A 55,157-nucleotide genomic window follows, 5' to 3' on the forward strand; every position below is an offset into this window, starting at 1 on the left:
GTAATGAGGAGCATACGTGGGTATGTGACGAGATTGCGCGAAGGCGGCCAACGCAGCAGCAGTGTAAAAGCATCGTTTCTAGCACCAAGATTTGCCTGGCGGCAGTAGCGCGGTGGTCCCACCTGACCCCATGCCGAACTCAGAAGTGAAACGCCGTAGCGCCGATGGTAGTGTGGGGTCTCCCCATGCGAGAGTAGGGAACTGCCAGGCATCAAATTAGAAAGTGTACTGTGTAGTAGTAGAGCAGTTGCCTGCTCGAGAAGAGAGTAGGACTAAAAGCAACGCTTTTAGCACGTTGCTTGCAACGGCCCGAAGGGTGTATGACGGAGTCATGCATAAACTGCCAGGCATCAAATTAGTCTTCAATTCCCCTGACAAGGAATATTAACGAAGACAAACTGATAACAGACCGATTGTCTGTTGTGAGTGAAAGAACCGGTGGAGCGGTAGTTCAGTTGGTTAGAATACCTGCCTGTCACGCAGGGGGTCGCGGGTTCGAGCCCCGTCCGTTCCGCCACTAATTGCATAACCCTGAGTCGAAAGGCTCAGGGTTTTTTGCATTCTAAATCTGAAAAATACGCGCGTTCATCCCCATTTCTTCCTCTTTCGATAAGATTTTTGACGTTTTAATAAAATTTAAACTTAAAAACTTTATCCCTTAAGCCAATTTTATAAACATAATTAAAACATAATTCTTTAATTTTAATTACTTGAGAAATTAATCAAAAATTATACTTATTTTTAAGTTTATAGTTTATTAAATAATAGAGTATTGATATTTTCTTACCAAGATCCTGTTAAGATCATATTTAATAAATCTCGGGTTAGGATTATTCGCAATTACGAGTGCAAGCAGATAAGAAATCTAATACAGTCTGAAGTTAGACACTTAAGATTCCAAAGCCTGAGGTCACATGAATTACTCATTATCGGTACTTGACTGGCAGGCAATTGCACCGGGAGTCAGCACTTCAGAAGCCTGGCTGCGGTGGGCATTTTTACCAGAAAAGAGTAGATTCTGTGGCGAAATAGAAAAGAGCCAGCGTATCCCAATGATGTCTTCGCGCAGAATGAGCCTGGTTAGCCGCCTGGCGGTAGACACCTCATTAGCATTGCTGGAAAGGCATCAAATAGACAGGGCCGTGTTTACCAGTCGTCACGGCGAGCTTGAAAGAACCTATAAAATTCTTCAGACGCTAGCCCAGGAACAACAGGTTTCACCCACAGATTTTTCTATGTCAGTCCACAATACCGCTGCCGGTTGGGTGACTATTACTGCTAAAAATACCTTGCCGGTCACCTCATTAGCTGCCGGAAAAGACAGTTTCCAGCAGGGTATGATTGAAGCGCGGGCCATGCTATCTGTAAAAGAGGTAAATAAAGTCCTATTAGTGGATTTCGATGGCATCGTTCCCAAACCTTATGATTATATGAGCAGTACTAGCTATTCGCCTTACTGTATTGCGCTGGTATTGTCTCTGGGCGAGCAATTTAGTTGCCAGCGTATCGCTGAAACTCAGGTTGATGATTTGCCGCAGAGCTTAAGTTTTATAAGACATTACCTGCAAAACGACAGCGCATTTTGCATTAGTGCGGGATCCGGTCAGTGGCTGTGGAACCGCAAGGATTAAATACCGGAAAAAATGACATGAAACGAGCCAGCCTGATAAACCGCCTGTGGCGCTGGTTAGCAACCGGGATATTTTTTGTATTTTTCGGAATTGGCGGATTAGTCCTTTCTATCATCTGGTTTACCCTGTTGCGGTTGTTTATAAAAGATCCACAAAAGCTTAATTTGATGACTTTAAACAGTATAAAAAAGAGTTTTCAGCTGCTTCTTAACTCACTACGTCTAGCCGGTGTAATGAATTATCGTATTGTCGGCGCAGATCTTTTTAAGCAAGATAAAGGTTGTCTGATAGTCGCTAACCATCCTAGCCTGCTGGATTATGTTTTACTGGCATCCTGCATGCCGCGTTGTGACTGTATCGTCAAACAGGCGTTGCTGAGAAATCCTTTTGTCAGTGGCGTCATTAAGTCAGCCGGGTATCTGATTAACTCAGGATCTGAAGACTTGCTGAATGCCTGTAAGGAGAGACTGCAAGCAGGTGGTACGATTCTTATTTTTCCAGAAGGGACACGAACAATTCCTGGAGAAGCGCCTGTTTTACAACGAGGTGCAGCCAATATTGCGCTTAGGGCTGGATGTGAGATTCGTATAGTTTCTATTTCCTGTGAACCACCCATGCTAACCAAACGGGGCCGATGGTACAATGTTCCGCCGGTTAAACCCCAGTTTGTAATTACAGTTAAAAGCAAAGTAATACCCCAGGATTTTATACAAGCCCGTGACGCTTCGTTGGCTTTGGCAGCAAGACGATTGACTCAACATCTGCGTTCTGAGTTAGTGTTGAAAAATAACGAGAAATAAGCAATGGATCCACTAAGTAACGAAATCAAAATTCTGATCATCGATACCCTCAATCTTGAAGGGATGACGCCGGAAGAAATAGACACTGAAGCGGCGCTATTTGGCGATGGTTTAGGTCTGGATTCCATTGATGCTCTGGAATTAGGCCTTGCACTGAAAAATAAATATGGCGTTGTACTTTCGGCCGAAAGCGAAGAGATGCGCCAGCATTTTTATTCGGTTGCGACGCTCGCACGCTTTATCAATCAAAAATTAAAATAGTATTTAAACGAAACAAAATTTCCTGAGAAGGTTGTATGCAGAAGCCAGAAATTTATCAACAAATTAGCGAACTTTTAGTCAAGTTATTCGAGCTTGATGCTGATGACATCACGCCAGAATCGCGACTGTATGAAGACCTCGATTTAGACAGTATCGATGCTGTCGATTTGGTGGTGCACCTGCAAAAAATCACCGGCAAGAAAATCAAGCCTGAAATCTTTAAATCTGTGAAAACAGTTCAAGATGTCGTTGACGCCATTGACGTACTGATCAAAACCGAACAACAGTAATCAGACAATGACTGAAGGTCGTTTAACTCCAAGTTCTCGCCTGTCAGCCTGTTTGCAAGTGATAACGGTAACCGTGGTCATTGCTTATCCGCTCGTGGTTTGGCTGGGTTTGAAAACTTGGGGGGAGAGCGTTCTTGCGCCAGTTCTAGTAATGATATTTATTCTCCGCTTGCTGACTTTTCGCGGGAAACTAACCCAGTTGACCACTTTGGGAAGGACAGTAGCGATTACGGGCATTGCGCTTGGATCTGCCAGTTGGCTGCTGCATGAAACGCAAATGCTGCTCTATTATCCGGTAGTGGTGAATGCCCTGTTGCTATTGTTATTTGGTTATTCGCTTTTTGTTTCGCCCCCAATCGTGGAGCGACTGGCCAGACTCTCTCAGCCTGATTTGCCGCCCCGAGGTGTTAAATATACGAGGCGAGTGACGCAAGTCTGGTGTGCTTTTTTCATCATTAATGGTTCCATAGCACTCTTTACCTGCCTTTTCGGGGATATAGCGGTTTGGACCTTATATAATGGCGGTATCAGCTATCTGCTGATCGGTTTATTAATGGGTATTGAATGGACAGTCAGAAGATGGATCCAGCGTGTTTAATACTGCCGATGGAACAATGGCTGACTTCAATAGCCGATACCGACTCGCTAGTTGCCTGGAGTCGTACACAGCGCTGGCAGCAAAGTGACTTTCGTTTTGACGTGAGTCAGTTGGTTCAGCGCCTAAAGAACCTGCCACATAAACGCTGGGCACTGTGTTTTGATAACAGTTACCACTTTGCCGTGGCGATGCTGGCGACCCTTTATTGTGGCAAAATACCTGTGCTGCCGGGGCATCAGCGCCAATCGCTTTTGGAAGAGCAGCTGTCCGAGTTCGACGCACTGCTGACAGACTGTTCGCTAAGCCTGCCGTGCCCAACGTTGTTGCTCCCGATTACTTTTTCGGATGAAAATTCGTTTACTGAAAACGACAGTCTCATTCCATTGCCTGAATTTCCTGCTACGGCTTCGGTGGTGCTGTTTACCTCTGGCTCGACCGGCAAACCGCAAAAAATCACGAAAACGATAACCAGTTTGCAAACTGAAAGCCGCTGGCTTGCCCAGCGCTGGGGCCTGAGTCTGCGTAAGGGACGTTTGGCTGCAACCGTCTCGTCTCAGCATATGTATGGTCTCACTTTTCGTTTTATGCTGCCGTTAAGTCTGAGAGTGCCTTTTTTCGCAGAAAATCTGGAGGTCCACGAGCAGTTGATTGCCATGGCACAGCAGTTCCCTTTAACTGTCATCAGTAGTCCGGCCTTTTTACAACGACTTGACCCTCATCTCGAAAGGGTAAAATGCCAGCAGGTATTCTCAGCGGGAGGCCCTCTTTCTGTCGAAACCGCAGCGCACGTACAGAAGCTTTGCGGTACCTGTCCAGTTGATATTTACGGCACTAGTGAAACAGGGATTCTTGCCAGTCGGCAGCAACGGTTATCTGAAACTCCGTGGAAATTATTCGATGGCGTCGAGCTGTTATTCGAAAATAATAGTCCTACTCGTGCAGTCTCGGAATTAATCCCACAGCCAGAAGGCATTCCGTTAAGTGATAATTTACGAATAGCTGATAATAACCGACAGTTTCATTTGCTGGGTCGGCAGGATCGCATCGTCAAGATTGCCGAACAGCGACTCTCCCTTGATGAGATAGAGCAGCGATTATGTCAGCTTCCTACAGTAGCAAAGGCTTGTGTGCTGCAAATTGAGAAGAAAGGTCGGTCTTATGTTGCTGCCGTGATAGTGCTAAGCGCTTCAGGGGCTGAACTGCTAGGCAAAGAGTCGCAGGCTGCATTAACTCAGGGATTACGCCAATCTCTGCGAGGCTGGCTTGCTCCTGTTGCAATACCGCGATTTTGGCGTGTGATTCAATTTATCCCCATGAATTTACAAGGTAAAATAATTTACTCCGAACTGCGGGAACTGTTCTTATGATGCTCCCAGTGGTATTGAGTAAACACTGTCTTGACCATAGCCTGATGCTTGAACTGCAGCTGCCTGCCGATCTTTTCTGGTTTAAAGGACATTTTCCCGGACAACCCATTTTACCCGGAGTCAGTCAGCTCAACTGGGTGATGCATTTCGCCCGCCAGGATCTTGGCGTAATCAATAATTTTGCCGGATTTGACGTGATCAAGTTTCAGCGGCCGTTGTTGCCAGAGCAGAAAGTAACGCTATCGATAGAATGGCTTCAGGATAAAAATAAACTGATTTTCAGTTTCGATAGCGGTGAGCGGCAGGCCAGCAGCGGGAAGATTAACCTATGCCCCTGAAAGCGCCATTCCGCCCGTGTATTCTCATTCCTTGCTTTAACCACGGCGGCACGATGTCTGCGGTGTTAGCAAAAATTGAGCCTTTTAATTTGCCCTGTATCGTGGTCGACGATGGTAGCGACAGTAAAACGGCAACAGAACTCGACCGCCTGACCGCACAGTATCCATGGGTAACTCTACTGAGGATGGCGCAAAATCGTGGCAAAGGGGCGGCGGTAATGAGGGGCATCAGCGAAGCCGCCAGGATGGGCTTTAGTCATGCCTTGCAGGTAGATGCTGACGGTCAGCATCAGCTGAGCGATATCCCCAAACTTCTTAAACAGGCCGAGGAATTCCCCGAGTTTCTGATTTCTGGCAAGCCGCTTTATGATGACTCGGTGCCAAAATCACGTCTGTATGGGCGCTATGTCACTCATTTTTGGGTTTGGATCGAAACTCTATCGTTTTCGTTGCAAGACAGTATGTGCGGATTTCGCGTTTATCCTCTGCAACCGGCGCTGGCCCTGATGCAGCAGCACACAATTGGCGAGCGAATGGATTTCGATACCGAAATTATGGTGCGATTGTATTGGCAAGGCACGCGCAGCCGCTTTATTCCCACTCAAGTGATTTATCCACCTGACGGCCTGTCGCATTTTGATGCGCTAAAAGACAATCTGCGCATTTCATGGATGCATACCCGGCTCTTTTTAGGCATGTTGCCACGGATCCCCAAACTACTGCGATTGCGCAACAGCGCCAGCCGCGATCCTCACTGGTCTAAAACCCAGGAGCGTAAAGGGCTGTGGGGTATTCGCCTGATGATGAACGTTTATCGCGTGCTGGGACGGCAGAGCTTTCAACTGCTGCTTTATCCAGTCATTGGCTATTTTTGGCTGTCCGGATCACGTCAGCGCCGTGCATCTAAAGATTACCTGCGGCGTTTATCTGATTTCGCTGCGACTCGCGGTGTCACGTTACCTTATCGATTAAGCAGTTTTCGGCATTTTATGCGTTTCGGCGAGGCGATGCTCAGTAAGCTGGCGACTTGGCGGGGTGACACGCTGCTCGGGCGCGATGCGATACTGGTCGATAATGGACGCTGTGAGGCGCAAATCGCGACCGGAAAAGGCACGCTGATTATTGCTTCCCATCTGGGTGATATTGAATCCTGCCGCGCGCTTGGCGAGTTGGACCAGAATGTGAAAGTGAATGCGCTCGTGTTTACTCAACACGCTGAAAGATTCAATCAGGTGATGAAAGAAATCAATCCGCAGGCTAACGTCAATCTTATCCAAGTGGCGAATATGGGGCCAGAAACCGCCATTCTGTTGCGTGAAAGATTAGACCGCGGTGAATGGGTGGCAATTGTCGGCGATCGTACGTCGGCGGGAGGTTATCAGCGTAGCGGGCAACAGCGGCTGATTTTTTCCGATTTTCTTGGCTCTCCGGCGGCGTTTCCGCAAGGGCCTTTCATTCTGGCGGCAGCCTTGCGCGTGCCGGTATTTTTGATGTTTGGCATCATGCAGCAGAAAAAATTGAATATCTATTTTGAACCCTTTGCCGATCCGCTGCTGATCCCACGCGCGGCGCGGCAACAAAGTTTACAGGGTATTATCGACAGCTATGCCCGTCGCCTCGAGCATTACATCCTGCTCGCACCTCATGACTGGTTCAATTTTTACGATTTTTGGCAGCATCCCGAAGATGTGCCCGTTGATAGAGAGTCTGATTGAAATGGCCGAGAAAAAAGATCTGCGTTTATCCGCTCCTCGTTTCACTACACGCGTTGAGATAACCATCCCTTTTCACGATGTTGACCCCATGGGCGTCGTTTGGCACGGCAATTATTTTCGCTATTTCGAGGTTGCTCGCGAGGCGCTGCTTAAGCAGTTTGCTTACGGCTATCGCGAGATGGAAGCCTCAGGCTATGTCTGGCCGATTGTCGATACGCGCGTGAAGTACAGCGGGCCGGTCACCTTTGAGCAGCAGATTATTGTGCAGGCGGAAGTGACAGAGTTCGAAAACCGTTTGCGAATTGACTATCAGATTTTCGATTTACAAACCGGCAAACGCACCACCAGCGGCTACACGCTGCAAGTTGCAGTTCACATCGAAAGCAAAGAGATGTGTTTTGTTTCGCCGCCAGTTTTATTCGATAAAATGGGGATCAGTCAGTGATGCGTTTTCTATTAATAATTATCGCTTTAGTTAGCTTAAGCGCACAGGCCGTGACTCTCGACCAGCTTCAGCAGCGCTTTAGTCAACAACCGGTGCTGCGCGCTGAATTTAGCCAGCAGCGCAGCGTCAGCGGAATGGATCAGAAGCTCAATTCAAGCGGAAATTTGCTGATTTCACGCAGCGATGGTCTCTGGTGGCAGCAACAAAAACCCTTTCCGCTGAGCCTGTTACTGACAGACAGTAAAATGGTGCAAACTATGGCTGGTCAGGCGCCGCAGGTAGTGACAGCGCAAAATAACCCGCAAATGTTCCAGTTTAACTCGCTGCTAACGGCGCTTTTTCATGCCGATCATCGGGCGTTAGAGCAAAACTTTACCCTGAATTTCAGCGATCTTGGGCAGGGCAACTGGAGGCTGGTGCTTGAACCTAAAACCTCACCTTTAAACCGTCTATTCAAAACGATCACTTTAGAGGGCCAAAATTATCTGAATAATATCGATATCAATGACATGCAGGGCGACAGCACGAAAATTCGCTTCTTTAATCAAAGTACCGAGCCTAAGACTTTAACTGATGCCGAGAAGCAGCATTTTTCTTCCTGAACGCCATCGTCAGCTGGCTATCGGCTGGCTGCTAATCTGTTTGGCGCTGATTGCCGCGCTGTTTTGGCTGATACCGCGCAGTCAGGTCAACAGCAGCGTGCTGGCACTATTGCCCAAACAGCAACTGGCCGATGTGCCAGCAGATCTTTCTGCGGCCTTTAGTCAGCGGCTCGACCGCCAGCTGATGTGGTTGGTCAACCCGCCTGAAAATGAGCAGCGAGATGAAGCGCTGAACTGGTGGTTGAGTCACCTGCGCCAGCTGCCTGCGCTGCAACAGGTCGAAGGCCCGATGGATGACGCCCACCAACAGCAGTGGGGGCAGTTCTTTTATCAGCATCGAAATGCAATGCTCGATGATGCCACGCGCGCACGATTAATCAGCGGCGCCAGCACTCAGTCTCAGTGGATAATGGGCCAGGTATACTCTGCGTTTGCTGGCGTTAGTGGCAAGGAGTTGGCTAACGATCCGCTGTTATTGGTGCGAGCGTCGCAGATGGCACAGCAGCAAAACAGCGCTGGCATGGCGTTGGATAACGGCTGGTTAGTGGCCAAAGACAGTAAAGGGCAAAGTTGGTACTTACTTCACGCCGAGCTTCGCGCATCGTCCTACGATTTAACCAGCAGCAAGCAGATTGTTGACCAGCTCGAAGAATTGAAAAAACAGTTTCAGATTAAGTGGCCGGGGGCTGAAGTGCTGGAGCGTGGGACGGTTTTCTACAGCAATTATGCCAGCCAACAGGCAGAACATGATATTTCAACGCTGGGGCTGGCCTCGGTGATTGGCGTTTTTGCTCTGATTTTATTGATGTTCCGCTCTGTAGTGCCGATGTTTTTGAGCCTGTTATCGATTGGCATTGGTGCTTTGGCTGGCACGGTAAGCACGCTGTTGGCATTTGGCGAAATCCACGTCATGACGCTGGTGCTCAGTACCAGCATTGTCGGCATTTCCGCTGATTACACGCTGTATTTTCTGACCGAGCGGCGAGTGCATGGCGCACAGTCCACGCCGTTGGAAAGCCTGAAAAAACTGTTTCCGGCGCTGTCGATGGCGATGCTGACAACGGTAGTCGCTTATCTGATGCTGCTGATTGCGCCTTTCCCCGGCATGCAGCAGTTGGCAGTGTTTGCCGCCGCAGGTTTGAGCGCGGCCTGTATTACCGTGATCTGCTGGTATCCGTATCTCTCCAGGCATCTACCGGTCGGCCCAACGCCGGGTATATCGTTGATTCTTGGCTGGTTGCACGCCTGGCGTAATCAGAAGGCGTTGCGAATCGGGCTGCCGCTCGCGGTACTGGTGTTGGCGGTAATTGGCTGGTCGCAACTTCACGCCAACGATGATATCGGGCAACTGCAAGCGTTGCCTGCCAAGTTGCTCAAGCAAGAGCAACAAATCGCCGCGCTGACCGGGCAGTCCAACGACCAGAAATGGTTGGTGGTTTACGGCTCAAGCGCAGAGCTGACTTTGCAGCGTGTAGAAGCATTGCAGCCTAAATTAATCATCGCCCAAAAGCAGGGGCTGGTGGCAGGTTATCGTCTGCTAGGGTTGCCGTCGATGCAGCGACAAAAAGCCGATCTGGCTCTGATAACCGAGCGAGCCCCGCAGGTCGCTGCCGAGCTGCAAAAGGCGGGGATCAGCGTAAAGACTGCCGATATTGCAGCGCAATGGGTCTCTCCCGGTCAATGGCAGCAAAGTGTGGTGAGTCAAGGCTGGCGACTATTGTGGCTATCTTTGCCAAACGGGCGCAGCGCAGCGCTGGTGCCGGTCAACGGTGTTACCGACAGCGCCGCCATGCAATCATTGGCGCAATCGCTGCCTGGTGTCGGCTGGATCGATCGTAAAACCGAATTTAGCGACCTGTTCGCGCAATACCGCGTGATGCTTTCCTGGCTATTAGCATTGGCCGCCGGTGTTATCGCTGCGATTTACCTGTGGCGCTTTCGTTGGCCGCACGGGCTGATTTGTTGTATTCCAACGCTATTATCGCTGGCAATGGGTGTCGCGGCGCTGGGTCTGAGCGGGCACAGTTTAAATCTGTTCTCGCTGCTGGCCCTGATTCTGGTATTGGGAATTGGCATCAATTACACCCTGTTCTTTACCAATCCACGGGGAACGCCGACAACCTCGATGTTTGCGATTTTTATGGCAGTAGTCACCACCCAGCTAACTTTCGGCATGTTGGTGTTCAGCTCAACGCAGGCGATTAGCAGTTTTGGTATTGTGCTCAGCAGCGGCATATTTACCGCTTTTCTACTTTCCCCGCTGACCTTGCCGGTGAAAAAACGAGGAATAAAAAAATGATTAAAGGCAGGTTGCTGTTTTTGATAATCACTCTGCTACTCGCAGGATGCGCCACGCCTTCTCAACCTGATATGCGCCCGGAGGCTTGGCTAAAGCCTGGCGTGCGGGTGTTGCTGCCAGCGCCACAGCTTAATGAAAAGCTCGAACAGCAACAGCTGTTGACTGCCACCGTCGACGGGAAACAGCAATCGATGCTGGTGTTGCTGGCAGCCGACGGACAAACTCTGCAGCTGGCGGGGCTTTCGCCGGTAGGGATCCGCCTGTTTAAAGTGCTCTACGATCAAAACGGCATTCACACCGAGCAGGCGATTAAGATTGCGCAACTGCCGCCTGCCAATCAGGTACTGGCAGATATCATGCTGAGCTACTGGCCGATAAACCGTTGGCAACCTTTGCTGCCGGTGGGCTGGAAGCTAGTAGATACAGTCGCCCAGCGCACGCTGTATGACGATAAAGGGCAGATTATTATGCAAATTGATTACCTCGCGCAAAAGAGTAGTCGGCAGCCGGTGGCCATTACCCAACATGTGTTCCATTACCACATTGCGATTCAAAACGTCGGGGGTGATGCATGATTTATTTCTCCGCTGTCGGCATGGTCAATGCTTTGGGATCACAGCTTGACGAGATCGCTGCAAACCTTGTCGCCCGGCAATCTCCGGGTATGCAGCAGCAAGATCAATGGCTAACCAGCAAAAAAAACATTTGGCTTGGGCTAGTATCAGGCGCGTTGCCGGAAGTGCCACAAGCTCTTGCGTGTCATCGCAGTCGCAATAATCAGCTGCTAATGGCCGCGCTGCAACAGATACGCCCACAGGTTGAGAGGGCGATCGAAAAATACGGCAAAGATCGCGTTGCGGTAGTCCTTGGCACCAGCACCTCTGGCATTTCCGAGGGTGAAGATGCGGTGAAATTTAGCCAGCCAGAGGGCGTTTTCCCACACGAATTTTACTATCAGCAGCAGGAACTGGGCGACCCCTCGCAGTTTCTGAGCAAGCTGCTGGATCTTGGCGGCGTGGCCTATACGCTGTCTACCGCCTGCTCATCGAGTGCGCGAGCAATCATCAGCGGTCAGCGTTTAATCGAATCTGGATTGGCTGACGTTGCGCTGGTGGGTGGCGCGGATAGCCTGTGTCGCATGCCAATCAACGGCTTTAACAGCCTCGAAGCATTGTCTGAGGGCCGCTGCACGCCGTTTGCTGCCGACCGGGACGGCATCAATATTGGTGAAGCCGCGGCGCTTATTCTGCTGACCCGGGAACCTGGTGCGGTGGCGTTACTGGGCGTAGGCGAATCTTCTGATGCCTGGCATATGTCGGCCCCGCATCCGCAGGGAGAAGGCGCGGAACAGGCGATGCGCATGGCATTGGAACAAGCTGACCTGAGTTCACAGGATGTTGGCTATATTAATCTCCACGGTACCGCGACCGAGCAAAACGATCGGGTAGAGGCGCAGGTGATTCAGCGACTATTTGCAGGCGCTACGCCCTGTAGTTCGACTAAACATCTCACCGGACATACTCTGGGAGCCGCCGGAGCGACAGAGGCTGCTTTGGGATGGCTTATCCTGGAGCGTGATTTGCCGTTGCCGCCACAGGATTTTTCCATGGCTGAGCTGGATACCAGTTTGGGAGCGTTTGGCCTGCTTTTACAGCCACAGCGGCTGAAAAAACCGGTAATCCTCTCCAATTCTTTCGCTTTTGGTGGTAATAACGCCAGCATTCTGTTGGGTAAACCGTGATGACTTTTCTGGCCGCAGAACATTATTTACCGCATGAAGCACCGATGGTGATGCTGGAAAATGTCCTCGATGTCGGCAAAGACTCCGCCTGTTGCGAGGTAAAAGTCAGCGCCGATAGTTTGTTGGCATCATTTCTTGACCAGCATGGTCAGCTGCCTGTGTGGTTTGCGATTGAATTGATGGCGCAGACGGTAGGCGTGTGGAATGGATGGCATGCCCAGCAAGAGGGGGGTGAGCCGCAGCTTGGCATGCTTTTAGGCGGACGCGGCATGAAATGCAGTATTGCGGCATTTCCAGCGGGCAGCTTGTTGGTCATTCACGTCAGCCAGCTGTTAAAGGACGACAAGCTCGCGTGCTTTGAATGCACCATTGCATCCAGAGATAGCCAAACTCAGGTGGATACGCAGCTGGTGCAGGCCAGGCTGAACACTTATCAGCCTGAAGCTGAAGAAGCAAAAAGATTATTACAGGGGACAGCCACATGACGCGTTCAGTATTGGTTACCGGTGCCAGCAAGGGCATTGGTCAGGCGATTGCTATTCAACTGGCAAAAGACGGCTTCACCCTGGTGGTGCATTATCATCGCGATTTTGCTGGCGCAGAGCATACTGCCGAACAGATCCGCCAGGCGGGCGGCAGCGCTAGAACGATCGCTTTCGATATCAGCGATCGTTCGCAGTGTCGGGTAGCGATTGAAGCCGATATCGCCGCGCACGGTGCTTACTACGGGGTGGTAAATAATGCCGGTATCACTCGCGATGGTGCATTCCCCGCACTCACCGATGAAGATTGGGATGGCGTGATTCATACCAATCTCGATGGCTTCTATAATGTCCTGCATCCTTGTGTCATGCCGATGATTGGCCTGCGACAGGGGGGAAGAATTATTGCGCTTTCCTCCGTTTCGGGCATTACCGGTAATCGCGGGCAGGTCAATTACAGCGCCGCCAAGGCAGGCATTATTGGCGCCTGCAAAGCGCTATCGCTGGAACTGGCCAAGCGCAAGATTACCGTGAACTGTATCGCCCCTGGCCTGATTGATACTGGAATGCTCGACATGCAGCCGCAGGCCGTAGAGGCCGCCATGAATATCATCCCGTTGAAACGCATGGGATCTGCAGAGGAAGTCGCCGGTTTGGCCAGCTATTTGATGTCAGACATCGCGGGCTATGTTACCCGACAGGTGATTTCGATTAACGGCGGTATGGTATGAGTATTCAACGAGTTGTCGTCACCGGAATGAAAGGAATTACCGCCTTCGGCAATAGCTGGGAGTCAATCTCCGCACGCCTGCTCGAAGGCCGAAATGCGGTGCGCCATATGGATGAGTGGTTGATCTACAAGGGCTTAAATACTCATATCGCCGCGCCCATCGACGATTTTACTCTGCCGGAACACTACACCCGTAAACGCATCCGCTCGATGGGCCGCGTATCGCTGCTCTCCACGCGTTCTACTGAATTGGCGCTGGAACAGGCGGGTCTGATTGGTAACCCTATACTGACTGGCGGAGAAACGGGAATTGCTTTCGGCTCCTCCACCGGTAGCACTAAACCGGTCAGCGAATTTGCTACCATGCTGACTGAACAGCATACCAATAACATCACCGGCACTACTTACGTGCAGATGATGTCACACACTACGGCGGTAAATACCGGGCTATTTTTTGGCTTGAAGGGGCGGGTTATCCCGACTTCCAGCGCCTGCACCTCGGGCAGTCAGGCCATCGGTTATGCCTATGAGGCTATCCGTCACGGTTATCAGAAGGTGATGATTGCCGGTGGTGCAGAAGAACTTTGCCCTTCAGAGGCGGCAGTATTTGATACTTTGTTCGCCACTAGCCAGCAAAACGATACACCCAGTCTTTCACCGCGTCCTTTCGATATAAAACGCGACGGATTGGTGATTGGCGAAGGGGCCGGCACGCTGATTCTTGAGTCACTGGAACACGCTCAAGCGCGCGGAGCAAAAATTTACGCCGAAATTGTCGGCTTTGCCACTAACTGCGATGCAGCGCATATCACTCAGCCGCAGCAGGAAACCATGCAAATCTGTATTGCCAAAGCAATTAATCAGGCCGGGATCTCGCCTGCAGCAATCGGTTATGTCAATGCCCACGGTACTGCGACCGACCGCGGTGATATTGCCGAAAGTAACGCGACGGCGGCAGTTTTTGGCAGCACGACACCGATATCCTCATTGAAAAGTTACTTTGGTCATACTTTGGGTGCCTGTGGTGCGTTGGAGGCCTGGATGTCGATTGAGATGATGAACGAGGGGCAATTTTTCCCAACGCTTAATTTGACCGAGCCGGATCCTTTATGCGGCGATCTGGACTATATCATCGGCGAAAATCGTCAAATTGATACGGAATTTATCCAGTCAAATAACTTTGCCTTTGGCGGCATCAATACTTCGCTTATATTCCGTCGTTGGCCATAACGATGAAAACTACACTGGCAACCGGTTTGGTTAGCGAACTTTGTTTTTCACCGCGTTTACCCTCTGCCATATTGGCCGCCGCCAAGAGCTTTAGCCCACAGCGCGCAGCAACTTTTTTGGCAGGCAGGGCGCTGCTCGCCGAGCTGATGTTTACCCTTTTCAACCAGTCAACGCTGGCTGAAATTGTTATCCAGCCCGGTGGCAAACCCGTTTTTGCCGATCCAGCACAGCCTGAGTTCAGCTTGAGCCACAGTGGCAATCGGCTACTGGTGGCGATCTCAAAGCATGGGGCTGTAGGTTGCGACATCGAGGTTCATCGTGATAGGCCTAACATGCTGCGCTTGGCTCAAGCAGTTTTTAGCGTGGAAGAACAAAGTTGGATAAGCCATCAGCCCCAGCCCAAGGAGGCATTCTGGCAGCTCTGGTGCCTGCGTGAAGCCGCATTAAAACAGCAGGGATCGGGAATTTGGGCCATGGCTGAGTTGAGTATTAACCCGCAACTGCAGACTTTCTCTTCTTCAGCAACGGGTAGGCTGTTCCATGGTTTACAGGATGGGAATTCTCTGGCTCTCGCTTTGCCTGGCGATGTCAAAGAAATTGAGTGCTTGCATTATGATCCCCTGGTAACGCGTTTAGTGGCCGTTCCAGATATCGATTGGCTGTGCTATCAGCACAAAGAGTAGTTGCCAGACTGTTGCATATTAATCAAAAGTATTATGCGATTAGGGCTATTTTTATCCATTAACTCCCCGTTCATACTCTCGCCATATTGACCCTTTCACGGGGTCACAGATTATTGACAACAACATTGAGAGAGTAAAAATGAACATACCTGCCTTTGGTCTGGGGACTTTCCGTTTACAAGATAAAATTGTCAAAGATTCCGTAACTACGGCTTTGGAACTGGGTTATCGCGCTATCGACACTGCACAAATTTATGACAACGAAGCCGCAGTGGGTGAGGCGATTAGTGAAAGTGGGGTTCCTCGTGAAGAAATCTTTATTACCACCAAGATTTGGATTGAAAACCTAACCGCCGATGCGCTGATTGACAGCCTCAAAATCAGCCTGGGCAAGCTGAAAACCAATTATGTTGACCTGACGCTGATTCACTGGCCATCGCCGAACAAGGCGGTCAGCGTGGCAGAAACCATGCAGGCGCTAGTCAAGGCAAAGGCGCTGGGGCTGACTCGCCAGATTGGCATCTCCAACTTTACCGTGGCGCTAATGCAGGAAGCTATCGACACGGTAGGCGCGGCAGAAATTGCCACCAACCAAATAGAACTATCGCCGTTCCTGCAGAATAATAAAGTGGTTGAATTCGCGACTCAACACGGCATCGCCATTACTTCTTACATGACCCTGGCCTACGGAGAGGCGTTAAAAGAGGCAACTATCATTCAAATCGCAGAGCGTCGTAACGCCACGCCTGCTCAGGTGGTACTGGCCTGGGCGTTGCAACTGGGGTATGCGGTTATCCCTTCATCGACCAAGCGTGCCAATCTGCAAAGTAATCTTTTGGCACAGGAACTGACGTTGACTGCTGAAGATTTGGCGCAGATTGCCTTACTGGAGCGCGACGGGCGTTTAGTCAGTCCGCAAGGGTTAGCGCCAGATTGGGACTGATTTTTTCCTGATTTATTTCTGAGTTTATACGGTCCATCACGCTAAAGCCCTGATCCAGGTTTGGGCTTTTTCATGAAATCGGCAGTATCAAGAGAAAGCCTGTTTAACTCAGCTTTTCACTCAGGAAATCAATAAAGCAGCGAATCCGCGTGCTTACTGACTGATCGCTGTAATACACCGCATGCAGCGGCATAGCTATTCGCATCAGGTCAGGTACCAGCAGCTCGACTAAATCGCCGTTCACGACATCCTTGTGAGTCATAAAATCAGACAAACAGGAGATACCATTCCCTGCCAGGCATAGCTGGCGCAACGTTTCGCCGCTGCCAGCGCTGATAAACGGCGTAATAGTCAGTTGTTGACCGTCGGAACACAGCAGCGGCCATTTATTTAATGCCATAACTTCGTTGAATCCCAAACAACGGTGGTTAGCCAAATCATCCACACTTTTTGGCGTTCCCCATTTTTGCAGATAGACAGGAGATGCGAGTACGCTGCGGTAGCTCAGCATCAGTTTACGAGCACGCAGGCTTGAGTCTTCCAGTTCACCGACGCGAATTGCGACATCAACTTTCTGGTCAATCAGATTGATATTGCTCTCGGAAGAATAGAGCGACAGGGTCATTTTGGGATAACGTTCAAGGAATTCTGCTACCAGCGGTGAAAGCACATGCAGGATAACCGGGGTTGCGGCATCAATGCGCAACAAACCCTGCGGATCATTACGATGCTCCAGCAGATCGTTTTCCGCCGCCGACATTTCCTGCAGGATTTTTTGTACTCGCGTGAAGTAACGTTCGCCTTCATGGGTCAGGCTAATTTGCCGGGTTGTGCGGTTAAGCAACTGGATGCCAAGCTTCTGTTCCAGCCTTTTAATGGTTCGGCTAACGACTGAATTGTCTTGTTCAAGCTGCTCGGCCGCACGGCTGAAACTGCCACTTTCCACCACAGTCACAAACACCATCAGCTCTTCTGAGCTTGCTTTCATTGTTGCTTCTCCAGCATGAGTAATTATCAACTATGGCTGTTTTTATCATTTAATCACAAGTTTTCCCAATTCTTATGCTCTGAGTAAAACCTGATAATTGTCTGAATACTGTCCGCATTACTCATATCAGTGCTGATGAGTCGTCGGATAAATCGGTTTTTTACCTACAGGATGTATACCAATGTAAACAAATTGGGTCTTACCCAACGGCGGCGTATACTGAGAAATACCGCTGAAGGGAAATTTTCCGCACAGCAGATTCACGATATTGATATCGCCAGCGTTCGTTTTCAAAAAACAACGCTGGGTAGAATGGGTTAACAGTGTGCCGAAAAAAACGTATGCAATGAGGTATGTTGCAGGTCAACCGGTCGAGCAAATATTCCCTGGTGTGCTCGCACATCTGGGACCGGATCTGCCGCCGGGAGCTGCACTGCCCAATTCGAACATCTTGCGGATTATGGTCTGGAATATCTTTAAGCAGCAGCGCGCTGACTGGCTATCCGTATTGCAGAGCTTTGGTAAAGATGCGCAGCTAGTGCTGTTGCAGGAGGCGCAAACCACTCCGGCGCTAATCCATTTTGCCACGTCACATTACCTTGCTGCCGATCAGGTACCGGCTTTTGACTTGCCTCAACACCCTTCCGGGGTTATGACGCTTGCCGCCGCGCATCCGGTCTATTGCTGCCCACTGCGGGAACGTGAACCTCTGTTACGCCTGGCAAAATCAGCGCTGGTCACGGTTTATCCGCTGGTGGATGGGCGTTTGTTAATGGTGGTCAATATTCATGCGGTAAATTTCAGTATTGGTGTAGACGTTTACAGTAAGCAGCTGGACCCGATTGGCGAGCAAATTGCCAATCACAAAGGCCCGGTAGTGATGGCGGGTGACTTTAACGCCTGGAGCCGCCAACGTATTAATGCGCTATTCGGCTTCGCCAATAATGTCAATTTGCAGGAGGTTCGCTTCCCGGCCGATCTGCGTCGTACCGCTTTTGGCCGACCGCTGGATTTCATCTTTTATCGTGGTTTAAGTGTCACCAGCGCGCAGGTGCTTGAAACTCGTGCCTCAGATCACAATCCACTGCTGGTCGAGTTTCTGGCGCAGAGCCCGCCGCCGGGAATCGAGCTATAAAAATGCCCCGCTCAGCGGATGCTGGACCGGGGCATGGGGTAGCAATGCTATTTAATCTAAATTTTAGGCAGCCTCATCAACCGGCTTCATTGCCTTGGACTTTTTATTCTGCTGACGAGGATAAAAACGCCCCTCTTTCAGAGAAGTTTCAATCTCCTCCAATGAGCGCCCTTTGGTTTCTGGCACCATAAAGAAGATAAACAGGAAACCTAACAGGTTAAGCAGGGCGTAAAACCACATCGCACCGCCAATTCCCAATACGCTAACCAATGACAGCGCAGTCGCGGTCAGCAGCAAGTTTGAACCCCACAAGGTTGCAGCATGCAGGCTGGTGGCTTTCTCTCTTATACCCATCGGATACACTTCTGAACCCAGTAACCAACCGATTACCTGAATCCCGCCGGAATTAAACACCATAAAGGCAAACAGGCAAGTCACGATTAACCAGCCGTATTGCTGACCATGGCTGTCGAGCATAAACATCAGGCCCAGCAGGAACAGGCTGATGATCGCGCCTGGCATCATCCACAGCGTCAATGCACGGCGGCCAACATGGTCAACCACCAACTTGCCGATTATTGTCAGCACCAGATAGATCACAGCCACGCCCAGCGCGGAGTGCAATGCCGCTGCACGGCTAAATCCGGCATCGGTCAGGAAGGTCGGGGTATAGTAAATCATCATCTCGATGCCCGAAAGCTGGGTAAAGGCGGCAACTCCAAGACCAGCAAACAGGGCAGGGCGCATCCAGGGTTGTTTTAAATCTTTCCAGCCTGCGACACTTTTACGCTCGACTTTATCGTGCACTTTTTGAATATTTCGCAGTTCATGGCGAACCTCGCGGTCAGTCTCACGCACCATATTCAGCGCAATACGCGCCTCTTTGGTTCGTTTTTGACCCACTAACCAGCGCGGACTCTCGGGCATAGGCAGCATGCCGAAAAGCAGGATCAGCGCCGGAATGGCAGCAACCGAGAACATCGTGCGCCAAGTCCAGATATCCTGCATAAACGCGCCAACCAGGCCAGCGGTCAGGATGCCGATACCGATAGAAATATTGAAAAAGGTCACCAGTCGACCACGTTTTGCCGGCGGTGCCAGCTCAGCGATATATACTGGAACAATTTGCGAAGCTCCACCAACGGCAAAGCCAAGCACGATACGCGCCATACCGAGCCAGAAAGCGGTGGGAGAAAGACCTGAGCCGATAACGCCAACGGCAAAAATACCTGCGACAGTCATTACGGTATAGCGGCGACCAATTACGCTGGACAGTTTACCGCAGCATAAAGCGCCAATAACCGCACCAACAAGAATGGCGCTGGTGACCATTTCCTGCGCGTGACTTGTGAGGGAGAAGTCGTGGGTTATTTGCAGCAGTGCGCCTGAAATAATCCCTGTGTCGTACCCATATAAAAAACCAGCGATGGCAGCGATGCCTGTGGCGGTAAGGAGAAACGCATCTGCGCTAAGAAAATTGTTGGATTCACTATTTTCAACCTGGGCAGGAACGTTATTTTCGCCCCCCTGCGTCTCCGAGAGTGGTTCAATCTTTTCTAGATTAATCTGCGTCATAAGTACCTTATTTTCTAGTTTTATATCAGTGGTTCAAATACATCCTTGCGAAAGAGTATGAGGGGAAAAATAGGTGGCCAATCAAGGTGGTAGCAGGTGAGAAATATAGGCCGGCAATACTGTCTACCCCCTCTCCATTAAGTGTTTTATCTGGTCGGGTCTGTTTCTCACTGTTAATTAGATATAGCAGCTTAGATTCCTAATGTCATATTTTTGTGACTCTAATCACAGAATTTCGAGGGATAAAGAGCATATGGCCTATGAGTTTTACTTTTTGGAAAATAATATTCTGCAACGCGAGGTGGCGTGGGGGAGATATTTTCAAGGCTAAAATTATGGCGGCGGTAAATATTATTTTATGAAGGAGGGTATTATTTTAATAGTAGCGGCCAGTGTGGAGTTATCTTATTTAAAGGGTCGGTTTTCGCACTGATTCAACTCGTTTCTTTAGCAGATTTAAACTTGGAAGGGGATTATTTCTTAACTTGTGAGTGTTATGAAAATTCGTTGAATTTCAGGTAATAAAAAAGCACCCGAAGGTGCTTTTACTAACGATCACAGCGAGTATTTCACAGTAATATCAGCTGTCAGGACTCTGCTTGCCGCTGACATAGAGTGTCAGCTTCTCGCCCGGCTGGAGGTTGTCCAGACCCGTGTTCCAGCGCATCACATCTTTGATGTTCACGCCGTTGCGCTTGGCAATGCTCGATAACGAGTCACCTTTGCGCACCTGATAAGTAATACTGTCGCTGCTGCCACTAACGCCGCTGTCTGCCACTTGCAGGGTTTGCCCAACTTTTAGCACGCTCGCCGAGCGTAAATTGTTCCAACGCTGTAAGTCACTGGACTTCACATTCAGTTTGGCTGCAATTCCTGTCAGGCTGTCGCCGGAGCGGACCTTATAAGAAGCTGCGCCAGACGTGCTGTTGCTCGCCAGTTTTGTTTCCTGCACCGCACTGATGTCTCCATCAGCCAGAGAGTCTTTAAACTGATCTGCATGCGCTTTTGGCAACACAATGTAATGAGGGCCGTTAGGGGCCGTTACATTACGCTTGTAACCGGTATTATACGATTTCAGCTTAGTCAGTGACATGCCCGCCATCTCAGCCGCCTGAGTTAACTGCATCTGCTGGCCCACTTCAACACGCGCCAATGCGCGGTCTTCGTCAGGTTTCGGTAAGCTAACACCGTATTTTTTACTATGCTTAAGAATATCGCTAAGTGCCAACATCTTCGGTACATAAATCGACGTCTCCCGAGGAAGCGCCAATGACCAGAAATCTGTCGGTCGACCTTTCGCTTTATTCTGTTTTATCGCTTGCATCACGCGACCTTCACCGCTGTTGTAGGCTGCAACGGTCAGTAACCAGTCACCGCCGAACATTTTGTTCAGGCTTTGCATCATATCAAGCGCAGCAGTTGTCGATGCCACAACATCGCGGCGACCGTCATACCACTGGTTTTGTTTCAAACCATAGTTTCGACCCGTGCTTGGCACAATCTGCCATAACCCAGCGGCGTTGGCTGCTGAAGTTGCTTTGGGGTCAAAAGCGCTCTCCACTATGGGTAGCAGTACTAGTTCCATCGGCATATTACGTTTCTTAATCTGCTCGGTGATCCAGTACATGTACGGCTCTGCCCGTAATGTTACATCGTGGAGATAGCTCTTATTTTTTAAATATTTTAATTTTTGCTCACGGATCCGGGAATTATCCGGAACCTTCATCTTCAGCTCGTCGCCAATGAAGTTCCACAGATTCTTTTGCGCATTGGGGTCACTAGTGCCCAACCAATGCGCCGATGTCGACTGCCCATCGTCTGCGTACTCTCCTGCTTCACTTTGACTTGCCGAAGACAAACTCTGTGCATGCTGTTCGGGTACCTTGACGTCCTGCCTGGACGCCTGGCAACCCACTAGCAACACTGAGGCGAAGATAATCGCTTTAGCCTTCATGTGTGTGTCATAGTTGCTTAAAAGACGAGCAATACTACTTTGCCCTGTCAAAAAAGACAACTAAAAGGTTCAGAAGGTATCTTTGAGATGCCTCAAATGAGCAAAAACCTGCCAGTCAGATGTAATGCTTCCGTTAAGGTTTAAATTGTTTTGTAAATCAGAGTCATGGCATCGTAAGAATAGGTTGATTTTGCGTTCCAAACCTAGGGTTGTAGGCAGAGATGATTGTCCGTTTTTACGCTTATCCAGCACAGATTGTTCATGTACCAAAATATCAGAATCATCTGGGAGAATTGAGCGTGCAAACTTAAGATTTGAGACTGTATATTCGTGCGCGCAACAGACAAGCGTATCGTCAGGAAGTTCAGCTAAGCGTTGAAACGATTGGTACATTTGCTCGGGCGTCCCTTCGAACAATCTTCCGCATCCGCCCGAAAACATCGTATCGCCGCAGAAAAGGTAAGGCGCGCTATAGTATGAAATGTGACCTAATGTGTGCCCTGGCGTAGCAAAAATTGCCCAGTTTACCCCTCCAATTTCGACCCGATCGCCATTTTTAAGAATTATCTTAGCGCCCTTGCTCGAAGTTTCTTCTGGGCCGTATACTTTTACAGCAGGGAACTGTTTGATAATTGAGCTAACGCCGTCGACGTGGTCACCGTGATGGTGAGTCAACATGATAGCGGAAGGGGTCAGATTGCGTTCGGCCAACGTTTTGAGCACGGGTGCTGCTTCGCCGGGATCAACGATCACACAATGACCTTTTTGGTCATCCAGCAGCCAAATGTAATTGTCCTGTAACGCCGGAATACTGATAAGATTCATGACATACTCCTTAAGCAATTGCCTGAAAGTTGAACACAAAATATGAAGTCAGCCCAAATTCATAAAAAGCTGGTGGTGCCTTCATCGTGGAATGATATTCCTCGTGGTGATTACTACCGTGCCGCGCTTGAACAGCAACTGCAACCCTGGTGGAGCAAGTTGTACGGCTTTCATTTGCTTAAAATCGGAAATTTAAGTGTTGAAATCAACAGCGAAGACTGCCCGATCTCGCATCAGGTCAACGTTGCCCCAGAGGGCGAAAGCCTGCATGTGCAGGGCGATCCGTACTATTTGCCTTTTGAGCAAAAATCGGTAGACGCCTGCCTGCTGTGCCACACGCTAAATTATGCCACCGACCCACACCGCATTCTGCGCGAAGTCGACAGAGTGCTGATTGACGATGGTTGGCTGGTGTTGAGTGGCTTTGCCCCATTCAGTTTACTGGGAATGGGCAAATGCGTGCCTTTTTTCCGCAAGCGACAGCCATTTAATAGCCGCATGTTCACTCAGACACGCTTAATCGACTGGCTAAGCCTGCTCAACTATGAGGTGATGTTTAAATCTCGTTTTCAAGTGTTGCCATGGCATCGGCAGGGGGGACGTTTGCTTAGCGCGCATCTTCCTGCGCTCGGCTGTATGACGGTGATCGTCGCGAGAAAACGCACGTTGCCGCTGCTACCGACGGCCAAGAAAATGCCTGCTCGTCGTCAGTCGATTGCCCAGCCGGTGGGAGCCAACAAAAGCTATCGTAAAAAGCATGAGGATTAGGTTAAATTTTTATAAATTAAGGTGTTATAGAATAATGAAGGTTTAGGCTTTGTTGTGAAGCTGCACACACAACATCAGGCGCGTGTGCAGAGGTCAAGGCGTTATTTTTCAGGCTGATAGCCGACATCTTCCAGCGTAGGATTACCGGCAGCAACGCGCGCCAGCTCGTCACAGCGCTCATTCTCCGGATGCCCGGCATGGCCTTTGACCCACATCCAGTTCAGAGTGTGGGTTTGAATGGCGGCATCCAGACGTTTCCACAAATCGACATTTTTAACCGGTTTTTTATCTGCCGTTTTCCAACCGCGTTTCTTCCAGTTATGGATCCACAAAGTAATGCCCTGTCGAACATACTGACTGTCGGTGCTCAGCGTCACGTCGCACGGCGTGGTTAATGCCTCCAGCGAGACAATCGCCGCCATCAGCTCCATGCGATTATTCGTGGTCAGACGATAACCGGCACTAAAGGGTTTTTCGTGTTCTTTGTAGCGCAATATTGCGCCGTAACCACCGGGTCCCGGATTGCCGAGGCAAGATCCGTCGGTGAAAATTTCTACCTGTTTGCGCATCTCTGGTAGACTCTTCCATCAGAATGTAAAAGCCAAGTCTGACATAAACGAGCGCTATGAGCACTGCAATATGCTAACTACCCCTACAAGACAGATTGTTCTCGATACCGAAACCACCGGTATGAATAAGCTGGGTGTCCACTATGAAGGGCACCGGATCATCGAAATCGGTGCCGTTGAGGTAATCAACCGGCGTTTGACCGGTCGCAATTTCCATATGTACCTCAAGCCGGATCGCCTGGTCGACCCAGAGGCGTTTGGCATTCACGGTATCAGCGACGAATTTCTTGCCGACAAACCGACCTTCGCCGAAATTGCCGATGAGTTCCTTGAATATATTCGCGGTGGCGAGCTGGTCATCCACAATGCCAACTTTGATATTGGCTTTATGGACTACGAATTCGGCATGCTGGGACGCAACATTCCCAAAACCGAAACCTTCTGCAAGATAACCGACAGCCTGTTTATGGCGCGCAAGCTGTTTCCCGGCAAGCGCAACAGCCTCGATGCGCTCAGTGACCGTTATCTAATCGACAACAGCAAGCGAACCCTGCACGGCGCATTGCTTGACTCCGAAATCCTCGCCGAAGTCTATCTGATGATGACCGGTGGGCAGACGCTAATGAAGTTCTCCCACGAGGGCGAGCAGAATACCGGTGCCGATGGTCTTGATATTCAACCCATTATGCGTCCGGCATCGGGTTTACGGGTGCTGCTGGCCAGCGACGAAGAATTGGTCGCGCATGAATCGCGTCTCGATTTGGTGCAGAAGAAAGGCGGCAGCTGTTTATGGCGTCCTGCGCCACCGGCAACTGAATAAAACTAATGGCTTTTTGGCGGTTAAATCACCGTGATGACGAAATACTAGGCGAATGAATTTTTTTGGCAGAAAAAGCATTGACGGAATCACTGACCAACCGTAATATTCGCCTCGTTCCAGTGACATGGAGCGGCAGTAGCAGTAAGAAAGTGGAGCGGTAGTTCAGTTGGTTAGAATACCTGCCTGTCACGCAGGGGGTCGCGGGTTCGAGCCCCGTCCGTTCCGCCACATTCAGAAGCCCTGATTCAGCAATGAATCAGGGCTTCGCTGTTTCTAGACCAGCCTAAACTATTCTTTGCCCAGTTCGGCTTTTACATAACCCATTGAAGTACTGGCCGCGCGATCGTGACGGGCAATAAAGCGATAGAAACCGCCCGACAAGAATGCCCCGATAAACCAGCTAAAGTTCGCCACCTGATGCAGGCTCGGTGTAAAGCTAATGACCAGCCCAATCAATACCGCCGGGATAAGTGAACCGATTGCTTTCGGGTTGAAGCCATTGCGATACCAGTAACGACCAGCAGGCGTGGCGTTGAACAGCGCATCAACGTCAAGATGACCGCGTTTGATTAAGTAGTAATCTGCCAGCAAAATCCCAAACAGTGGACCGATAAAGGCGCCCAGCACGTCCAGCGTGTAGTGGATCAGCTCTGGTGATTGGAACAGGTTCCACGGAGTCAGCAATACAGAGCCGACAGCGGCAATCATCCCGCCGGTGCGGAAACTGATTTTCTGCGGTGAACAGTTGGAGAAATCGAACGCGGGTGACACGAAGTTGGCAACAATATTAATGCCGATAGTGGCAATAATCATAGTCAGCAGGCCGAGTGCGACAGCAACGCTGTTACCCACGCGGCTGACAGTTTCAATCGGGTCGGTGATCATGGTGCCAAACAGCGATTGAGTTCCCGAAACAATCACTACAGTGACGATTGAAAACAGCAGGAAGTTAAACGGCAGGCCCCAGCGGTTACCACGGCGAATTTCGCTCATGTTTTTACCGTAACGCGAGAAGTCACCAAAGTTGAGCAGCGGACCTGAGAAGTAAGAAACCACCAGCGCAGTCGCGGTGATCATCTCCCAGGTTTGCTGTCCAACGCTCAGTGATTTACTGGCCAGGGTAAAGGAGATATTGCTCAGACCGGTTTTGTACACAATCCAACCTGCCAGCATCAGCATCACCACATAAACTGCTGGACCGGCGACGTCGATAAAGCGCTTGATGGCGCTCATGCCATGCCAGAAAACCATCGCCTGCAGCACCCACATCACGCCAAAACAAATCCAGCCCAATGCAGAAAGGCCTAGCCAATGCGGTACAGTCAGCGGATTAAGCGCCGGGAAGAATTTCAGTAGTACCAGCATCAGCGCGCTTGCTGCCAGATAAGTTTGGATACCGTACCAGGCAAAAGCGATCAGCCCACGAATCACCGCCGGAATATTGGCCCCGAACACGCCAAACGCCTGACGACAAATAACCGCGTAGGGAACGCCCGCTTGCTGGCTTGGTCTGGCCACCAGGTTGGCGCACAGCTGCACGATGCAAATCCCGCACAGCAGACAAATCAGCACCTGCCAGCTTGCCAGCCCGAGAGTAAAGAAGCTTGCGGCAACCACGTATCCGCCCATGCTGTGTACGTCTGACATCCAAAATGAAAATATGTTGTACCAGCTCCAATTCTGATCGCGAGTTGGCGCCAGATCGTCGTTGCATAGCCTTGGGCTATAGTGCGGTTTGATGATACCAGCACTTAATTCCGGGGCTGCCGCAGAGGTGTTTCCCTTGTTTGGCATAAATCGTGCTCCTGTCATAACAACATTTGAAAGAAGAGAGGCCGGTGTCCGGCAATCCAAAAAATTAACCATTCAAATGTTCATTGCAGGAATTAGGCCAAATCTCATTTTTTGTATACAAAAAAAGAATTTCATGTATACGATAAGTTATATGTTCGGTATACGGAGTAGTGACGATGACCAGCTGGAATGGCCTGAATACGGCTTACTTTACTGAGGATAAGGACGACCACATTTACAACGCATTGGTAAAATCGATCGTTGAACATAAACTTTTACCAGGCAACAAACTGCCTGAAGAAGCGTTGGCTGAAGCGTTTTCCGTGAGTCGTACCGGGATCCGTCGCGTGCTACAACGCCTTGCCGCAGTGCAGCTGGTGACACTTTTGCCCAAACGTGGTGCGCACGTCACGGTTCCTGATGCAGAAGAATCACGCAGCGTCTTTACTACACGCAAGATTTTAGAGTGCGCCAACATGAGCGAAGTTGTGGCGCACTGCCAGTCAACACATCTGGCGGCCATGAAGAAGATCGTGAGTGAAGAGAAGAAAGCCCACGAAGATCGCGACGGTACAGCGGCGATCCGCCTTTCGGCCGCTTTTCATGTGCAGTTACAGGCGATTTCGGGCAATAAAGTGTTAACCGAGACTGTTTCCCAGCTGACGTTGCGATCCTCGCTGGCGATCGCCGCCTGGGGCGCTCCGTGGCAGCAGGGATGTCGTTGCCACGATCACGACGATCTTTTAGATCTGCTTAAAAAACGTGATGCTCCGGCGCTCGCGGATAAAATGGCCCGCCATTTTGACAATATCGTTGCCAGCCTGCGTTTTGAAAACAACGAAGGCCCGACACCCGACTTTACGCAGATGTTTTCCAGCATTGCGATGCCGCAGACCCACGATAAGGAAGCGCAGTAATGGCCGAATCCTCCCCCCGTTCGCTGTGTATACAATTAATCAATCCCAATACCAGTATGGGTATGACCGAAGTGATGGCTGCAACCGCGCGTCAGGTTGCTGCGCCGGGAACTGAAATCCTCGCTGTATGCCCAGAAGAGGGCGCGCCCTCGATTGAGGGGCATTTTGATGAGGCAATTGCAGCGATTGGCGTTTTACAGCAGGTAAAGGCAGGACGCGAAGCGGGCGTTGACGGGCACATCATTGCCTGTTTTGGCGATCCTGGATTGCTCGCCGCGCGTGAAATTGCCCGAGCACCGGTGGTGGGCATTGCCGAAGCTGCGATGCACATGGCGACACTCGTGGCGACGCGTTTTTCTGTGGTTACAACTTTGCCACGCACTCTGGTGATTGCCCGTCATCTTTTGCATCAATACGGTTTTGAGCGTCACTGTGCAGCCCTTCATGCGATTGATCTTCCAGTATTATCTTTGGATGATGGCAGCGGAATCGCACAGCAGAAAGTCCGTGAACAATGTATTAAAGCTAAACAACATGACGGCAGCGGAGCAATTGTTCTTGGCTGCGGTGGCATGGCCGATTTGGCGCAAGAGCTGACCCTGGAACTGGGTATTCCGGTGATCGACGGCGTGAGTGCCGCGGTGCGCCTGATTGAATCCCTGCATGCTCTGCGTCTGACCACCAGTAAATTTGGTGACCTCGATTATCCGATTTCCAAACCCCTTTCCGGGCGCTTTAAAGATCTGAATAACTGATTGGCAGGCCCTATAAAGCCATTTAAGACCCTAATAACTGGCAACAAGCAGAGAATCTTATGTCTGATATTGATTACAGTTTCATCCAGGATTACCCGCGCGATTTGATTGGCTATGCTGGCCGTCCTCCTCACGCTCAATGGCCGAACGATGCGCGCATTGCCGTGCAGTTTGTGCTTAATTATGAAGAGGGTGGCGAAAATAATGTTCTGCACGGCGATGCCGGTTCCGAGCAGTTTCTTTCCGATATTATTGGTGCCGCGAGTTTCCCGGACCGCCATATGTCGATGGATTCTTTGTATGAATACGGTTCTCGTGCTGGTTTCTGGCGTATCCATCAAGAGTTTCAAAAACGAGGTCTGCCGTTAACGGTGTTTGGCGTGGCGATGGCGCTGGCGCGTAATCCTGAAGTGGTAGAAGCGATTAAGCAGGCGGATTACGACGTAGTGAGCCACGGCTGGCGCTGGATTCACTATCAAGATATGAGCGAGCAGCAAGAAGTCGAGCATATGCAGAAAGCCGTGGCAATTCTGGGCGATCTGTTTGGCAAAAAACCGCTGGGCTGGTACACCGGTCGCGATAGTCCAAACACTCGCAAGCTGGTGGCCGAGCACGGTAGTTTTCAGTATGACAGCGATTATTATGGCGATGATCTGCCGTTCTGGACGCCGGTAAAGCTGGATTCCGGCGAAATCCGCCAGCACCTTGTTATCCCTTATACTCTTGAAACCAACGACATGCGCTTCGCCTCGCCGCAGGGTTTCAATACCGGTGAGCAGTTTTATACTTATCTGAAAGACAGTTTTGACGTGCTTTACGCCGAAGGGGAAACCTCGCCAAAAATGATGTCAATCGGCATGCATTGCCGCATTTTGGGCCGACCGGGGCGTTTTCGCGCCTTGCAGCGTTTCCTGGATTACGTTGAATCACATGACCGCGTGTGGGTCTGTAAACGTCAGGAAATCGCCGATCACTGGGTTAAGCATCATCCGGCGAAGTAAATCATCCCGATCCTCCAAAGCTAAACACGCTCTGCTTATTTTTATAGCCTTTTCAATGAAGGACTGAATAGGCAGAGCCGTCGGCCTCGCTTTTGCCTTTCGATTTAATACTAGATTTAACCCGAATTGCCTGTAATCTAACGAACTCATGTACTAGTTATGGAGATCGTTAAGTGGAGTTTTCGTCAATTCAGGATGTCAGAAATCAGATCGACCAACTTGATAATGAACTGGTCAGACTGATCGCCCAGCGCGGAAAATGTGTCAAGGCCTCTGCGGCGTTTAAAACCGACCACACTGACGTGCGCGCGCCCGATCGCGTTCAGCAGGTGCTCGATAAAGTGTGTATCAAAGCCGCCGATGAAGGATTGCCCGAAGAAATTATTGAGAAAGTTTACCGCACAATGATCGGCGCATTTATTGATTATGAGCTCGAACAGCATCAGAAGCTGAGGCGAGAGCAAGCCTGATGCTTTGCAGGCCGAGTCTTTATAAGCTCTCGGCCTGCAATCAGTTTACCCTACCGTGACTTTGCCATTCACTTCGGCCTGAGCCGCCTGAGTGGAAATGTGCTGCTGCTCTTCGCGATATTTCTGTTTGTCCCATACGCGGAAGAACGGGTAGTAAATTACCATCGAGATAGCCAAATTCACCACCTGAATAACCGTGCCGGAAATATGCCCGCCGGTTGCCAGATAGCCGCTGATGAAAATCGGTGTAGTAAACGGTAAAGCAATGCCCACTGGCGGCGTGACCAGGCCGGTCGCCATCGCGGTGTAGGTGACGATTACCAGCACCACCGGCGTAAGGATAAACGGCAGGAAGAAATACGGGTTCATTACCAGCGGAATACCAAACACCATCGGTTCACTGATATTAAACAGGCAGCCCGGTGCAGCGATGCGCCCCAGCTGTTTCATCTGCGCACTGCGACTGCGGATCAGCATAAAGATCACTAATCCCAACAGTGCCCCGGTTCCTCCCGGCGCTATCCATAAATCATAAAATTGCTGGGTAATAATGTGCGGAATCGGCTGGTTATTTTGAAACGCAGTCAGGTTCTCGGACATATTCGACAGCCAAATCGGCTGGATAAATACCAGCACGATGGCATCGCCGTGCAACCCCAGCGTCCATAGCAGCCCGATGAGAACTACCGAGAAAATCATGCCCGGCAGAGTGCCGCCAATGTGATGCATCGGAATGCCGATAATCGTGGCGATCATGGTATTAATATCGCCGAACGGCGTGGCCTCGACAATCAGCCTCAGCGCCAGCACTACCGCTAATACGCAAAAGCCCGGCACCAGACTGAGAAACGATTTTGCCACCGCAGGCGGAACACCCTCGGGCATAGTGATCACCAGGTCACGATTGTGTACAAAACGGTAGATCTCGGTGGAAAGCAGCGCAATGAGAATTGCCACAAACAGGCCCTGACTGCCGATAAAATTCATGGGCAGAACGCCTTTCACCATCATCGCTTCTGCGCCAACCACTGGAGCAAATAAAGTATGCTGTGGAATGGTCAGCAGAAAGGCCACCAGGGATACAGCGCCCGTACTTAATGGGTCCAGCCCGCGATACTTTTCTGCCAGCCGATAGGCAATACCGAAGCTGGAGATAATTGCCATAATATCGTAGGTGGCTTTAACAGGATAAAGCAGCTTATCGCGCCATGCTGCCCCGAATAAATCCCCCATGAAATTGGCATAGCTAGGGAAGGGGAGATAGGCAAAAATAAGAAAGAACGATCCAATCAGCATAAACGGCATGTTAAGAATAATACCATCGCGAACGGATAATATATGTTTCTGCCCGGCTATTTTTAATGCAGCCGGTAATACGTAACGCTCTATTAGTGTATTTATATTAGCCATAGTCCCCCCTTTCTTTTATCTTTATATTTCAATCCGCAGATTGGTAGGTTTCTTGTCTTCAACTCAGCTAATGAGTAGAGTCAGCCGTTGAGTAGCCATGGAGTTACCGCCTTTCTGCGAATCGAAATATTTTGGTAAAAGTATTAATTAAACTGCGGTAAGTAACGACGATTAAGTGTGAGTACTTCTTCAAGCATTTCTTCTGCAATATTGGCATTGCCAATTAATGGATTAGTAACCAGTGCCAATATTGCACTTTTCCTGCAGCCTTTTACGGCGGCTTCAATAGTCAGGCGTTCAAAATCCTTTATCTGCTGAGTTAGTCCATTCATAGCCAACGGCAGAGGACCAAATGACAAAGGGTGAGCGCCCTGTGCATCAATAACACAGTTAGTTTCAACAACCGCATCAAAAGGAAGTCCTGCAATTGCCCCCTTATTTTGCGTATTGACCACTAACACTTTACCGGAATTACCGTGAATGGCGCGGATCAGTTCGACGGCTACTTCGGAATAAAAAGCCCCACCGCGAAAATTAAGCTGTTCGGGTTTTTCAGCCAAATTGGGATCGGCATATAGTTTAAACAGCTCGGCTTCCACCTTCATCACCTGCTCGGCGCGAGTGCCGCGCTCGGCTGCCACTGTAAACTCCTCGGCCAGCATCGCCTCGGTCTGATAAAAATAGCGATGATATGGGCAAGGGATTGCGCCCAGCGCGCGCAGGAAAGCCGGTGGCCAGGGAGTATCTTTAATGTTGTTCATAGTTAGCGTTTCACCGTTGCACAGTCGCTCAATCACCGACTCGGTGACATCTTCTCCGCGCAAAGTCACCTGATGCACCCACACCATATGGTTGAGTCCGGCAAAACGTAGCTCGACATCTTCATAAGCCGCCTTGAGCATATTGGCGACCATGTGATGCATGTTCACTGGCACGTTACAAAGCCCGATGATTTTAGCCTTGCTATGGCGGCTAACGGCTTCGGTAACAATGCCCGCAGGGTTGGTAAAGTTTATAATCCAGGCATTTGGCGCAAACTTTTCCACCGCGTCGGCGATATCCAGCATCACCGGTATAGTGCGCAGCGCCTTGGCAAAGCCGCCGACGCCGGTGGTTTCCTGACCCAACATGTTGAATTTAAGACCTAGCCGTTCATCCGCTGCGCGGGCGGCGAGCTGTCCGACGCGCAGTTGAGTCAAAACAAAGCTGGCACCGCTTATCGCCTCCTCCAGTGAAAAATGCACTGTAACTTTGACTTGCTCAAGCCCGTTGCGAGTAAACATTCGCCGTGTCAGGTCGGCAATAATTTGCACCTTTTCTCGTCCGGCTTCTACGTCAACCAGTGCGAGTTCGCTTAAGCCGATTTCACCGTGATGCTGAATAAGTCCATCGACAAGTTCGGGCGTATAGCTGCTGCCACCGCCGATAACGGTTATCTTGGTCATCTCAATTTCCTTGTGGGTTACGGCGATACAGTTCAATCATATCGCTGGCGAGTTCCTGAATAAGCATGGCGTTCATCAAGTGATCCTGCGCATGAACCAGAATCAGACTCACGGGGATTTTCCCTGTTCCTTCATCCAGACCAATTAATTCAGTTTGTATTTTGTGCGCAGCAGATATAAATAATTTGGCCTCGTCTACCAGAATCAGTGCATTACTAATTTTACCTCCTCTAGCCTCGCGCAGGGCACTCAATAATGCGCTGCGCGCGCTACCTGCCTGCACTAATAATTCCATCAGCTTATTTTCTAAATCTGCGCTTTCTAATATTGAATTTTCCAGCGTCACAACAGCTCCTTGAACAGTGGCGTCATTATCTTTTGGCTGAAAATAGGTAAGTTTTATTATCTAATTAATCAGAGGTCAGGAAATATGGCTCAAAGCTTGATCTAATACTTTATCGCCGCGCATGGTGCCGTAATCCATCATATTAATGACTTCAACCCGTTTGCCGTGAGTGGCGGCAATATCAGATAAGCGAGCGTGTTCATATTTAACCTGTGGGCCAAGTAAAACGATATCCGCCAAAGAAATAATTCTCTCGAATTCGGCAACCGGAACCGCTTCAATGTCGATAGACAATTGACGCTTATTGGCCTCACTTTTCATTTTTTGCACCAGCATACTGGTAGACATACCGGCGGCGCAGCATAGGAAAATCTTTTGCATAATTCATTTTCTCATTTGTAGGATTCAGTGGCCGTGGAAATATAAAACGCCAGGCGAGAGGTGAAGTAAATAGGCTAATTCATAGGTTTTAATTATGACTTTGAATAAAAATCATATAAAACAGTTGGATAGGTTAAATATGTGAGTGAAATTTTTTTTCATGATTGTGATCTGCGATTTATTTTTGCGTAGGCAAGTTTAATGGTTCTATTAAATTATATATTTATCAATTGGTTGTGTTTTTATGATGTATCTAAAAGCAAATCGAAATAATAGTTAGATAATCCCTTTGAAAATTATTTTCATTTTGCTAGTCTGAGCTTAGAGAAGACGCTGTGCAAAAATTATGCGGATTATCAGGGTAGATGCAGCACGTCGTCACCAGCCGATGAATGAACAAGGGCAACTTAGCAGTGGATATTGTTTATCAAATTCAATTCTTGCAGGGAACCTTCAGCCGGCAGGAAAAAAAGGTCGGCAAGGTTATTCTCGAAAACCCGGCTTTCGCCTCTGCTGCCACGTTGGAGCAATTGGCGGCGCGCGCAGGAGTGAGCACCGCGACGGTAGCGATTTTCGCTAAATCGTTGGGTTGTCAGGATATTAATGATTTTATGACTCACATGCGGGCACAGCATTCGCCGCCAGCGTCAAATACGCTGGTCTCGAAACCCGTGCCTGGCGGGACAGATATCGCTTTTGCTTCCGCGACTTCGCTAGGTAAATTGCCCGGTGTCAGTGCCGAGATGATGCGTCGGTTTGCTAAATCAATCGGCTACGAAGACATTGGCGATATTATTTATCAGATACGCGCGCAGCAAAATCAGCTCAGCCAACAGGAAAGCAAGGTCGCACAGGCGATCCTCGACGATGTTGCTTTTGCCTCTTCGGCCACCATTGAGCAGCTTGCCTCGCAGGCTGGAGTGAGTCCGGCGACCATTACCCGTTTCGCAAAATCTATGGGCTGCGACGATATTCGCGATCTGCGAATGAAACTCGCGCAGGCCAGCGCGGTGGGTTCGCAATATATGGCGGCTCAGCCGGTAAAATCTGCCGCTTCAGGTTCTGAATCATGGCAGCAAAATATTAATCAACGTCAACAGCAGGCAAATCGTCAACTGGCAGCTTTTGACGAACAGGCATTTTTACAGGCGGCAGCAACAATTTCAGCGGCAATTAAGGGAGTGTATATTTTCTCGGCCGAAAGCCGTTGTACGCTGTTTGCCAGTGAGTTGCAGAGTCGATTACTGCGCGCGGGTCATCCGGCTTATGCTTTTCATGATGCAGAATTGATGCGGCTGAGCGCGACTGTTCTGACGGCGCAGCAGGCGGTATTGATACTTTCGGTGGGCACTGAAAACCAGGGATTAGCCGAGATTGCGCGGCTTGCGGTCAGTTCCGGCGCACAGGTTATCGCCATCGTACCTGAGAATTCACCGGCAGCCGCGCGGGCCAGTACGTTGCTGGCCATCGAAGAAAGCCCGCAACAGGCTTTTGGCTCGTCAGGAATGTTAATGGCGATAGACCTGTTGCTGGAGAAGCTCTGAGTCGTTTGCTCCCACATTCCAGCCTTCCCCCGCAGGCGGAGGGAAGGGGGTTTAAATCCCTGACTTTTATATAAAAATAGGAATTTAGATCATCAGGCTCACGTGTGCGGCCACTATCCGCCAGCCGCTGGGCATTTTGATCCAAGTCTGCATCTGGCGGCCAGTTTTATCGCTGCCTTCGCGACGAAACTCGGTGCTGGCGATCGCCATATCGTCGCCATAAGTCGTGATCACCGTGTTTTGCAGGCTGCGATCCAGACCCTGCGCCGGACGTGAGGCGCGAAACTCACGGATCTGATCGATGCCATACAAGTTCTCACCGGCCCCAAAGCGAACAGTGCGTGGGTCATGCCAAAAAAGTTCATCTAATACCACAGTATCGTTAGTGATAAGCGCCTGCTCGTAACGATAAAAAGCCGCATTCACTTCTGCCAGGATCGCCGGACGATCGATATTTTCACTTTTCATTTTTTTCTCGATGCTCATTTAAAAACACTTTATCAGCCAACCAGCGAAGCGCTGGCACTGACGATCCCCTGTTGTTCCAATGCCCAGGCCGCGCGCAGGCATAAATCTTCGCGCCACGGCGGGGCTATCAACTGTAAACCAATCGGCAGCCCATTGGCAGTTGTTAATGGCACCGAAACTACCGGCAGGCCGAGGAATGAAATGGGTTGAGCGAGCATGCCCATGCTGGCGCGCGTTGGCAGCGAAACGCCGTTGATTTCAATGCTTTCTTGACCAATGATTGTCGCCGGGCACGGAGTGGAAGGGGCGATCAAAATATCCCAGTGTTCAAACATCGGCAGAACTTGCTGCTGGAACTGGTGGCGGAAACGCTGCGCCTGCACGTACCAGGCTGAAGGGATCATCGCCCCGGCCAGCAAACGCTCGCGCGACAGCGGCTCAAACTGTTCGGGAATAGTGCGTAACAACGGCAAATACTGATTACCGCCCTCGGAAGCGGTGATAATAAATGCCGCTGAACGGGCGAGTTCGGCCTGAGGCATTTCTACTACTTCCTGAGCTTCCAGCGCCTGTGCCACACGTTTCACCGCAGCTTTGGCATCATCGTTACACCAGGTATCGAAATAGCCGCCCAATACGGCAGTACGCAAACCTTGCTGACCGCGAGAAAGCTGTGAAAAAGTTTCTACGCTCGGCTTATGCGCCTGAAATGCGTCACCAGCATCAGACCCCTGCAAGGCATCGTAAACTAGCGAAAGATCGCTGCTGCTGCGCGCCATCGGGCCGATATGATCCAGGCTGGCGACAAACGGCTGGCTACCGCGTCGGGAGATGCGCCCGAAAGTGGGTTTCAGGCCCAGAATGCCGGAGAGCGAAGAGGGGACACGAATCGAACCGTTGGTATCGCTGCCGAGTGTAAAGTGCACCAGTCCGGCGGCCACCGCAGCGGCGGATCCTCCCGAAGAACCACCCGCAATGCGTGTGAGGTCGCGCGGGTTATGGGTCGCGCCATAATGGCTGTTTTCAGTGGTAAAACCGTAGGCGTAGGCATCCATGTTCAACATACCGGACAGCAGCGCGCCTTGTTCGGCCAGACGAGAAACCGTCCAGGCATCTTCTTTGGCAACCGGATTGCTGCTGTTGAGGCTCGCCCCGGCCAGAGTGACCTGACCGGTAACGTCCAGCAGGTTTTTCACTGCGTAAGGCACTGCGGCCAAAGGCGGTAAGGTCGCACCGCTGGCGCGTAGTTTATCAATCTTGCCTGCTTCACTGAGCATGCGTGCATGAGTGACATGAGTGTAAGCGTTTATCGCTGGATCGGCTTTCTCGATGTTGTCCAAGGTTTGCCGGGCAATCTCGGTGGCTGAAACTTCGCCGTTTTTGATTGCCTGCTGAATGTCGTTAATGCTGGCCTGATGTAAAGGTTTCATGCGTGATAAACCCCGGCAATTTCCAAGCGCGGGTCCAGCGGCAAGTCCATCAAAGGCTGCGCCATTTGCGCGATGCGGGTGAACTGATTGAGTAGCTCCTGACGGCGAGTGTCGTCCAGTTCCAGAGCCAGCACGGCTTCCATCTGGCTGATATAGGCCGCCCAGTCAGCCGGTGCTGCAGCAGGTGTCGCTTTCATAAATTTTCCTCTCATCGATCCCCGCCTCTTTTGCGTTGGAGCAGGGCTAAGGTTGGGGAGTAAACACTCCCTTCTGTAAATTAAAAACCCGCTGCGCTGCCGTTGCTGCGCGGATCGGAGGCGCCTTCGAACATGCCGTTGGTATGGCGAATAATTGCCCCGGCATGGCCGACGGCCTCGCTGAATTCAGGAAGCATCTCGACGTCGTGACCGCGTTGACGTAAACCAGCCAGCGTTGCGTGACTGAAGCGGCTTTCAAGTTTCAATGAATCTGAACTTTGCCCCCAGGTTCGGCCAAGTAACCAGCGCGGGCCGCTAATGGCTTCCTGTAACGATTTACCCTGAATAATATGGCGGATAAACACGGCTGCCTGTGTCTGTGGCTGGCCGTCTCCACCCATCGAGCCGTACACCATGGTGCGGCCGTCGTAAAGGCGCGCAGCGGCTGGATTCAAAGTATGGAATGGTTGCTTGCCCGGAGCCAGAGCCAACAAATGATCGGCATCAAGGCTGAACGATGCACCGCGGTTCTGCCACATGATGCCGCTGTCCGGCAAAATAACGCCGCTGCCGAATTCGTGATAAATACTCTGGATAAATGACACCGCCAAACCGCTGCTGTCCATCACACCCATCCATACCGTATCGCCCGGCCCCTTGCCTTTGCCCCAATCGGCGGCACGATGAGGATTAATACGCGTCGCCAGCGCATCGAGGTAGGCGGGGTCGAGCAGTGCCTGTGCATCTTGAGACATGATGCGCGGATCGGTAATAAAGCGGTCGCGCAGGCCAAATGCCAGCTTGGTGGCTTCAACAATGCTGTGGATGGTGGCGCCTTCGTCCATCGCCTCAAGATTCAGGCGGTCAGTCAGGCCGAGAATGGCCAGTGAGACCAGACCCTGCGTCGGCGGTGTGAGGTTGTAGATTTCGCCTTTACTGTGTTTGAGTTTCAGCGGCGTGCGGCGCTGCGGATGATAGTAGGCCAGGTCATCACGGGTAAGCGGCATGCCGAGCTTTTGCATATCTGCGGCCATGCTGTCAGCCAGCGAGCCGCGGTAAAAACTGTCTAGCCCTTCGTCGCATAATTGCAGCAGCGTAGCGGCCAGTCGCGGTTGGGTGAAACGACTCCCGCACAATGGCACTTGCCCATGCGGCACAAAGACTTCGGCAAACGATGGCATGAATTCCAGTTCGTGGCGCTTGCTACGGGTCGCCGCTTCCTGCGAGGCGGTGACTGGAAAACCGTCGGCCGCGTAGCGAATGGCGTCTCGCAGTAATCGGGATAACGGCTTTTGCTCGCCGCCGAATTCCGCTGAAACCTTTAGCGCTTCCTGCCAGCCGCCAACGGTGCCTGCTACTGTCAACGCAGCTTTCGGCCCGCGATGCGGAATGTGGCTTTCGCCGGCATAAAAATCCAGCGACGCCAGCGAGCCTGCGGCACCGCTGGCGTCGATAGCCACCGGATTGCCCTGCGGCGGCACGATTAACCAGAAACCATCTCCGCCAAGACCATTCATGTGCGGATAAACCACCGCAATGGTCGCAGCGGCGGCTACCATGGCCTCAATGGCATTGCCACCCTCACGCAGAACCGCCAATGCACTCTGGCTGGCGAGGTGGTGAGGGGTAACCGCCATACCCAGCGGGGCGCTGTTGCTGTTAATCATGCCATCTTCCTTTTCAAAATCGGATTGTATTCGTTTCTCTATTCATACAAGCAAGAGGTGTTCCAGATCCTCCCCTTATGGATAAAAATTTAAAAAATGTGAACCTCGGCAGGAGATAAAGCCGATAAAATTAATTTGCCCAAGCCAATACTGGGCGTGTTATCTTCGGCTGAAACGATGGTTACAGGAAACAGCAAATGAAACAGATCGATGAACGTCTGCGCGGATATTACGCCGAGCTTACGCCGCAGGAACAGCGGGTTGCCGATTTTATCTTCGATCACATTGATGACCTGATGAGCTACAACAGCGCCGAGCTGGCGCGGCTTAGCGGCGTGTCCAAAGCCACCGTCAGCCGCTTGTTCAAACGCCTCGGCTACCCGAGCTATCGCGACATGCGCGATGAAGTGCGCACTTTGCGCCAGAGCGGGATGCCGTTGACTGACAGCCGTGATGCGGTGCAGGGCAACACGCTGCTGTCACGCCATTACAAGCAGGAAATGGCCAACCTGACGCAGTGGATTAACCAGATTGACGGCAGCCAGTTTACTGCGGTGATCACCGCGCTAAGCCTGGCCCGACAGGTGCGTTTGCTGGGATTGCGTAACAGCTATCCGGTCGCGCTACACCTGCGCCAGCAGCTGTTGCAGGTGCGAAATCAGGTGATCATGATGCCGCAGCCGGGCCAGACGGTGTCCGAGGAGTTGGTGGATCTAACGCCGCAAGACGTGGTGGTTTTTGTCGCCTTCCGTCGCCGCCCGCGCACCGCCCGCGCGATTCTCACCCAGCTGCAGCAAATGAATGTTCCCGTGCTGCTGATTTGTGAACCGCAGGCGCAATCACTGATCCCGTTGGCGCGCTGGCATCTTGCCGCCTCGCTGGACAGTGTTTCAGCCTTTGACTCTTACTCCGCCGCCATGAGTCTCGCCAATTTACTAAGTAACGCCTTGCTGCATGAAATGCTGGCCTCTGGTCGTCAGAGAATTCATCAGATAACTGACCTTTATAACGATCTGGACGAGCTGGAACAGCGCTAGACAGATCAAAATAAAGCCCTGAATTGGTGCTTTTGCACAATAAAAGTGCGCCATGTTTTTTCGAGTTTGCTCATTTTGCTCCACTCCGGGGCAAAGTTCGTTTCACGTCCGTTGCTTATTTCCCCTTGTAAATCTTGAGCTAGCGCAGTATTGCTGCGCCATCGGCGCTATTTTAATTTTTTGGCACATTAGTTGCAGAATGCCTGGAATAAGAATCTATCGTTTCATAAACTATTAAATCCCGGGGAGTCGTAAATGAAGATGAACAAACGGTTGTTGGCGTGGGTAGGTGCAGCGATGTTGATGGTTCAGGCACCGCTGGTGTTGGCCGATCAGTTACAAGATATTCAACAACGTGGCGTGCTGCGCGTGGCGATCCCGCAGGACTTCCCGCCGTTCGGCTCGATTGGCACCGATATGCAGCCGCAAGGCTACGATATCGACATGGCCCATTATCTGGCCGACAAAATGAAACTTAAGTTGCAATTGGTGCCAGTCTCCAGCGCCAACCGCGTGCCATATTTGCAGACCGACAAAGTAGACCTGGTTATCTCTAGCCTGGGCAAAAATCCAGAGCGCGAAAAAGTTATCGATTTCAGCAAGGCCTATGCGCCGTTCTTCCTTGGCGTATTTGGTGCCAAAGGCGACGCACTCAGCGATGTTAAGCAGTTGTCTGGTAAATCTATCGGCGTAACTCGTGGGGCCGTAGAAGATTTGGTATTAAGCGATATCGCACCTAAAGACGCCAAAATTGAACGTTACGAAGACAACAACACCACGCTGTCTGCTTATCTGTCAGGTCAGGTGGAGTTTATTGCCACCGGTAATCTGGTCGTCGCGGCGATTGCCCGTCAGAACCCGCAGAAAGCGCCTGAATCCAAAGTGTTGCTGAAAGACTCTCCGTGCTTTATCGGCATGCGTAAAGACGAACCGGCATTGAAGGCGAAAGTTAACGCGTTGATCGACCAGGCATTGCAGGACAAAACCTTAAACACTTTGTCTGAAAAATGGATGAAAGCCCCACTGCCAGCCAATCTGGGTGCCTGATCTGCCATGAAAAAACTGTCGCGCGCAACGGAGGATCTTCATGACGTATCAGCTTAATTTCACAGCATTATGGCCCTATCTGCCACAGCTTTTGGCCGGTTTATGGACCACCATCGAGCTGACATTCATGGCGACTATCGGTGGTATTGCCATCGGTATCCTTGGCGCGGCGATTCGCTGCGGTAACAAGGTCGCACTGCGCCGCGCGTGGGGCGTATATGTGGAAGCTATCCGCAACACGCCTTTCGTGGTGCAGCTATTCTTTATCGTGTTTGGTTTACCGACTCTGGGTCTGAAAATGACCGCCGGTGAGGCTGCGTTGCTGGCAATGCTGATTAACCTCGGCGCATACAGCACCGAGATTATCCGCGCCGGTATTCAGGCAACGCCAAAAGGGCAGTGGGAGGCCGGGCGCGTGCTGGGCCTGACCCGCAGCCAGACTTTCTTTCGGGTAATTTTGCCGCCGTCGTTGAAACGTATTTATCCGGCGCTGGTGAGCCAGTGCATTATCGTGATGCTCGGATCGTCGGTGGTGTCGCAGGTGTCGTATCAGGAGCTGACCTTTGTTGCCAGCCTGATCCAGTCGCGCACTTTCCTGAGTTTCGAGACTTATTTCGTCTGTACGCTGTTTTATCTGGCTCTGTCGATTGCCATGCGTCAGCTGTTATTGCTCGTCGGACGCCGCTTCTTTGGGAGTTACAGTTGATGATGACCTTTACCGACTGGGACATTCTGCGCAATCTGCTGCTCGCGTCGCGCTGGACTATTATGCTGTCGCTGGTGGCGTTTATTGGCGGCACGGTGGTGACTATTCCACTCATTTTGATGCGCCTGACGCGCCGCCGCTGGCTGGTCAATGTCGTGCGTGTCTATGTTGAAGTTTTTCAGGGCACACCGCTGCTGATGCAGCTGTTTCTGGCGTTCTTCGGACTGGGCCTGTTTGGCATCAACGTCAGCCCGTGGACTGCCGCCGCCTTTGCCTTGACCTTTTATTCCAGCGCGTATCTGGTCGATATCTGGTCCGGCAGTATTGATGCTTTGCCAAAAGGACAGTGGGAAGCGTGCCGCTGCCTTGGTCTGAGTTTCGGCCAAACTCTGTGGCGAGTGATTGCTCCACAGGCGCTGCGCATCGCCATCGCGCCGACGGTGGGATTTTTGGTACAGGTCATCAAGGGTACCGCGCTGGCGTCGATTATCGGTTTTGTCGAGCTGACCAAGGCCGGAACCATGCTTAACAACGTGACCTACGAGCCGTTTAAAGTCTTTGGATTAGTCGCCTGCGGCTATTTCCTGATGTGTTATCCACTCTCTCTTTACAGCCACTATCTGGAAAGAACATTGCTTGGAGATAAAAAGTAATGCCGCTGATCACTATAAATCAGGTTCAAAAATATTACGGTCAGAACCATGTACTGAAAGGCGTGGATCTGGATATCGAAGGCGGTGAGGTGATTTGCATCATTGGCCGCAGTGGCTCGGGTAAAAGTACGCTGCTGCGCTGCATGAACGGCCTCGAAGCCTATCAGGACGGCAGCATTAAACTCGGCGGCATGACTATCTCCAGTCGCGATTCACAGGCGCGTGAAATCAGCCGTTCGGTGGGTATGGTATTCCAGAACTTCAACCTGTTCCCGCACATGACTGCGCTGGAAAACGTCATGCTGGCTCCGCGCCGGGTGCTGGGTAAAAGCGCCGCCGAATGCCGCGAGCTGGCGATTCAGATGCTGACCAAGGTCGGGCTTGCCGATCGCGTGGATTATTATCCGGCTAATCTGTCCGGCGGCCAGCAGCAGCGCGTCGCCATTGCCCGCGCGCTGGCGATGAATCCCAAAGTTTTACTGTGTGATGAAATTACCTCCGCGCTCGATCCCGAGCTAGTGGGGGAAGTCTTGAAAGTGTTGGAGCAGCTGGCGGCAGAAGGTATGACGCTGGTGCTGGTAACACACGAAATGAATTTTGCCCGCGAAGTCGGGGACCGCGTGGTGTTTATGCATCAGGGTACCGTCTGGGAGCAGGGCGAAAGTCGGGCGCTGTTTGCCAATCCGCAAACTCCCGAATTTAAACAGTTTATTGCGTCGGTGCGTGGCCTGAACGAAGCCACCTCCTAATATCCTTTATCTTTCAGGATGCAGAGTCAGTTAATGGGCAAGCACTGAGATGCCGCCTGCCTGAATCTCGAATGATGTTGGATATTTAATAATGCTTTGATTAAAAAGGATAATTACTGTGGATATCTCAAAATTAGGTCAAATCAATCCGCCTAACCGCCTGCTGATGGGGCCGGGCCCGATCAACGCCGACCCTCGCGTGCTGCGAGCAATGTCGAGCCAGCTGCTTGGCCAGTACGATCCGGCGATGACCAACTACATGAATGAAGTCATGGCGCTGTATCGCGCGGTGTTCAAAACCGAAAATCAGTGGAGCTTCCTGATTGACGGCACCTCGCGCGCTGGAATCGAAGCCGTGCTTCTGTCAGGCATTCGTCCGGGCGATAAAGTGCTGGTACCGGTATTTGGCCGCTTTGGCCATCTGCTGTGCGAGATTGCTCGCCGTTGCCGCGCTGAAGTTCACACTATTGAGGTGCCGTGGGGCGAAGTGTTTGACCCGCAACAGATTGAAGATGCAATTAAATCGGTTAAACCGCGCTGGCTGCTGACTGTGCAGGGCGACACCTCCACCACCATGCTGCAACCGCTGGAACAGCTGGGCGAAATTTGCCGTCGTCATGGCGTGCTGTTTTACTGCGATGCTACGGCGTCGATTGCCGGAAACGCGCTGGAAACCGATGCCTGGGGTATTGATGCAGTTTCAGCCGGTTTGCAGAAATGTCTCGGCGGCCCGTCTGGCAGCTCGCCGGTGACGATCAGCCCGAAATTCGAAGAACAAATTCGCCGCCGTAAATGCATCGAGGAAGGGATCCGCACCGCCGATCATTCTGACGGTGACGAAGAGATGATCTACTCCAACTATTTCGATCTCGGCATGATCATGGACTATTGGGGCCCGGAGCGCCTAAACCACCATACCGAGGCGACCAGCATGCTGTTTGCCGCCCGTGAATGCGCTCGCGTGATCCTCGAAGAAGGTCTGCAAAACACTATCGCGCGCCACAAGCTGCACGGCGACGCGCTGCTGGCCGGTATTCAGGGCATGGGGCTTGAGGTGTTTGGCGACCTTAATCACCGTATGAATAACGTGCTCGGCGTTGTTATCCCGCAGGGCGTGCACGGCGAGCAGGTTCGTTCAACTATGCTCAATGATTTCGGCATTGAGATCGGCACCTCGTTTGGCCCGCTGAGCGGCAAAATCTGGCGTATCGGCACCATGGGTTACAACGCGCGCAAAGACTGTGTGATGCAAACTCTGGTCGCGCTGGAAGCCGTGTTGAATCGTCTGGGCTTCGCTTCTAAATACGGCGCAGGTTCTCAGGCGGCGTGGGATCACTATTCCCTGGCAACTCATACCAGCGTGGCAGGAGGCCAGTAATGATTGCAGCCATCCCATTGAGTACAGAAGCAGAGCAGGCGGCGCTCAGAGTGATGGCACGGTGCGACACGCTGGCCGAACTGAGCGAAACTCCGGGCGAACTGACCCGCGTTTATCTCTCCGCTCAGCATATTCAGGCTAACCGGCTGGTTGGCGAATGGATGGCCGCGGTGGGCATGACGACCTGGCAGGACAGCGTGGGGAATATTTGCGGGCGCTATGAAGGTCTTGACTCGCAGGCTCCGGCGCTGCTGCTAGGCTCACATCTCGACAGTGTTCGCAACGCGGGTCGCTATGATGGCCCGCTGGGTGTGCTGACCGCGATTGAAGTGGTCACGCATTTACATACGAAAGGCATTCGCCTGCCGATGGCGGTGGAAATTGTTGGTTTTGCCGACGAAGAAGGCACGCGTTTTGGCATCACTCTGCTGGGAAGCCGCGGTCTGACCGGCACCTGGCCACAGGACTGGCTGCAACGCACTGATGCGCAGGGTATTTCTGTCGCCGAGGCGATGCTCGGTCTGGGGCTGAATCCAGCCGATATTTTAACCTCACAGCGCGATATCAACGATTTCTGTGCCTATCTTGAGCTGCATATCGAACAGGGTCCTTGCCTGCAGGCGGCCGAATTACCGCTGGGCGTGGTAACGGCAATCAACGGCGCGCGCCGCCTTAACTGCGGCTTTATCGGGCATGCAGGTCACGCTGGAACCGTGCCGATGGGGCATCGTCAGGATGCACTGGCCGCCGCCGCTGAATGGATGGTAGCCATTGAAACCCTGACGACAGCGCGGGGTAAAAATCTGGTGGCAACCGTCGGACATATCCAGAGTTTCCCCGGCGCGGTGAATGTGATCCCCGGTGAAGTCAAGCTGACCCTCGATGTGCGCGGGCCGGAAGACGTTGCGCTCGGTGAACTGCTGACCACGCTGCTGGACAAAGCCAAAGAAATCGCCGCTCGTCGTGGCCTGACTTTCAACGCTGAACAGTTTTACGGTATTCAGGCTACGGTTTGTGATGCGAGCCTGCAACAGCGACTGGCGCAAAGTGTGGAGGCCCTGCAAGGCGCATCAATGCCATTGCCAAGTGGAGCAGGGCATGACGCTATCGCCATTGCCGAACGTTGGCCGGTAGGCATGCTGTTTGTTCGCTGCAAGGATGGCATCAGTCATCATCCGGATGAATCCGTGACTGTTGAAGACGTGGCTTACGCGACGCAGTCCTATATCGATACGGTATTAAGCTTTAATCAGTAAAAAATCAGCAATTACTCAGAAATTAATCAGGGATCGAAGATGACCTTAGAGGAATTTAATGCACTGTCAGCGGAGCAGGTGCGTGCCGTGCTAAGCCCTTGCGTGAATATCCCGCAGTGGGTAGACGCGGTGAGCAGCGCTCGCCCGTTTAATTCTGTCGATGATGCCGTAGATTTTGCCACTCAAGCCAGCAGCGGTTGGCAGTCAGCGGCAGTTGGCGGCGCTCTGGCCCAGCATCCGCGTATTGGTGAGCGGATGGTGGGTGAAAGCAAAGAGGCCGCGCTTTCTCGCGCCGAGCAGGCATCTTTAGGACTCGAACAGCAAACGACTCAGGCCCTGCTTGCGGGCAATCAGCAGTACGAGCAGCGCTTTAACCGAGTGTTTCTGATTCGTGCCAAAGGCAGAACGCCAGCGGAAATTCTTGAACATTTACAGCGTCGTTTACACAACAGCGATCAGCAGGAATGGCAGGAAACCGCCGAACAGTTACAGCAGATAACCGTGCTGCGCTTTAAGGAGTTATTTAACCGATGACCAAAATCACTACGCATATTCTTGATACTTCTTTAGGTAAACCTGCAACTCAGGTTCGCGTCTGGCTGGAGAAAATCGACGGTCCACACAGCCTGAAAATGAGTGAAACTGCCACCGACAACGATGGGCGAGCGACTGACCTGACGCCAAATGGCGTAGAAGCGGGTAATTATCGTTTGTATGCCGACATCGGTCAGTATTTTGCGGCTACAGGTCGTGAAACTCTTTATAACCTGGCGATTATTGACGTCATTATTTATGCCGATCAGGCGCATTACCATTTGCCTATCTTGCTCAGCCCTTATTCTTATTCAACTTATCGCGGAAGCTGACAGCGGGGAGTGGCTCAATGAAAGACGATTCCAGACCCGACGCCGCATGTGAGGCCCCCGAAGACTGCCGTTTGCCGCCGGGTAAAACTTTTGCCTATGGTTTGCAGCATATTCTGACGATGTACGGCGGTATCATTGCTCCGCCGCTGATTATTGGTAGCGCCGCCGGTTTGGGCGCTCCACAAATCGGGATGCTTATCACCGCCGCGCTGTTTGTTAGCGGGCTGGCAACACTGCTGCAAACGCTGGGCTTGCCGAGAGTGGGGGCGCGCCTGCCATTGGTGCAGGGCGTGTCATTTGCGGGTGTCGCCACCATGGTCACTATCGTGACCGGCGGCGGTGGTCTCCCAGAGGTGTTTGGCGCAGTCATCGTCTCATCATTGATTGGTCTGTTTATCGCGCCTTATTTCGCACAAATCATCCGTTTTTTCCCGCCAATAGTTACGGGTACGGTAGTGACTGTGATTGGTTTGTCATTGATGCCAGTGGCGGTGCGTTGGGCGATGGGCGGCAATGCCCACGCAGCAGACTGGGGATCGACCGGCAATATTGGTCTGGCAGCTTTCACTTTGGCAGTGATCTTGCTACTTAACCGCTTTGGAAATCAGGCTATTAGCCGCGTTGCGGTGTTGCTGGCCATGGTGCTTGCTACTGTAGTTGCGGTGTTTCTCGGCAAGACACATTTTTCCGAACTGGGTCACGGTCCATTATTGGCGATACCGTCGCCATTCGCTTACGGTTTACCGACGTTTAATATCGCCGCAATTCTTTCCATGCTACTGATTGTGTTGGTATTGTTGACTGAAACTACCGCTGGACTGGTGGCGATCGGCGAGATCGTCGGCTCGCCGGTCGATTCAAAACGCATCGCCAAAGGGCTACGCGCTGACATGCTGAGCAGCGCGTTGTCGCCGGTATTTAACTCTTTTCCACAGAGTTCGTTTGCCCAGAATATTGGACTGGTGGCACTCACGGGGGTGAAAAGTCGTTTTGTAGTTGCGGCCGGAGGCGGAATTTTAATCGCTTTGGGGCTGTTGCCAGAGTTGGGCACGATGGTGGCATCGGTTCCGTCACCCGTGCTCGGCGGAGCTGGCGTAGTGTTGTTCGGATCGGTGGCGGCCAGCGGGATCCGCACATTGTCGAAAGTGGATTATAAAGACAATATGAATCTGGTGGTGGTGGCAACTTCGATAGCTTTCGGGATGATCCCGATTGTGATGCCTACCTTCTACGATCACTTCCCGGACTGGGTACAAACTCTGCTGCATTCGGGGATAAGCGCCGCCTGCCTGGCAGCGGTGACTTTGAACGCCTTGTTTAACCCATTAAGAAATACGGATGCTTTAACCGCACACTCTTAGTCAACGAATCGTGGCTGACGTCCCGCTCTCTGTTATTTTGGCGGACCTGTTGCAGGAACGCCATCAGCAGCGGATGGGGACGTTCACGGCGAGATTGCAGCTCGGGATTTCCCTGCACGCCGACAAAAAACGGATGATTTTCAAGCTCAATCGACTCGGCAGACAGGCCTGACTCATCGGTGCCGCTTACCTGCAAACCCTCACACGACAGTTTTTCCAGCAAATGTGGACTAAGCCGCCAGCGCTGGTTATAGCGCATCTGCACCTCTCTCCCCATGGCTTTTGCCAACTTGCTGCCCGACTTAAACATTACCTTGTAATTTCCCTGTCGCACTGGCTCATCCATTAATGGCAGGCGGGATTGCACAGCCCCCAGCGTTGACGGGCCGGGCAGGGCGATCGCTTCGTCTCCCAATACTTTCTGGCCAAGCGCTGCCACCATCATATGCATGCCGCCGTTAATGCCCAGTACAGGCATTTGATTGTCGAGCGCCCATTTCGCCACCGCCAGTTGGCTAGCGGTGCTGGTATGAACGCTTTCCGACCCTAGCACCGCAAGGCCCGGCAAGATAATTCCGTCAATATCGAAAAGCGTACTTTCGAGCTGGCTGCCCATTAAATTTGCCGGGATATAAGTGACCTGAATGTTCATTGCCAGTGCATCGGCGGCATCACCCAGTGCAGCGAGTGTGGCGGGATAGCTATCGCGATGCTCGCTGGCATCGCCTAAAATTGCCAAATGAAGATGTTTTCCACCACGCATCACCGGCTGTGTTACTGAGCCGAGCACCCAGCGGCCAAAGCTGTCACGCGCCCAGCCGTTGCTGCGTACTTTGCCACTTTCGCAGTCTTCCAACTGGTAACGGTCCTGATTTTTCACCACCTGCAATGACTCGATGGAGATGTCTTTTTCGCGGATCTGTTGCAACATATCCTGATAGCAGGAGCAGGAAAGCGGTTGATTTAGCGGGACAACAATATCTTCTCTAAGCGCCCGATTTATCAAAGATTCCATGTCAAATTCAGCACCGGCTCCGCGACCAGTCAAACGCTCGAGCCACAGTAAGCCACTGGCAATCTGCTGTCCCTGTGGAGAGATATATTGGCGAGCATTGATAAAGCGTTTGCTGTCGTAACTGACCGGCAGGTGGCACAGCGGCAACGCCCGTAACTCAGCAAGTATCGCGGCCAGCGCACCATAAAATGCAGGTTCAGGTGTGGAGTGTGCAATAAACGTGATTGTCATCAGTTACCCTCTGTCAGATGTTTTAACGGGGGTATTTAATGCAAGAATTACACCAGCTATCCTGAAGCATTGTGAGTTTACATTTGTTGAAGGTTATAGATTGGCGTTCAGGGATGAAGAGCAGAATTAAGATTTGTCATTGATTGTTCAGCTAATCGCAAAGGATTTTGCTGATAATCAGGAAATTATCAGCAATTAATCAGTTGAATTATTCGTGGCGGAGGAAACTGTCTGCATCTCGCCAGGCGGGAAAGGCTTCGCGGTAATCCTGTAGCTCTTCCAGAGAGAGCTCTGCTTCGATAGTCATCGCAGCACTCGGTTCGGCGCGTGCCAAAACTTCACCCTGCGGGTTGATGATCAGACTGTCGCCGCTGTAATGGTGGCCATTGTCGTCGTCGCCAATGCGGTTGCAACCGGCAACATAAGCCTGATTTTCAATCGCGCGGGCGGTCAGCAGCGCTTGCCAGTGATGGGTGCGGCGAGCAGGCCAGTTGGCAACATACAGCGCCAAATCGTAATCCTGGCCGTTGCGCGACCAAACCGGGAAGCGCAAGTCATAACAGACCTGCGGCAGGATACGCCAGCCGCGCCATTCGACAATCTCCCGGCGTTTACCTGCGACATAATAGTTATGCTCTCCGGCCATGCGGAACAGGTGACGTTTGTCGTAAAAATGGACCTTGCCCTGAGGTTCAACCAGCAGGAAACGGTTGACTGCGCCTTTTGGCGTCGACAGCGCCACGCTGCCACCGACCATGGCATTAAGCCTGTTTGCCCACTGATGCAGCCATTCAATCACCCGAGATTCCGGCAATGCACGTTCCGGCGCCTGCATCGCGAAGCCGGTGGTAAACATCTCCGGCAGTACGATTAAATCACGATTAACCAGCGGTGCGAGCAGCGAGTCAAAGTGCTTCAGGTTAGCTTCTCCGTCCAGCCAAACCAGTGGTTGTTGCAACAGCGAAATCTTTAAAGTTGACACAGGCGCTCCGCGGCAGCGTCCAGCGTGGCTTCCTTCTTGGCAAAGCACAGGCGGACCAGTTTATGGGGAAAAGGCTCGGCGCAGAATACCGACAGCGGTATTGCGGCCACCCCAACATGTTCAACCAACCAGTGACAGAATGCAACGTCATCCAAATCAGAGACTTCACTGTAATCCACCAACAGGAAATAGGTGCCTTCGCTTGGCAGCACTTTCAGACGGCTTTTCGCCAGCCCCTGGGCCAAACGATCGCGCTTGGCCTGATAAAATTCAGGCAGCTCCTGCCAGTGCTCGGGATGCTCGCGTAACATATCGGCCAGCGCCAACTGTACCGGCGTGGTGATTGCGAAGGTCAGAAACTGGTGAATTTTACGCAGTTCGGCGCTGATTGCCGCAGGAGCCAGACAGTAACCCACACGCCAGCCGGTCATGTGGAAGGTCTTGCCGAACGAAGAAACGGTAATCGCACGCTGGCGCAGCTGCGGGTGCAGCAGCACGCTGGCATGGCCTTGTTTGGCGAAGCAAATATGTTCGTAGACTTCATCGCTTATCACGAAAATATTGCGTTCGGCGATGATTTGCCACAGTCGGTCAACATCCTGCTCGCTCCATGCAGTCGCGGTCGGGTTGTGTGGCGTATTAATGATAATCACTTTGGTACGATCGGTGATTTGGTCGGCGAAATGCGCCCAGTCAACCTTGAACTCTGGCGGCTGAAGCTGAATACGCCTGCTGATGCCGCCTGCCAGTTGAACCGCCGGGGCGTAACAGTCATAGCTCGGATCGAAGCTTATTACTTCATCACCCTGCGAGACCAGCGCGGTGATGGCAATGTACAGCGCTTCGGTAGCGCCTGAAGTAATAGTGATATCGCTTTCGGCATCGGGACGATAGCCATAGGCCTGCTCGGTTTTATCGGCGATCGCGTTACGCAGCGCAGGCGTGCCGGTCATTGGCGCGTACTGGTTAGACCCCGCCGCAACGTGCACGCTCAGCTGTTGGCGCAGATACTCCGGGCCGTCAAAATCGGGAAATCCCTGCGACAGATTGATAGCATTATGCTTTTGCGCCAGCGCACTCATTTGCGAGAAAATATTGGTTCCTAATGCGGGCAGTTTGCTCTGTGGAATAAGTGCTGCTGTACTCATGGCTTTTCTTGCTCCGGTCGCTGTCTGGGCGATAAAAAGTCGTATCGTGATAGTACTCATCGATACCAATATGATAGATACCTATTGGTTGATACTACCGCACGATGATAATATTTGGCAATCGAGACGCTTAGATGTTTAAACGGCTAAATGCTTTTATCGTCTAGCTCATAGCGAATCAGCATAATAAGCAGAATCAGTGCGAGATGGACTTCCTTAATGCATGGCTTGCGGGAACAACAATGACCGAAAATAACTCCTTGGAATCTTTGCTTGCTGCCTGCCGCTGGATCGGCGACAAGGGCTGGTGTCCGGCCACTGGCGGCAATATGTCGGTGCGCGAAGATAATCAATACTGTCTGATTACTGAATCCGGTAAAGATAAAGGCACGCTGACCCGCGATGATTTTCTGCGCGTCGAGATTGCGACCAACCACGCACCCAGCGGCAGAAGGCCGTCTGCAGAAACCGGGTTACATACGCTGATTTACCAGTTGTTTCCTGAAGTTGGCGCGGTGCTGCACACCCATTCGGTAAATTCTACCGTGTTGTCTCGCCTTGAACGCAGCGACGGGCTGGTATTGCAGGGCTATGAAATGCAGAAATCTTTGGCTGGCCAACACACGCACCTCGATACGGTCATCATCCCAATTTTCGATAATAGTCAGGATATTACCGCTCTGGCAGCAGAGATTGCCTTATGGGCGCAGTCTCATCCGCTACACTATGGTTTTCTGGTTCGTGGACACGGCCTGACCTGTTGGGGCAAAACTGTTGCCCACGCGCGCCGTCATCTTGAAGGACTGGAGTTTTTATTCCAGTGTGAGCTGCAACTTCGCCTGTTGGAGGCTAAATGATCCGTGCCATCGTGACTGATATTGAAGGGACCACAACCGACATCCGCTTCGTGCATCAGGTGCTTTTCCCTTATGCCAGAGCGCGCCTTGCCGATTTTATTACCCGGCATGGACAGGATTTGGAAGTACTGCAGGCGCTCGATGCATTGCGCGAAGAGATTAACCAGCCGCAGGCAGAAATTGTCGACTTGGTTGACCAACTGTATGTTTATATGGATAAAGACGAGAAGTCACCGGCGCTGAAAACGTTGCAGGGCATTATCTGGCGCACGGGGTATACCGAAGGGGATTTCCGCGGTCACGTTTATCCTGACGTCGTGCCGCAGTTGATGCAGTGGCAGCAGCAGGGGATCAAACTTTATGTTTATTCTTCAGGCTCGGTCGATGCGCAAAGACTGCTATTTGGCTACAGCGAAGAAGGGGATCTCCTGCCGCTGTTCACTGACTATTTCGACACCCGCGTCGGTGCCAAGCGCGAAGTAACGTCTTATCAAAGTATTGCCGACCAGTTGCTGCTGCCGGCGCAGGATTTGCTCTTTTTGTCTGATATTCGCCAGGAATTGGATGCCGCGCGTGAAGCGGGTTGGCAAACGGTGCAGCTAATTCGCGACGAGCCAGACGAAGTGAGTGACCACAGGCAGGTTAACCGTTTTGATCAGATAGAACTTAACTGATCTCATTCACCAGGAGTTTGCAATGAGTGCACTGACTATTTTCAGCGATAGCGATCCTTCAGCCCCTGTTTGGGAAAGTCGTGATGGTGATGCTATCGCCGCCGAATTGAAGAAAATCGATGTTCGCTTCGAGCGCTGGCAGGCGGATCGCGAGCTGGGCAGCAATCCTGAATCTGAACAGGTGATCGCCGCTTATCAGCATGAAATCAACAAACTGGTGGCCGAGAAGGGCTATCAAAGCTGGGATGTGATTAGCATGAGTCCGGACCATGAACAGCGCGAGGTTCTGCGTACCAAGTTTCTGTCCGAACATATTCATGGCGAAGATGAAGTACGTTTTTTTGTTGATGGTGCAGGTTTATTCTGCCTGCATCTTGAAGGCAAGATTTTCCAGATCCTGTGCGAGAAGAATGACCTGATTTCGGTACCGGCCAACACCCGCCACTGGTTTGATATGGGCGGTTCGCCGTCATTTACCGCAATACGCCTGTTCGACAATCCAGAAGGCTGGGTCGCACATTTTACTGGCGACGCGATTGCCGATGCTTATCCGCGACTCGGCGAGTAATAAAAAGCCCTCTCGCAAACTTATCTAAATTATTGATGTGAATGGAATTAGTTAACTTATAAGGCAGGGAGCAGCTTTTAAAGTCCCGTCCCCCACTTTTTTCCAGTGGAGGACGGCAAGGATGGAGAACTCGCGTCTCAATCGTAGCTAAGCTTTCAAGGCTGTTTTAAAAATCCCGTCTCTGACCTGTTCGGGTAATATTACCCCGCTGTCCAGCACCCATCCGCTGATCAACTCGGCCGGTGTGACATCAAATGCCGGATTGTAAACTTGCGCATCTTGCGGTGCCCACTGTACGTCGCCAAAACTGCCAGAAACGCCCGTGACTTCTCTCGCTGCGCGCTGTTCGATTGGTATTGCATCACCATTAGGGCAGTGTGAGTCGTGGGTGGTATGCGGCGCGGCAACGTAAAACGGAATGCCGTGATAGTGCGCGAGTACCGCCAAACTGTAAGTGCCGATTTTATTAGCTACATCACCGTTGGCGGCAATGCGGTCAGCGCCGACCCAAATCGCATCGACCTGTTTTTTTGCCATCAGGCTGGCGGCCATCGAATCACAAATCAGCTTGTAAGGAATGCCCAGCTCGCCTAATTCCCAGGCAGTGAGGCGTCCGCCCTGTAATAAAGGACGGGTTTCATCGACCCATACCTGTGAAACGTTACCCTGCTGATGCGCTCGATGGATTACGCCCAGCGCGGTGCCGACGCCCGCAGTGGCCAGTCCGCCAGTATTACAATGGGTTAGCAGGCGACTGCCCGGTGCTACCAGCTGCGCGCCGTTGCTGGCAATGCGATTACACAGCTCACGATCTTCGCCCACCAGGCCTTCTGCTTCTTGCACCATCGCCGGAACATGAAAACGTTGTTCCAGTGCGGTTTTCATTCGATCCAGATTGTTCATCAGATTTACCGCGGTCGGACGCGATTCCCGAAGCGTAATCAGAGCCTGATGCAGATCTGCAACTGGCATGCCGCCTTCGGCCAGCTGTGCGAGCAGCAGGCTGGCGGATAAACCAATCAGTGGGGCACCGCGCACGCGCAGAGCCTGAATGTGCCCGACCAAATCTTCAACGCTGCGACAAAGATGCCATTCAGCGCGCTGTGGTAAAGCCTGCTGATCCAGTATCCACAGCTGACTTTTACGGATACGTAAACTGGTAGTAGTGAGAGTCTGCATTGTGATTGAAATCCCTGTTGCGCGGTTGCATCTGATTGCTTATTCTGCCAACATAAGTTTCGGATGTATAGACGTCTAAATGCTTTTATGGCTACTTGCTTTTGCCGAGCACCATTCTGGTTTCAGGCTTTGTTGAACCACATAACATGTCGGGTTGCACAAGAAAGATTACGAGAGGTTAGGATGTCACGTTATTACACATTTAACGCCGCGGATGCCGTGGAATATGCCCGTCAGTTTGGTGGCGTGGACGATCCACTGTCGTTGATAACTGCCGATGAAATCGGTGACGGCAACCTGAATCTGGTATTTAAAATCCGCGATACTCAGGGCATTAGTCGAGTCATTGTGAAACAGGCATTGCCGTACGTGCGTTGTGTAGGTGAGTCCTGGCCTTTGACTATTGACCGCTCGAGAATCGAAGCTGAAACGCTGATTGTCCATTATGAGCATTGCCCTCAGCACACGGCGAGAGTTATTCATCATGACCCTGAGCTGGCGGTGATGGTGCAAGAAGATCTCTCTGATTATGAAATCTGGCGCGGTGAGCTGGTAAAAGGCAAATACTATCCTCAGGCTGCGAGCCAGCTTGGCGAATATCTGGCGCAATCTCTGTTCCATACTTCAGATCTTTATCAGAACGCGGAGCATAAAAAATCGGAAGTTGGTCGCTTTCTTAACCCTGAGCTTTGTCTGATCACTGAAGATTTGTTTTTTACCGATCCGTATATCGAGCATGAGCGCAATTGTTATGACGCTGCTTTGCAACCTACTGTTGATGAACTTCGCGCCGATATACCGTTACGTATTGCGGTAGGGGATCTTAAACAGCGTTT

At 51.4% G+C, this 55,157-nt stretch carries 59 protein-coding genes, 2 tRNA genes and 1 rRNA gene (1 of these 62 running past the window's edge); 43 read left to right on the top strand and 19 right to left on the bottom strand.

The window, feature by feature from the left end; all coding sequences use genetic code 11:
• Positions 1-94 precede the first annotated feature (94 nt).
• From rrf to dkgB, 20 genes are all read left to right on the top strand, one after another.
• Positions 95-210, top strand: a 5S ribosomal RNA gene (gene rrf, locus SPM24T3_RS17580).
• A 230-nt stretch (positions 211-440) separates the two neighbouring features.
• Positions 441-517: transfer RNA gene (locus SPM24T3_RS17585), tRNA-Asp, on the top strand.
• Between the two features lie 397 nt (positions 518-914).
• Positions 915-1,631 carry a beta-ketoacyl synthase chain length factor gene (locus SPM24T3_RS17590; protein WP_009638146.1) on the top strand — a complete coding sequence of 239 codons (717 nt, stop codon included), beginning with the start codon at positions 915-917 and terminating at the stop codon, positions 1,629-1,631.
• A 17-nt stretch (positions 1,632-1,648) separates the two neighbouring features.
• Entirely contained in the window at positions 1,649-2,431 is a 783-nt protein-coding gene (locus SPM24T3_RS17595; RefSeq protein WP_009638147.1) for a 1-acyl-sn-glycerol-3-phosphate acyltransferase, read from the top strand.
• Positions 2,432-2,434: 3 nt separating this feature from the next.
• Positions 2,435-2,692, top strand: a complete 258-nt coding sequence (locus tag SPM24T3_RS17600; RefSeq protein WP_009638148.1) for a phosphopantetheine-binding protein — start codon at positions 2,435-2,437, stop codon at positions 2,690-2,692.
• Positions 2,693-2,727: 35 nt separating this feature from the next.
• Complete coding sequence (locus tag SPM24T3_RS17605; RefSeq protein WP_009638149.1) at positions 2,728-2,982, top strand: acyl carrier protein; 255 nt, start codon at positions 2,728-2,730, stop codon at positions 2,980-2,982.
• A gap of 7 nt (positions 2,983-2,989) precedes the next feature.
• Complete coding sequence (locus tag SPM24T3_RS17610) at positions 2,990-3,580, top strand: hypothetical protein (RefSeq protein WP_009638150.1); 591 nt, start codon at positions 2,990-2,992, stop codon at positions 3,578-3,580.
• The gene (locus SPM24T3_RS17615; protein WP_037379043.1) at positions 3,562-4,947 is read left to right on the top strand and encodes an AMP-binding protein; all 1,386 of its coding nucleotides are present in this window, start codon (positions 3,562-3,564) and stop codon (positions 4,945-4,947) included. Before SPM24T3_RS17610 ends, SPM24T3_RS17615 begins: the two co-directional genes overlap by 19 nt.
• Positions 4,944-5,285: a hydroxymyristoyl-ACP dehydratase gene (locus tag SPM24T3_RS17620; RefSeq protein WP_009638152.1), complete on the top strand. Its 342-nt coding sequence runs from the start codon at positions 4,944-4,946 to the stop codon at positions 5,283-5,285. Before SPM24T3_RS17615 ends, SPM24T3_RS17620 begins: the two co-directional genes overlap by 4 nt.
• On the top strand, positions 5,276-7,000 hold the full coding sequence (locus SPM24T3_RS17625) for a glycosyltransferase (protein WP_009638153.1): 1,725 nt from the start codon (positions 5,276-5,278) through the stop codon (positions 6,998-7,000). The genes SPM24T3_RS17620 and SPM24T3_RS17625 overlap by 10 nt, the downstream gene beginning before the upstream one ends.
• A 1-nt stretch (position 7,001) precedes the next feature.
• A complete protein-coding gene (locus tag SPM24T3_RS17630; protein ID WP_009638154.1) occupies positions 7,002-7,445 on the top strand; it encodes a thioesterase family protein in 444 nt (147 codons plus the stop codon).
• Entirely contained in the window at positions 7,445-8,047 is a 603-nt protein-coding gene (locus SPM24T3_RS17635) for an outer membrane lipoprotein carrier protein LolA (protein WP_009638155.1), read from the top strand. Before SPM24T3_RS17630 ends, SPM24T3_RS17635 begins: the two co-directional genes overlap by 1 nt.
• Complete coding sequence (locus SPM24T3_RS17640; protein ID WP_009638156.1) at positions 8,019-10,346, top strand: MMPL family transporter; 2,328 nt, start codon at positions 8,019-8,021, stop codon at positions 10,344-10,346. The genes SPM24T3_RS17635 and SPM24T3_RS17640 overlap by 29 nt, the downstream gene beginning before the upstream one ends.
• Positions 10,343-10,921 (top strand): DUF3261 domain-containing protein, encoded by a 579-nt coding sequence (locus tag SPM24T3_RS17645; protein WP_009638157.1) that lies wholly within the window; start codon positions 10,343-10,345, stop codon positions 10,919-10,921. The genes SPM24T3_RS17640 and SPM24T3_RS17645 overlap by 4 nt, the downstream gene beginning before the upstream one ends.
• The gene (locus SPM24T3_RS17650) at positions 10,918-12,087 is read left to right on the top strand and encodes a beta-ketoacyl-[acyl-carrier-protein] synthase family protein (protein WP_009638158.1); all 1,170 of its coding nucleotides are present in this window, start codon (positions 10,918-10,920) and stop codon (positions 12,085-12,087) included. Before SPM24T3_RS17645 ends, SPM24T3_RS17650 begins: the two co-directional genes overlap by 4 nt.
• Positions 12,087-12,572 carry a 3-hydroxy-fatty acyl-ACP dehydratase gene (locus SPM24T3_RS17655; RefSeq protein WP_009638159.1) on the top strand — a complete coding sequence of 162 codons (486 nt, stop codon included), beginning with the start codon at positions 12,087-12,089 and terminating at the stop codon, positions 12,570-12,572. The genes SPM24T3_RS17650 and SPM24T3_RS17655 overlap by 1 nt, the downstream gene beginning before the upstream one ends.
• Complete coding sequence (locus SPM24T3_RS17660) at positions 12,569-13,300, top strand: 3-ketoacyl-ACP reductase FabG2 (protein ID WP_009638160.1); 732 nt, start codon at positions 12,569-12,571, stop codon at positions 13,298-13,300. The genes SPM24T3_RS17655 and SPM24T3_RS17660 overlap by 4 nt, the downstream gene beginning before the upstream one ends.
• Positions 13,297-14,529, top strand: a complete 1,233-nt coding sequence (locus tag SPM24T3_RS17665; protein ID WP_009638161.1) for a beta-ketoacyl-ACP synthase — start codon at positions 13,297-13,299, stop codon at positions 14,527-14,529. The genes SPM24T3_RS17660 and SPM24T3_RS17665 overlap by 4 nt, the downstream gene beginning before the upstream one ends.
• A 2-nt stretch (positions 14,530-14,531) precedes the next feature.
• A complete protein-coding gene (locus SPM24T3_RS24330) occupies positions 14,532-15,212 on the top strand; it encodes a 4'-phosphopantetheinyl transferase superfamily protein (RefSeq protein ID WP_009638162.1) in 681 nt (226 codons plus the stop codon).
• Positions 15,213-15,351: 139 nt separating this feature from the next.
• The gene (gene dkgB / locus SPM24T3_RS17675) at positions 15,352-16,155 is read left to right on the top strand and encodes a 2,5-didehydrogluconate reductase DkgB (RefSeq protein ID WP_009638163.1); all 804 of its coding nucleotides are present in this window, start codon (positions 15,352-15,354) and stop codon (positions 16,153-16,155) included.
• Between the two features lie 103 nt (positions 16,156-16,258).
• Here the strand turns inward: dkgB and yafC are convergent, their stop codons facing one another.
• Together yafC and SPM24T3_RS25535 are read right to left on the bottom strand one after the other, a co-directional pair.
• Entirely contained in the window at positions 16,259-17,143 is an 885-nt protein-coding gene (gene yafC / locus SPM24T3_RS17680) for a DNA-binding transcriptional regulator YafC (RefSeq protein ID WP_009638164.1), read from the bottom strand.
• A gap of 126 nt (positions 17,144-17,269) precedes the next feature.
• Positions 17,270-17,437, bottom strand: coding sequence for a hypothetical protein (locus SPM24T3_RS25535; protein WP_157135329.1), 168 nt, complete (start codon positions 17,435-17,437; stop codon positions 17,270-17,272).
• Positions 17,438-17,468: 31 nt separating this feature from the next.
• Here SPM24T3_RS25535 and SPM24T3_RS17685 point away from each other — a divergent pair, with 31 nt between their 5' ends.
• A complete protein-coding gene (locus tag SPM24T3_RS17685; protein ID WP_037379059.1) occupies positions 17,469-18,278 on the top strand; it encodes an endonuclease/exonuclease/phosphatase family protein in 810 nt (269 codons plus the stop codon).
• A 63-nt stretch (positions 18,279-18,341) separates the two neighbouring features.
• On the opposite strand, the gene SPM24T3_RS17690 is transcribed toward SPM24T3_RS17685, so the two are convergent.
• The 3 genes from SPM24T3_RS17690 to gloB all read right to left on the bottom strand — a co-directional run bounded on the left by SPM24T3_RS17690 (position 18,342) and on the right by gloB (position 22,632).
• Positions 18,342-19,853: a sugar porter family MFS transporter gene (locus SPM24T3_RS17690; protein ID WP_009638166.1), complete on the bottom strand. Its 1,512-nt coding sequence runs from the start codon at positions 19,851-19,853 to the stop codon at positions 18,342-18,344.
• A gap of 580 nt (positions 19,854-20,433) precedes the next feature.
• On the bottom strand, positions 20,434-21,807 hold the full coding sequence (mltD, locus tag SPM24T3_RS17695) for a murein transglycosylase D (RefSeq protein WP_009638167.1): 1,374 nt from the start codon (positions 21,805-21,807) through the stop codon (positions 20,434-20,436).
• A gap of 69 nt (positions 21,808-21,876) precedes the next feature.
• Entirely contained in the window at positions 21,877-22,632 is a 756-nt protein-coding gene (gloB, locus tag SPM24T3_RS17700) for a hydroxyacylglutathione hydrolase (RefSeq protein ID WP_009638168.1), read from the bottom strand.
• 42 nt (positions 22,633-22,674) lie between these two features.
• Here gloB and SPM24T3_RS17705 point away from each other — a divergent pair, with 42 nt between their 5' ends.
• Positions 22,675-23,400 (top strand): class I SAM-dependent methyltransferase, encoded by a 726-nt coding sequence (locus SPM24T3_RS17705; RefSeq protein WP_009638169.1) that lies wholly within the window; start codon positions 22,675-22,677, stop codon positions 23,398-23,400.
• Between the two features lie 101 nt (positions 23,401-23,501).
• Here SPM24T3_RS17705 and rnhA read toward each other — a convergent pair whose 3' ends face one another.
• On the bottom strand, positions 23,502-23,969 hold the full coding sequence (rnhA, locus tag SPM24T3_RS17710) for a ribonuclease HI (RefSeq protein ID WP_009638170.1): 468 nt from the start codon (positions 23,967-23,969) through the stop codon (positions 23,502-23,504).
• Between the two features lie 70 nt (positions 23,970-24,039).
• On the opposite strand from rnhA, the gene dnaQ reads away from it, so the two are divergent.
• Positions 24,040-24,789 carry a DNA polymerase III subunit epsilon gene (dnaQ, locus tag SPM24T3_RS17715; RefSeq protein WP_009638171.1) on the top strand — a complete coding sequence of 250 codons (750 nt, stop codon included), beginning with the start codon at positions 24,040-24,042 and terminating at the stop codon, positions 24,787-24,789.
• Positions 24,790-24,940: 151 nt separating this feature from the next.
• A tRNA-Asp gene (locus SPM24T3_RS17720) sits at positions 24,941-25,017 on the top strand.
• Positions 25,018-25,077: 60 nt separating this feature from the next.
• Here the strand turns inward: SPM24T3_RS17720 and SPM24T3_RS17725 are convergent.
• Entirely contained in the window at positions 25,078-26,583 is a 1,506-nt protein-coding gene (locus SPM24T3_RS17725) for an NCS1 family nucleobase:cation symporter-1 (RefSeq protein ID WP_009638172.1), read from the bottom strand.
• Positions 26,584-26,759: 176 nt separating this feature from the next.
• On the opposite strand from SPM24T3_RS17725, the gene SPM24T3_RS17730 reads away from it, so the two are divergent.
• The 4 genes from SPM24T3_RS17730 (at position 26,760) to SPM24T3_RS17745 (ending at position 29,726) form a co-directional block, all read left to right on the top strand.
• Positions 26,760-27,500, top strand: a complete 741-nt coding sequence (locus SPM24T3_RS17730; RefSeq protein ID WP_009638173.1) for a GntR family transcriptional regulator — start codon at positions 26,760-26,762, stop codon at positions 27,498-27,500.
• Positions 27,500-28,255: an aspartate/glutamate racemase family protein gene (locus tag SPM24T3_RS17735; protein ID WP_009638174.1), complete on the top strand. Its 756-nt coding sequence runs from the start codon at positions 27,500-27,502 to the stop codon at positions 28,253-28,255. Before SPM24T3_RS17730 ends, SPM24T3_RS17735 begins: the two co-directional genes overlap by 1 nt.
• Positions 28,256-28,314: 59 nt before the next feature.
• Positions 28,315-29,256 (top strand): allantoinase PuuE, encoded by a 942-nt coding sequence (puuE, locus tag SPM24T3_RS17740; protein ID WP_009638175.1) that lies wholly within the window; start codon positions 28,315-28,317, stop codon positions 29,254-29,256.
• 173 nt (positions 29,257-29,429) lie between these two features.
• Entirely contained in the window at positions 29,430-29,726 is a 297-nt protein-coding gene (locus SPM24T3_RS17745; protein ID WP_009638176.1) for a chorismate mutase, read from the top strand.
• 45 nt (positions 29,727-29,771) lie between these two features.
• Here the strand turns inward: SPM24T3_RS17745 and celB are convergent, their stop codons facing one another.
• From celB to SPM24T3_RS17765, 4 genes are all read right to left on the bottom strand, one after another.
• On the bottom strand, positions 29,772-31,136 hold the full coding sequence (gene celB, locus SPM24T3_RS17750; protein ID WP_009638177.1) for a PTS cellobiose transporter subunit IIC: 1,365 nt from the start codon (positions 31,134-31,136) through the stop codon (positions 29,772-29,774).
• Between the two features lie 143 nt (positions 31,137-31,279).
• A complete protein-coding gene (locus tag SPM24T3_RS17755) occupies positions 31,280-32,587 on the bottom strand; it encodes a 6-phospho-beta-glucosidase (protein ID WP_192807958.1) in 1,308 nt (435 codons plus the stop codon).
• The gene (locus SPM24T3_RS17760) at positions 32,583-32,876 is read right to left on the bottom strand and encodes a PTS lactose/cellobiose transporter subunit IIA (RefSeq protein ID WP_037379063.1); all 294 of its coding nucleotides are present in this window, start codon (positions 32,874-32,876) and stop codon (positions 32,583-32,585) included. The genes SPM24T3_RS17755 and SPM24T3_RS17760 overlap by 5 nt, the downstream gene beginning before the upstream one ends.
• A 126-nt stretch (positions 32,877-33,002) precedes the next feature.
• Positions 33,003-33,308 (bottom strand): PTS sugar transporter subunit IIB, encoded by a 306-nt coding sequence (locus tag SPM24T3_RS17765; protein WP_009638180.1) that lies wholly within the window; start codon positions 33,306-33,308, stop codon positions 33,003-33,005.
• Between the two features lie 392 nt (positions 33,309-33,700).
• Here SPM24T3_RS17765 and SPM24T3_RS17770 point away from each other — a divergent pair, with 392 nt between their 5' ends.
• A complete protein-coding gene (locus SPM24T3_RS17770; RefSeq protein WP_009638181.1) occupies positions 33,701-34,852 on the top strand; it encodes a MurR/RpiR family transcriptional regulator in 1,152 nt (383 codons plus the stop codon).
• A gap of 84 nt (positions 34,853-34,936) precedes the next feature.
• Here the strand turns inward: SPM24T3_RS17770 and hpxZ are convergent, their stop codons facing one another.
• The 4 genes from hpxZ to SPM24T3_RS17790 form a co-directional block, all read right to left on the bottom strand.
• On the bottom strand, positions 34,937-35,320 hold the full coding sequence (gene hpxZ, locus SPM24T3_RS17775; RefSeq protein ID WP_009638182.1) for an oxalurate catabolism protein HpxZ: 384 nt from the start codon (positions 35,318-35,320) through the stop codon (positions 34,937-34,939).
• 32 nt (positions 35,321-35,352) lie between these two features.
• Positions 35,353-36,750: an AtzE family amidohydrolase gene (locus SPM24T3_RS17780; RefSeq protein WP_009638183.1), complete on the bottom strand. Its 1,398-nt coding sequence runs from the start codon at positions 36,748-36,750 to the stop codon at positions 35,353-35,355.
• A complete protein-coding gene (hpxX, locus tag SPM24T3_RS17785) occupies positions 36,747-36,947 on the bottom strand; it encodes an oxalurate catabolism protein HpxX (RefSeq protein ID WP_009638184.1) in 201 nt (66 codons plus the stop codon). Before hpxX ends, SPM24T3_RS17780 begins: the two co-directional genes overlap by 4 nt.
• Before the next feature lie 80 nt (positions 36,948-37,027).
• The gene (locus SPM24T3_RS17790; protein ID WP_009638185.1) at positions 37,028-38,614 is read right to left on the bottom strand and encodes a gamma-glutamyltransferase family protein; all 1,587 of its coding nucleotides are present in this window, start codon (positions 38,612-38,614) and stop codon (positions 37,028-37,030) included.
• 197 nt (positions 38,615-38,811) lie between these two features.
• On the opposite strand from SPM24T3_RS17790, the gene SPM24T3_RS17795 reads away from it, so the two are divergent.
• The 10 genes from SPM24T3_RS17795 (at position 38,812) to SPM24T3_RS17840 (ending at position 47,667) form a co-directional block, all read left to right on the top strand.
• Entirely contained in the window at positions 38,812-39,651 is an 840-nt protein-coding gene (locus SPM24T3_RS17795) for a MurR/RpiR family transcriptional regulator (RefSeq protein WP_009638186.1), read from the top strand.
• 255 nt (positions 39,652-39,906) lie between these two features.
• Positions 39,907-40,698, top strand: coding sequence for a transporter substrate-binding domain-containing protein (locus SPM24T3_RS17800; protein WP_009638187.1), 792 nt, complete (start codon positions 39,907-39,909; stop codon positions 40,696-40,698).
• 40 nt (positions 40,699-40,738) lie between these two features.
• Positions 40,739-41,404: an amino acid ABC transporter permease gene (locus SPM24T3_RS17805; protein ID WP_009638188.1), complete on the top strand. Its 666-nt coding sequence runs from the start codon at positions 40,739-40,741 to the stop codon at positions 41,402-41,404.
• Between the two features lie 2 nt (positions 41,405-41,406).
• Positions 41,407-42,057, top strand: a complete 651-nt coding sequence (locus SPM24T3_RS17810; protein WP_086013235.1) for an amino acid ABC transporter permease — start codon at positions 41,407-41,409, stop codon at positions 42,055-42,057.
• The gene (locus tag SPM24T3_RS17815) at positions 42,057-42,806 is read left to right on the top strand and encodes an amino acid ABC transporter ATP-binding protein (RefSeq protein ID WP_009638190.1); all 750 of its coding nucleotides are present in this window, start codon (positions 42,057-42,059) and stop codon (positions 42,804-42,806) included. The genes SPM24T3_RS17810 and SPM24T3_RS17815 overlap by 1 nt, the downstream gene beginning before the upstream one ends.
• A 166-nt stretch (positions 42,807-42,972) precedes the next feature.
• On the top strand, positions 42,973-44,184 hold the full coding sequence (locus SPM24T3_RS17820; RefSeq protein WP_050956179.1) for an alanine--glyoxylate aminotransferase family protein: 1,212 nt from the start codon (positions 42,973-42,975) through the stop codon (positions 44,182-44,184).
• Positions 44,184-45,440, top strand: coding sequence for an allantoate amidohydrolase (gene hpxK / locus SPM24T3_RS17825; protein ID WP_009638192.1), 1,257 nt, complete (start codon positions 44,184-44,186; stop codon positions 45,438-45,440). Before SPM24T3_RS17820 ends, hpxK begins: the two co-directional genes overlap by 1 nt.
• Before the next feature lie 39 nt (positions 45,441-45,479).
• Positions 45,480-45,974 carry a 2-oxo-4-hydroxy-4-carboxy-5-ureidoimidazoline decarboxylase gene (gene uraD / locus SPM24T3_RS17830; RefSeq protein ID WP_009638193.1) on the top strand — a complete coding sequence of 165 codons (495 nt, stop codon included), beginning with the start codon at positions 45,480-45,482 and terminating at the stop codon, positions 45,972-45,974.
• Positions 45,971-46,306, top strand: coding sequence for a hydroxyisourate hydrolase (gene uraH / locus SPM24T3_RS17835; RefSeq protein ID WP_009638194.1), 336 nt, complete (start codon positions 45,971-45,973; stop codon positions 46,304-46,306). Before uraD ends, uraH begins: the two co-directional genes overlap by 4 nt.
• Positions 46,307-46,323: 17 nt before the next feature.
• Positions 46,324-47,667, top strand: a complete 1,344-nt coding sequence (locus tag SPM24T3_RS17840) for a nucleobase:cation symporter-2 family protein (protein WP_009638195.1) — start codon at positions 46,324-46,326, stop codon at positions 47,665-47,667.
• Here SPM24T3_RS17840 and SPM24T3_RS17845 read toward each other — a convergent pair.
• The 3 genes from SPM24T3_RS17845 to SPM24T3_RS17855 form a co-directional block, all read right to left on the bottom strand.
• Positions 47,624-48,913, bottom strand: a complete 1,290-nt coding sequence (locus tag SPM24T3_RS17845; protein WP_009638196.1) for a gamma-glutamyl-gamma-aminobutyrate hydrolase family protein — start codon at positions 48,911-48,913, stop codon at positions 47,624-47,626. The genes SPM24T3_RS17840 and SPM24T3_RS17845 overlap by 44 nt on opposite strands.
• A gap of 208 nt (positions 48,914-49,121) precedes the next feature.
• Complete coding sequence (locus SPM24T3_RS17850; RefSeq protein ID WP_009638197.1) at positions 49,122-49,895, bottom strand: amidohydrolase; 774 nt, start codon at positions 49,893-49,895, stop codon at positions 49,122-49,124.
• The gene (locus SPM24T3_RS17855) at positions 49,883-51,043 is read right to left on the bottom strand and encodes a pyridoxal phosphate-dependent aminotransferase (protein WP_009638198.1); all 1,161 of its coding nucleotides are present in this window, start codon (positions 51,041-51,043) and stop codon (positions 49,883-49,885) included. Before SPM24T3_RS17855 ends, SPM24T3_RS17850 begins: the two co-directional genes overlap by 13 nt.
• 242 nt (positions 51,044-51,285) lie before the next feature.
• Here SPM24T3_RS17855 and SPM24T3_RS17860 point away from each other — a divergent pair, with 242 nt between their 5' ends.
• Genes SPM24T3_RS17860 through SPM24T3_RS17870 form a run of 3 tightly spaced genes read left to right on the top strand, consistent with a single transcriptional unit; the run spans position 51,286 to position 53,142 of the window.
• Positions 51,286-51,900 carry a methylthioribulose 1-phosphate dehydratase gene (locus SPM24T3_RS17860; RefSeq protein WP_009638199.1) on the top strand — a complete coding sequence of 205 codons (615 nt, stop codon included), beginning with the start codon at positions 51,286-51,288 and terminating at the stop codon, positions 51,898-51,900.
• Entirely contained in the window at positions 51,897-52,574 is a 678-nt protein-coding gene (gene mtnC, locus SPM24T3_RS17865) for an acireductone synthase (protein WP_009638200.1), read from the top strand. The genes SPM24T3_RS17860 and mtnC overlap by 4 nt, the downstream gene beginning before the upstream one ends.
• Before the next feature lie 22 nt (positions 52,575-52,596).
• Positions 52,597-53,142 carry an acireductone dioxygenase gene (locus SPM24T3_RS17870; protein ID WP_009638201.1) on the top strand — a complete coding sequence of 182 codons (546 nt, stop codon included), beginning with the start codon at positions 52,597-52,599 and terminating at the stop codon, positions 53,140-53,142.
• Positions 53,143-53,289: 147 nt separating this feature from the next.
• Here the strand turns inward: SPM24T3_RS17870 and mtnA are convergent, their stop codons facing one another.
• Positions 53,290-54,321, bottom strand: a complete 1,032-nt coding sequence (mtnA, locus tag SPM24T3_RS17875; RefSeq protein WP_009638202.1) for an S-methyl-5-thioribose-1-phosphate isomerase — start codon at positions 54,319-54,321, stop codon at positions 53,290-53,292.
• Positions 54,322-54,504: 183 nt separating this feature from the next.
• Here mtnA and mtnK point away from each other — a divergent pair, with 183 nt between their 5' ends.
• On the top strand, positions 54,505-55,157 hold the 5' portion of the coding sequence (gene mtnK / locus SPM24T3_RS17880) for an S-methyl-5-thioribose kinase (protein ID WP_009638203.1). Its footprint extends 547 nt past the window's final position; 653 of the gene's 1,200 nt are visible here — the first part of the coding sequence; the start codon lies at positions 54,505-54,507; its stop codon lies beyond the right edge, outside the window.

The organism is Serratia sp. M24T3 (assembly GCF_000257645.1).
GTDB lineage: Bacteria > Pseudomonadota > Gammaproteobacteria > Enterobacterales > Enterobacteriaceae > Rouxiella.

What these genes read in the sequence shown, in the direction of transcription:
- SPM24T3_RS17765 (WP_009638180.1), bottom strand. Translation starts at nt 33,308, where the DNA reads ATGCAAAAGATTTTCCTATGCTGCGCCGCCGGTATGTCTACCAGTATG.
- SPM24T3_RS17605 (WP_009638149.1), top strand. Translation starts at nt 2,728, where the DNA reads ATGCAGAAGCCAGAAATTTATCAACAAATTAGCGAACTTTTAGTCAAG.
- SPM24T3_RS17625 (WP_009638153.1), top strand. Translation starts at nt 5,276, where the DNA reads ATGCCCCTGAAAGCGCCATTCCGCCCGTGTATTCTCATTCCTTGCTTT.
- dnaQ (WP_009638171.1), top strand. Translation starts at nt 24,040, where the DNA reads ATGCTAACTACCCCTACAAGACAGATTGTTCTCGATACCGAAACCACC.
- mtnC (WP_009638200.1), top strand. Translation starts at nt 51,897, where the DNA reads ATGATCCGTGCCATCGTGACTGATATTGAAGGGACCACAACCGACATC.
- SPM24T3_RS17730 (WP_009638173.1), top strand. Translation starts at nt 26,760, where the DNA reads ATGACCAGCTGGAATGGCCTGAATACGGCTTACTTTACTGAGGATAAG.
- SPM24T3_RS17650 (WP_009638158.1), top strand. Translation starts at nt 10,918, where the DNA reads ATGATTTATTTCTCCGCTGTCGGCATGGTCAATGCTTTGGGATCACAG.
- SPM24T3_RS17595 (WP_009638147.1), top strand. Translation starts at nt 1,649, where the DNA reads ATGAAACGAGCCAGCCTGATAAACCGCCTGTGGCGCTGGTTAGCAACC.
- SPM24T3_RS17735 (WP_009638174.1), top strand. Translation starts at nt 27,500, where the DNA reads ATGGCCGAATCCTCCCCCCGTTCGCTGTGTATACAATTAATCAATCCC.
- celB (WP_009638177.1), bottom strand. Translation starts at nt 31,136, where the DNA reads ATGGCTAATATAAATACACTAATAGAGCGTTACGTATTACCGGCTGCA.
- SPM24T3_RS17820 (WP_050956179.1), top strand. Translation starts at nt 42,973, where the DNA reads ATGGGGCCGGGCCCGATCAACGCCGACCCTCGCGTGCTGCGAGCAATG.
- SPM24T3_RS17590 (WP_009638146.1), top strand. Translation starts at nt 915, where the DNA reads ATGAATTACTCATTATCGGTACTTGACTGGCAGGCAATTGCACCGGGA.
- SPM24T3_RS17645 (WP_009638157.1), top strand. Translation starts at nt 10,343, where the DNA reads ATGATTAAAGGCAGGTTGCTGTTTTTGATAATCACTCTGCTACTCGCA.
- SPM24T3_RS17860 (WP_009638199.1), top strand. Translation starts at nt 51,286, where the DNA reads ATGACCGAAAATAACTCCTTGGAATCTTTGCTTGCTGCCTGCCGCTGG.
- SPM24T3_RS17870 (WP_009638201.1), top strand. Translation starts at nt 52,597, where the DNA reads ATGAGTGCACTGACTATTTTCAGCGATAGCGATCCTTCAGCCCCTGTT.
- hpxK (WP_009638192.1), top strand. Translation starts at nt 44,184, where the DNA reads ATGATTGCAGCCATCCCATTGAGTACAGAAGCAGAGCAGGCGGCGCTC.
- SPM24T3_RS17660 (WP_009638160.1), top strand. Translation starts at nt 12,569, where the DNA reads ATGACGCGTTCAGTATTGGTTACCGGTGCCAGCAAGGGCATTGGTCAG.
- SPM24T3_RS17780 (WP_009638183.1), bottom strand. Translation starts at nt 36,750, where the DNA reads ATGAAACCTTTACATCAGGCCAGCATTAACGACATTCAGCAGGCAATC.
- SPM24T3_RS17635 (WP_009638155.1), top strand. Translation starts at nt 7,445, where the DNA reads ATGCGTTTTCTATTAATAATTATCGCTTTAGTTAGCTTAAGCGCACAG.
- puuE (WP_009638175.1), top strand. Translation starts at nt 28,315, where the DNA reads ATGTCTGATATTGATTACAGTTTCATCCAGGATTACCCGCGCGATTTG.
- SPM24T3_RS17760 (WP_037379063.1), bottom strand. Translation starts at nt 32,876, where the DNA reads ATGGAATTATTAGTGCAGGCAGGTAGCGCGCGCAGCGCATTATTGAGT.
- SPM24T3_RS17725 (WP_009638172.1), bottom strand. Translation starts at nt 26,583, where the DNA reads ATGCCAAACAAGGGAAACACCTCTGCGGCAGCCCCGGAATTAAGTGCT.
- rnhA (WP_009638170.1), bottom strand. Translation starts at nt 23,969, where the DNA reads ATGCGCAAACAGGTAGAAATTTTCACCGACGGATCTTGCCTCGGCAAT.
- SPM24T3_RS17815 (WP_009638190.1), top strand. Translation starts at nt 42,057, where the DNA reads ATGCCGCTGATCACTATAAATCAGGTTCAAAAATATTACGGTCAGAAC.
- SPM24T3_RS17855 (WP_009638198.1), bottom strand. Translation starts at nt 51,043, where the DNA reads ATGAGTACAGCAGCACTTATTCCACAGAGCAAACTGCCCGCATTAGGA.
- gloB (WP_009638168.1), bottom strand. Translation starts at nt 22,632, where the DNA reads ATGAATCTTATCAGTATTCCGGCGTTACAGGACAATTACATTTGGCTG.
- SPM24T3_RS17845 (WP_009638196.1), bottom strand. Translation starts at nt 48,913, where the DNA reads ATGACAATCACGTTTATTGCACACTCCACACCTGAACCTGCATTTTAT.
- mltD (WP_009638167.1), bottom strand. Translation starts at nt 21,807, where the DNA reads ATGAAGGCTAAAGCGATTATCTTCGCCTCAGTGTTGCTAGTGGGTTGC.
- SPM24T3_RS17805 (WP_009638188.1), top strand. Translation starts at nt 40,739, where the DNA reads ATGACGTATCAGCTTAATTTCACAGCATTATGGCCCTATCTGCCACAG.
- hpxX (WP_009638184.1), bottom strand. Translation starts at nt 36,947, where the DNA reads ATGAAAGCGACACCTGCTGCAGCACCGGCTGACTGGGCGGCCTATATC.
- SPM24T3_RS17610 (WP_009638150.1), top strand. Translation starts at nt 2,990, where the DNA reads ATGACTGAAGGTCGTTTAACTCCAAGTTCTCGCCTGTCAGCCTGTTTG.
- SPM24T3_RS17790 (WP_009638185.1), bottom strand. Translation starts at nt 38,614, where the DNA reads ATGATTAACAGCAACAGCGCCCCGCTGGGTATGGCGGTTACCCCTCAC.
- SPM24T3_RS17665 (WP_009638161.1), top strand. Translation starts at nt 13,297, where the DNA reads ATGAGTATTCAACGAGTTGTCGTCACCGGAATGAAAGGAATTACCGCC.
- SPM24T3_RS24330 (WP_009638162.1), top strand. Translation starts at nt 14,532, where the DNA reads ATGAAAACTACACTGGCAACCGGTTTGGTTAGCGAACTTTGTTTTTCA.
- SPM24T3_RS17800 (WP_009638187.1), top strand. Translation starts at nt 39,907, where the DNA reads ATGAAGATGAACAAACGGTTGTTGGCGTGGGTAGGTGCAGCGATGTTG.
- uraH (WP_009638194.1), top strand. Translation starts at nt 45,971, where the DNA reads ATGACCAAAATCACTACGCATATTCTTGATACTTCTTTAGGTAAACCT.
- SPM24T3_RS17600 (WP_009638148.1), top strand. Translation starts at nt 2,435, where the DNA reads ATGGATCCACTAAGTAACGAAATCAAAATTCTGATCATCGATACCCTC.
- SPM24T3_RS17840 (WP_009638195.1), top strand. Translation starts at nt 46,324, where the DNA reads ATGAAAGACGATTCCAGACCCGACGCCGCATGTGAGGCCCCCGAAGAC.
- SPM24T3_RS17795 (WP_009638186.1), top strand. Translation starts at nt 38,812, where the DNA reads ATGAAACAGATCGATGAACGTCTGCGCGGATATTACGCCGAGCTTACG.
- SPM24T3_RS17810 (WP_086013235.1), top strand. Translation starts at nt 41,407, where the DNA reads ATGACCTTTACCGACTGGGACATTCTGCGCAATCTGCTGCTCGCGTCG.
- SPM24T3_RS17655 (WP_009638159.1), top strand. Translation starts at nt 12,087, where the DNA reads ATGACTTTTCTGGCCGCAGAACATTATTTACCGCATGAAGCACCGATG.
- SPM24T3_RS17615 (WP_037379043.1), top strand. Translation starts at nt 3,562, where the DNA reads ATGGATCCAGCGTGTTTAATACTGCCGATGGAACAATGGCTGACTTCA.
- SPM24T3_RS17705 (WP_009638169.1), top strand. Translation starts at nt 22,675, where the DNA reads ATGAAGTCAGCCCAAATTCATAAAAAGCTGGTGGTGCCTTCATCGTGG.
- SPM24T3_RS17620 (WP_009638152.1), top strand. Translation starts at nt 4,944, where the DNA reads ATGATGCTCCCAGTGGTATTGAGTAAACACTGTCTTGACCATAGCCTG.
- SPM24T3_RS17770 (WP_009638181.1), top strand. Translation starts at nt 33,701, where the DNA reads ATGAACAAGGGCAACTTAGCAGTGGATATTGTTTATCAAATTCAATTC.
- mtnA (WP_009638202.1), bottom strand. Translation starts at nt 54,321, where the DNA reads ATGCAGACTCTCACTACTACCAGTTTACGTATCCGTAAAAGTCAGCTG.
- yafC (WP_009638164.1), bottom strand. Translation starts at nt 17,143, where the DNA reads ATGAAAGCAAGCTCAGAAGAGCTGATGGTGTTTGTGACTGTGGTGGAA.
- SPM24T3_RS17630 (WP_009638154.1), top strand. Translation starts at nt 7,002, where the DNA reads ATGGCCGAGAAAAAAGATCTGCGTTTATCCGCTCCTCGTTTCACTACA.
- dkgB (WP_009638163.1), top strand. Translation starts at nt 15,352, where the DNA reads ATGAACATACCTGCCTTTGGTCTGGGGACTTTCCGTTTACAAGATAAA.
- SPM24T3_RS17640 (WP_009638156.1), top strand. Translation starts at nt 8,019, where the DNA reads ATGCCGAGAAGCAGCATTTTTCTTCCTGAACGCCATCGTCAGCTGGCT.
- uraD (WP_009638193.1), top strand. Translation starts at nt 45,480, where the DNA reads ATGACCTTAGAGGAATTTAATGCACTGTCAGCGGAGCAGGTGCGTGCC.
- hpxZ (WP_009638182.1), bottom strand. Translation starts at nt 35,320, where the DNA reads ATGAAAAGTGAAAATATCGATCGTCCGGCGATCCTGGCAGAAGTGAAT.
- SPM24T3_RS17690 (WP_009638166.1), bottom strand. Translation starts at nt 19,853, where the DNA reads ATGACGCAGATTAATCTAGAAAAGATTGAACCACTCTCGGAGACGCAG.